Source organism: Arthrobacter sp. cf158, assembly GCF_900106835.1.
In the GTDB taxonomy this organism is placed as follows: Bacteria; Actinomycetota; Actinomycetes; order Actinomycetales; family Micrococcaceae; genus Arthrobacter.
In genome coordinates this window covers 1-55,659 of sequence record NZ_FNNR01000006.1, presented here as the reverse complement: position 1 = coordinate 55,659, position 55,659 = coordinate 1, and the positions used below count along the sequence as shown (strand labels likewise).

Below are 55,659 nucleotides of genomic sequence, written 5' to 3'. Positions count from 1 at the left end.
CGACGCTTTCCGGGCTATCAGCGCGATTCCGGCCGCAGACGCGAGGAAGATGGCACCCAGGATGCACCATCCGATAGAGCCATGCTCGACGACCGTGGCGGTGACCACGAGCGGTGCCAGCATGGCTCCGAGCGAGAATCCCATACCGAACATGCCCTGGTAGGCGCCTGCCCGGCGGGGGTCGGCGAGCTCGAAGCTCAGTCCCCACGTACCGGCTTGCGAGAGGATTTCGGCGAATGCATGCAGCAGGGCCGCTCCGCACAGAAGGGCAATGGCGGCGATGACCGGCATGCCGCCTGCCATCGCGTACAAAGCGCAGGCCACAGCCATGAGCACGCCGCTTCGCATCACGATCTTGCCGGCGCGGCGGGGGTGGTCGGTGCCGCGGGAGAACGGGACTTGCAAGAGGATGACGCACGCGGTGTTGATGACCATAACCACCGAAATGAGGACGTCGGGGGCAGTGGTGTCCTGGGCGATCCACAAGGGGACACCCATCTCAGCCAGCCCGAATTGCATGCCGAAAACGCCGGCCAGGACCGTCAAAAGCACGTAACGACCGTCGCGAAAAGGTGAGATGCCCTGATTCGGGCCGGTGTTGCCGGCGTCGCGGCGGGGTGCGTCCACCCGCGATGGGAGGCTGAGGAGGCGGAGAGCGCTGAGGACATAGATAGCGCCGGCGCCGATCATCAATCCGCGGTAGGCCTCGGCTGTTCCCGCCAGCAACGCCAAGCCCGCCACCATGCCACCCGCCGCGATACCGACGTTGGTGATGGTGCGGAGGACTGCCCTCGTATTGACGCGGTTTGGACCATCAAAGGCCCGCGCGATGATTGCCGACCGCGTCGAATTGGCCGCACGGTTCACGCCAACCGCAATACACGCTATAAGAAGGGCGGCGCTGAAATTTCCTGCGAACGGATACGCCATGATCGCCAGACCCTCGACGGCGGCCAGCCCGGCCAGGAGTCGACGTGCTGAAAAGCGATCTGCCAGCCTGCCGCCGATGTACGACGTTGCGACGCCTACGCCACTTGAGACGGACAGAATCACGGCGATCTCGGAGGCGCTCAGGCCTACGAAGTGGGTGAAGTACAGGACTGTGAGCGTCAGGAAGATTCCGCGACCCACCGTAGCGACCAAGGTGGCGGAGGCGAGGATCCTGAGCACCGGATCCTCGAGCGCGGTGCGGAATGTGTGCTTTGGGTTGGGGGGAGCTTGCGCTTTCGGCGTGGCAGGGACGGTATTTGCGGGGGATTCACTCACAGATACAGTTCTGTCACGGGTGTTCCGGGCGCGGTATTGATGTAGCGTTGTGCTTCATGCTGAGGTACGAGCTCTCCGATGCCGATCTGGGTGGCGTGCGCTTCGGCATCTCCCCGTTGTGCGAACTTGGCCTATCCCTGAGGGCTATTCGCGATCCAAGCCGATACCCGCTGCAAGTCCCTTGGTTGCGAAGAACCGAGGACGCCCGGTCCCGTCTCAACCTGGAGGGCTTGCTGGCGCTGGTGGATGAGCGACATTGGACGCCGGATTTCCTGAACCCCCGGCCGTCGTCCCCTTTGACCCGGATCGATGATGAGTTTGCAGCTCTGTCAGTGATCCCGGCGGAGCAGTTCCACTCGGATTTGATGAGTGTTCACGGCGTCATCCCTGCTTTCTATGCAGGTCCAGCCCGTCCGGCCATTCGGCGCATGGTGGGTGTCCTTGAAGACTTCTGGGACTCATGCTTCGCGCCGCATTGGCTGCGCATGAGGACCATCCTGGAAGCTGACATTGTGTATCGAGGCCGTCAGATTGCACAAAGTGGCCTGTTCGCGATGCTCAACGACTTGTCAGCTACCGCAGATTTTGATGGACATGCGCTTTCCATCCGGCTCCAAACTCCTGTTTCCCGGACCGAGCAGACCGATGGCCTGGGTCTGACATTGGTCCCCACCATGTTCACCCGCCGGGCCTCGGCGCCCGTGAGCGCGGGGATGCCGCCCATGCTGATGTATCCCGCGCGTGGCCAGGGGGCCATGTGGGAAACGGAGCGGGTCGCCAACCCCGCTGCCATTGTTGCGGTACTGGGTGAAGTCAGGACCAGCCTGCTGACGGCGTTGGCCGCTCCCGCCTCGTCCACCGAGCTCGGAGTTCGCTTTGGTGTTACAACTTCCGCTGTGAACCAGCACCTCAGGGTGCTCCGGGACGCCGGGCTGGTCACATCAACGCGCTACGGCCGGAGTGTGCTCTATTTCAGGAGTGAATTGGGCTCGGTGCTGCTGCTGGGCTGACCGCACAGGCGAGGTTCCGGCGCAAGCCGGGTACCCGTCGTCGTACGTTTCAGTCTTTGCGCACGCTGTACGTGGTCACCACGTTGCCCTTGCTGGTGGCGTACTGGTCCTCCAGTGCGAGCCGGTTCAGCGGGTCGCCGTCCTCAAAGAGCCGCCGTCCGCTGCCGGCCACCACCGGGTGGGTCATCAGGGTCAGCTCGTCGAGTACGCCCGCGAACAGTAACTGGCGGACCAGGGAGATGCTGCCGCAGACGGCGATCTCGCCATCTTCGCGGTTCTTCAGCCCGGCGACGAACTGCTCCACATCGCCCTCTATCAAGTGCGAGTTCTCCCATTCGAGAGGCCCGGTCAGGGTGCGGGAGGCGACGAACTTCTCCACCGGATTGATGAAGGCCGCAAAGTCCTCGTCCCGTGAAGCATTCGGCCAGTATCCGGCCCACTCCTGGTAGCTGACGCGCCCCAGCACCACGGTATCCACCGTGTTGATCATCTTCGTCAGGCCTTTGCCGAGTTCGTCGTCGAAGCTGTCGAACTGGAATTTGAAGGGGTCCTGCACCACCCCGTCAACGGAGTGGAACAGTCCGGCGGTGACTTTGCGCATGGGTTCTCCTGTTAGGCGGCGCGGCTGGTTGTTTGGAGTTCGCGGGACGGCAAGGCCGTCACATTGGTGTTCCGGAGGCGGACAGGGACCTCGTGAAGCTCGGCGAAAACCTGGAGCTGTTGCAGCGCGTCGGCATCAACGGTGGCTTCGGTCAGGTCCATTTCGACGCCGAGACCGCCGCCCAGGCTCCTGGTGCGTTGCACTACCGGGTAGAGGCCCTGGAGACTCAGTGTGGTGACGCGACCGGTCGCGGCGATCTGGATCTGTTCGCCGTCCACGTCGACGCGAACAACTACGGAGAGCTTGTCGCTGGACAATGTATTGCCTTTCATCAGGTTGCTGCCACGCTGCAGCGTCCCCCAGCGTACGTACCTGATGTGACCTACGCAACATTGCGACGTTGTGACTGAGGCGAGTGCCGCCGTCGTACTTCACAAGAAGTACGACGGCGGCACTCGGCTTTTGGTGCTGCGCTGTGGAGGGCTAGGCGGTCTGGCCGGCGTGCTGGCCCTCGGAGATTTCCTCCACGAGCTTGTTGTTGAAGGCCGGGAGATCGTCCGGGTTTCGGCTGGTGACCAAGCCCTGATCGCACACCACTTCCTCATCGGTCCAGTTGGCGCCTGCGTTCTTCAGGTCCGATTGGAGCGTGTGATACGAGGTGACGTTGCGGCCCTTGATCACGCCGGCGTCGATGAAGATCCACGGGCCATGGCAGATCGAGGCCACGGGTTTGTGCTGTTCGAAGAAAGCGCGTGTGAAGTTCTGGGCGTCCTTGTCCACGCGGAGGTTGTCCGCGTTCACCACGCCGCCCGGGAGAACCAGTGCGTCGAAGTCGGAGGCGTTGGCGTCTGCTGCTGCCAGGTCGACGTCGAAGGTGTCGCCCTTCTCAACGCCGTTGAAGCCTTGGAGTTTTCCCTTGGATAGAGCCACCAGGGTGGGCTCGCCGCCAGCGTCCTTGACGGCCTGCCACGGGCTGGTGAGTTCAACCTGCTCCACGCCGTCTGTCAGCAGAAATGCGACCTTCTTGCCTGCGATGTTGTGTTCTGACATTGTTCCTCCTCGTTGCGCAGCGGGGTGCCTTGTGGGCGTGAGCCGCCGCTGTGAGAGTTGTTTGTCTGACCTGTTCCAGCCTAGGGAACGTCGCTTTAGTAAGCAAGCTGACTAATTCTGCCTGGGTGCTGCCTTGATTGAATAATGATCGAATATCGATAGAATCTCATTGTTGCTCGATAAAGGAGATCTCTTGGGAAAGTTGACGATCCTCGCGCTGCGAGCGGTGATTGCGATGGTGCTCGCCGGTTCGTTGTTCGTGCAGGTGTGGATGGTGCCGTTGTTCTCAGCTGATCTGGTGGAGGCCGGCGCCTCCGACGGCCCCCGGATTGCGCTGCTGGTGATCATCGTTCTGGGCATCCTGTGCGTGCAGGTGGTTGCGGTCTGCGTGTGGCGGCTGCTGACCATGGTGCGCCGCGGGACAGTGTTCTCGCACGGGGCTTTTCGGTTTGTGGACGTCATTTTCGGGGCTGTTTCTGTTGCCGCGCTGCTCATGTTTGCGATCGCTGTCCTGCTGGCCCCGGGTGGGATTGCGCCAGGTATTGTGCTGCTCATCTGCGGTGCTGCGTTGATGATCGGAGGCGTGGCGCTTCTTGTGCTGGTCATGCGGACGCTGCTTGCCCAGGCTGTGGCGCGCGATACCGAGGCCGCGGGTCTCCGCGCCGAACTCGATGAGGTGATCTGATGCCGATCATCGTGGACATCGATGTCATGCTGGCCAAGCGCAAGATGCCCGTGGGCGTGCTCGCGGAGCGGGTGGGTATTACGCCGGCCAACTTGGCTGTTTTGAAGAACGGGCGGGCGAAGGCGGTGCGGTTTACTACTTTGGAAGCACTGTGCGATGTGCTGGAGTGCCAGCCGGGGGATTTGCTGCGGTGGGAAGCCGGTTCGGCTTTGGAAACTGACGACGTCGGTGCACGGCCGGTGGTGCGGGAAGGCCGCGGATCGTAGTACCCGCGGCCTGCCTTATGCCTGCCGGATAGTAGGCTTTGCTGAATGACGTGGGGGCGCCGGTTCCTCCCGCACTCCCGAAGGAATCGTCGAATGAACTTCTCCATGTCCCGCTGCTCAGGTGGCCTGAAAACCGCGGCTGTAGTGCTCGTCACCGTGATGCTCGCAGCGTCGGGGGCGGGGGCGGCCACCGCGTCCGAAGAATCGCCCGCAGCCCAGAACGACCACGCCATGGGATCGACCCTTCGTGGTCATGAAAGTGCAGACCAGAAGTTGTTCTCCATCCAAGGCACAGAATCGGCTTTAGCAGTGCCGTCCGGCGTGCGCGGAATGGATGTCAGCAGCCACCAAGGCGTGGTGGACTGGACCAAGGCCGCCGCCAATGGCGCCAAATTTGCGTACGTGAAGGCCAGCGAGGGGACCGCCTACCGCAATCCCTACTTCCAGGCCCAATACTCGGGGGCTGCTTCTGCCGGCATGCTTCACGGCGCCTACCATTTCGCCCTTCCCAATGCGTCGTCCGGTGCAGCGCAAGCCAACTACTTCCTCCAGAGCGGTGCAGCCTGGACGCCGGACGGGAAAACGCTGCCTGCCCTGCTGGACCTGGAATACAGCCCCTATGGCGACGGCGCCTGCTATGGAATGACCCCGGGCCAGATGGTTTCGTGGATCTCCGACTTCGCCACCACTATCTTGTCGCGAACCGGCCGCCTCCCCGCCATCTACACCACCACCGACTGGTGGAATACGTGCACCGGTAAGGCAGACGGCTTTGGGAACCACCCGCTGCATATCGCCAGGTGGGCGTCGACGCCCGGTGCCCTGCCAGCCGCTTGGAAAAACTACACCCTGTGGCAGCATGCCGAGTCCGGCGTGTTCCCGGGGGACCAGAACGTCTTCAGGGGCTCCCTCGCCGATCTGACCGCCTTTGCCAAGAACCCGGGACCCATCTTCTCTGATATTTCCGGCGGCCAATTCACTGCCGAAGTCAACTGGCTCGGGTCCCGCGGCATTTCAACAGGATGGACCGAGGCCAACGGTGCCAGGACCTACCGACCTCTTGCCCCTGTTGCCCGTGATGCGATGGCCGCGTTCATGTACCGTTTGGCCGGCTCTCCCGCTTTCACCGCTCCCGCGAAGTCGCCGTTTGCCGATGTTGCCACGAACAACCCGTTCTACAAGCAGATCACGTGGCTTGCCAGCAAGGGCATCAGTACGGGGTGGGCCGAGGCTAACGGGACAAAGACCTACCGGCCGCTTGAACCCGTAGCCCGTGATGCGATGGCCGCGTTCATGTACCGTTTGGCCGGCTCTCCCGCTTTCACCGCTCCCGCGAAGTCGCCGTTTGCCGATGTTGCCACGAATAACCCGTTCTACAAACAGATCACCTGGCTCGCGAGCAGCGGCATCAGTACCGGGTGGGCCGAGGCTAACGGGACAAAGACCTACCGGCCCCTTGAGCCGGTTGCCCGTGACGCCATGGCCGCGTTTATGAGCCGGTTCGACACTAAGTTCGGGAGCTAGCGGGTCCCGTCATTCGTGACCTCAGCTCGTGAGGGATCCCGAAAGCCGTCAACCTGCCTGGCCACCCGAATGAGCGAATACCCGGCGTCAAGGTGGAGACGGAGCGCACGCTCCGTCTCCAGTAAGTCCATGGCTGTCTCCAGGAAATTCCACGTTCCGCCATGAGCTCCGCTGCCCCTACTTCCCCTTCTTCCCGCCCCTCTTCGCCGCAGCGTTCATCGCCGACTTCACCGCAGGCGGCAGCCCCGCCGTCTCGGTCTCCGGCTCGGCGACGGTCCCGCGCCAACGGGCCAGCCCCTTCATGCCGTGGTAGATCACCAGCGCAGCAGCGGAACCAAGGGCGATGCCCGTGAACTTCAGCTCGCCAATGGTCCAGGTGTAGTCCGCGATGCCGATGATCAAAGCCACGGCGGCTGTGGTCAGGTTGATCGGGTTGGAGAAGTTGACCTTGTTCTGAACCCAGATCTTCACGCCGAGGACGCCGATCATGCCGTAGAGCATGGTCGCTGCACCGCCGAGGACGCCCGGCGGGACGGTGGCGATCAATTCGCCGAATTTCGGGGAGAAGCTCAGCAGGATGGCGAAGATACCGGCCACCCAGTAGGCCGCCGTCGAGTAGACCTTGGTGGCGGCCATGACGCCGATGTTCTCTGCGTACGTCGTTGTACCTGAACCGCCGCCAAACCCGGCAAGTACCGTCGCGGCGCCGTCGGCCATCAGCGCCCGGCCGGAGACGCCGTCGAGGTTCTGGCCCGTCATTGCCGCTACCGACTTCACGTGCCCAACGTTCTCAGCAACCAACACCAGCACCACGGGCACGAACAGGCCCACCACGCCGATGTGGAATTCGGGTGTCTGGAACAGCGGCAAGCCGACCCACGCGGCCGCGTCCATCTTTTCGTAGGAGACCTCGCCGCGCATCATCGCCACGAGGTACCCCACCACGACGCCCACCAGGATGCTCAGTCGGCCAAGGATCCCCCTGAACAGAACAGAAACCAGGATGATCGTGACCAGGGTGATGAGCGCGGTAACGGGTGCCAGGTCAAAGTTGTTCTTCGCGGCGGGTGCCAGGTTCAGGCCGATCAGTGCCACGATTGCGCCGGTGACGATCGGCGGCATGAGACGGTTGATCCATTCGGCGCCGAACTTCTGGACGATCGCACCAATAAGCGCCAGTACGACGCCGGCAAGCACCACGCCGCCCAAGGCGCCACTCACGCCGTACTGCTGCTGGGACGCCATGATCGGGGCGATGAACGCGAAGCTCGATCCAAGGTAGCTGGGTACGCGACCCTTGGTGATGACGAGGAACAGCAGTGTGCCGATGCCTGAGAAGAACAGGGTGGTGGCTGGCGGCATGCCCGTGATAATGGGGACCAGGAAGGTGGCGCCGAACATCGCAACCACGTGCTGCATGCCGATGCCGATGGTCAGGGGCCATGCCAGCCGCTCGTCGGGTGCCACCACGTGGCCGGGGCGAATGGACTTGCCGTTGCCGTGGAGCTTCCATTTCATGCCGAGCATGCTCATGGCGGGCCTTCCTCAGAAGAGTGTTGGGATTCGGTGCAACATTACCGCCATTGCGGGGCCCGCTCTACGCGCCTCGCGCGCTTGGAAGCGCGCAAAACGGGCCTCACAACGCAAGGAAACGACACGCGGAGTCACGCTGTGTGCTCAACGTCACGGGCCGTCACGGGAAGAGGACAAGGGAACTTGAAGTTGCAACCATGGAAAGCAGAAGTGCCCGGCCGACTCAGGGCCAGGGCCCAGCGAAAGGTTTACGAATGACGATCGCCCACGAAGAAGCAGTCATTGACGCCGCAGCAGTCGACGCCATTTTTGCCGAAGCCCGTACTGCCAACAGCTTCGCCGGTGAGGTCACCGACGAGCAAGCCCGTGCCATCTACGAGCTCACCAAGTTCGGTCCCACCGCCTTCAACTCCCAGCCGCTCCGCGTGACCTACGTCCGCTCGGACGAGGCCCGCGCCAAGCTGGTGGACACCCTCTCCAACGGCAACAAGGCCAAGACCGCCTCCGCTCCGCTGGTGGCCATCCTCTCGTACGACACCGACTGGCAGGGCCAGTGGGACAAGTTCCTGCCCGCCTACGGCGCGCCCAAGGCAATGTACGACGCCGATCCCGCTTTCGCCGCTGCTACGGGCAACAACAACGCTCATTTGCAGGCCGGCTACTTCATCCTGGCCGTGCGCTCCCTCGGATTCGCTGCTGGCCCGATGACCGGCGCCGACTTCTCCGCCATCGACGCAGAGTTCTTCCCGGCCGGCGACCAGAAGAGCTTCCTGGTGGTCAACATCGGCCAGCCCGGCCCGGACGCCTGGGGCGAAGCCAAGCCGAAGTTCGCTTACGACGACGTTGTTCGCACCGTCTAAGTTCTCACAGAAGAAACGCCCGCTCACACGAATGTGAGCGGGCGTTTCTGTGTTGTCGGTGCCTACACCGCGGCCAAGCGGTTTACGAGGCTTCGTCGAAGTCGTCGATTCCGGCAACTTCGGCATTCCGGCGCCGTTGCACCCGGGAGGGAACCACCAGTGCTGCCAGGAGCGCCAGCACGCCAACCCCTGCGGAGACCCAGAATCCAATGGTGAACGCATCATCGGAGGGGGCACCTTGCGGTGTGACGTTGGAGGAGATCAGCGCGGCGATGACGGCCGTGCCGATGCTGCTGCCAATGGTGCGCAGCACGGTGTTGGCGCTGATGGCCTCGCCGGTCTGCGTTGCGGGCACACTCTCGACGATCGCGTTGGAGGTCGCGGCGAGGGCCATCCCGATGCCGATGCCGGTGAGAATGCCGGAGACCACGATCTGCCATTCTTCGCCGTGTCCCAGTGCGGGAATGACGAAGGCGATAGTGACGGCCACGGCGCCAAGGATCATGGGGATCTTGGGTCCCACCTTGCGGATCAGTGCGCCGGCGATGACGCCGGAGATCACCATGGCAACGACGGTCGGCAGCAGGTAGATGCCGGCTTCGCTCACGGTTTTGCCAAAGCCGTAGCCGAGGACTGTGGGCAGCTGAAGGATGGTGGGGACCAGTACAAACGTGCCGAACATCGCGAAACCGAACGCCAGTGCAACGATGTGCGCGGTCCATACGCCGCGGTTGCGGAACAGCCGTACGTCAATCAGCGGCTCGGCAACACGCAGTTCCACCAACACGAACGCGATGAGTGCCACGCCGCCCCCGATGAGGAGGCTGATGGTCTTGCCGTCACCCCAACCCCACGTCTGGCCTTCGCTGATCGCGAGCAGTACGGCAACCAGGCCCACCGAGAGGATCCCGGTGCCCAGGATGTCGAGCTTGCCGGGAGTTTTCACCGGGGACTCGGGCATTCCGAAGATGGCGCCGAGGAGGGCGATGAGCACGAGTCCGGCAGGCAGCCAGAACAGCCAGTGCCAGGACAGGGCCTCGACAATCGGTCCAGCTGCAACGATTCCAACACCGGCACCGATGCCGAAGATGGCGGACAGCAATCCGATGGTGACGCTGACCCGTTCCTTCGGGAGCTCATCGCGAACGATGCCGATGGACAGTGGCATCACCGCACCCGCCGCACCTTGGAGTACGCGGCCGATGATCAAGACAGTCAGGTTCGGCGCCAGGGCTGCGAGAACTGTGCCCACCAGGAGAAGTGACAGCACCACGATCAGGACTTTTCGCTTGCCCACCATGTCGCCCAGTCGTCCCAGGATCGGAGTCAGGACCGAAGCGGAGAGCAGGTAGGCCGTGAGCACCCAGCTGGCGTCGCTCGTTGCGACGCCGAGATCCTTGCCGATGGTGCCAAGGGCCGGCGCGACGAGCGACTGCAGGACGGCGAAGGACAGGCCGCCCAAGGAGAGATAGGCGATGATCGCGGTGCCCCGTTTGCGGTGAGCCTCCTGACCCGGTGCCGGCGCGCTTTGAGGGCGCTCGATGGTGCTGGACATGATTCTCCTCGGGATGTAAACGATTGATTACTTAGACAATAAATCAAAATAGTTACCTATGTCAACGATCGTTTACTTGTCTCCTAGCCGGGCTAGAGTGGGGGAGTGGGCAACCAAGTGCAGGAATCAAAGGCTCTCGACGGCGGGGCTACGTTTGCGGATGACGAATTGGTCCGCTCGGGTCGGGATGCGGACGTCACGCGGCGGGCGCTCGTCCGGGCTGCCCGACGGCGTTTCGCCACGGAAGGTTACAGGGCCACCACGGTCCGCCACATCGCCGCGGACGCAGGCGTCAATGTAGCGCTCATTAGCAGGTATTTTGGATCGAAAGAAGGTCTCTTCGAGGCCTGCATGAACCGCACTGTGGATGAGCTTGATCCTCAAACCCGGGCTCGCGCATCCAGCGTTGATGAGGTGATAGCCCGGCTTCTCACACACGTCGTCGAAGCCCCCAACGCGGACGACCCCCTGCAACTCCTGCTCCTGCTGCGCTCATCCGGCGATGAGAACGCCGACGCGATCCGCCGCAGGACCTTGGAACGCTTCACGGAACAACTCGCTGCAGCAGCAGGGTGGAATGCGGATGTTCCCGCCTCGCAGCCGCTGCTTCTTCGCGCCCAGATGGCTATCGCACTCATGCTGGGGCTGGTGATGCTGCGGACCGCCACCGAGGTGCAACCCCTGGCTTCAGCTTCCGCTGATCAACTCACCGAGCCCCTCGAGCGTGTCCTCCGAGTCCTTCTGGACACCACGGAGAAGTAAGCGAGCGTCCGTACCGTACCGACGCTCTCTCACCTTTCGTCGTGTTTTCCGGAACGCTCTCTCACTGCTGACCTGGGATGGGCGCGGAAAGCATCAGCGCAACCGCTATTGGCGGAATGCGCCCGGATCTTGGTCGTCATTTCGTCTGGCAGCGGCTCGTATGACCAGGCGAACTATCAGGATCACTGCTATCGCGACCGCCACCGTTACAAGCAGGCCCAGAATTACCAGGATGTGCCAACCTTCAAGCCTCATCATTTCCCCCAAAGAAGATCTCCGCTTGCCCCGACCCTATAGGAAGGTGAGAGAGGGTGGGGGGTTTCCGGCCGTTTGGTGAGAGAGGTGTGGGGTTTCCGGCCGTTTGGTGAGAGAGGGTGGGGGGGTTTCCGGCCGTTTGGTGAGAGAGGGTCCGGGTCTCCAGCGACGCTCTCTCACCTTTCGTCGTGTTTTCCGGAACGCTCTCTCACTCCGGCGCGCTTTCGTCCGCCGTGCCGGGTGGCAAACTATGCCTATGCGGAACCTCATTTGGGTGGCGTTCACCGAGTCCGTGCAGCAGGGGCTGGTTTTTCCGCGCAGCGACTGGCCGCTGCACATCACGCTGTTAAGGTTCGACGTCGGCGCGAACGTGGGTGCCGACGTCGCCGATGTCCTTGCGGACCTGGCCGAAGCGCCAGTCAAGGGTGCGCTGGGAACCCGGCTGAGAGTGGGTGAAGAGGCGGGCTTCGGGCATCTGGGATCGATCCCGGTGAGCCTCATCGAGCACAACCCGCTGCTGCAGGGATTGCATGAAGAACTCGTTGAGGCGGCAAACGGAGTCGGCGGCAGAATCGCTACACCGAACTACGTGATGGAACGCTACCGGCCGCACATCTCGCATCACGACGGCAAGAGACCAAAGTCCGGAGACGCCGTCGTGCTTGACCAAGTAGCCCTGGTGGACATGGCTCCGGAAGGCGACCACACCATTCGGCGAATCCTCAGGCTCTGGACGCAGGACGCCCAGAGCCTGGAGGAAACTACGCGATAACTCCGTCCACCAGCGCCTTTGCCTCTTCCTGGACCAGGGCCAGGTGGTCGGCACCCTTGAAGGACTCGGCGTAGATCTTGTACACGTCCTCGGTGCCGGAGGGGCGGGCCGCAAACCAGGCGTTCTCCGTGACAACCTTCAGGCCACCGATCGAGGCGCCGTTGCCGGGAGCCTCGGTGAGCTTCGCGGTAATCTCCTCGCCAGCCAAGGAGGTAGCAGTGACGTCTGCAGCAGAGAGCTTGCCCAGCTTGGACTTCTGCTCGCGGCTGGCTGCCGCATCGATGCGGGCGTAGACGGGTGAGCCGAACTGGTCGGTGAGGCCCTTGTAGAGCTGCGACGGAGACTTGCCCGTAACGGCCGTGATCTCTGAAGCCAGCAGGGCCAGCAGGATCCCGTCCTTGTCCGTGGTCCACACGCTGCCATCGAGCTTGTTGAAGGATGCGCCGGCCGATTCCTCGCCACCGAAGGCGCCCTCGCCGGACAGCAGCCCGGGCACGAACCACTTGAAGCCAACCGGAACCTCAACCAGCTTGCGGCCCAGTCCCGCAGCGACGCGGTCGATGATCGAGGAGGAAACCAGCGTCTTGCCCACCACGGACTCCGGGTTCCAGCCGCTGCGGTTCCGGTACAGGTAGTGGATGGCGACTGCGAGGTAATGGTTCGGGTTCATGAGCCCGCCGTCGGGAGTAACGATGCCGTGGCGGTCGGCGTCGGCATCGTTGCCCGTGGCGACATCGTAGGCGGCCGTGCCGTCGGCACCCACGGACATCCGCTTGATCAGTGACGCCATGGCCGACGGTGATGAGCAATCCATGCGGATCTTCTCATCCCAGTCGAGCGTCATGAAGGCCCACTGCGGATCAACGGTGGGGTTCACCACGGTGAGGTTGAGTTGGTGGCGCTCGCCGATTTCGCCCCAGTAATCCACGGAGGCGCCACCCATGGGGTCGGCACCGATCCGGACGTCGGCCTCGCGGATGGCATCAAGGTTAAGGACAGAGGGAAGATCGTCCACATAGCTGCTGAGGAAGTCGAACTTGCCGGTGGTGTCGGCGGCCAGGGCATCGTTCAGGGGCATGCGCTTAACGCCGCGAAGCCCGTTCTCGAGCAGTTGGTTGGCGCGGTCGGCGATCCAGCCGGTGGCGTCAGTGTCGGCCGGGCCGCCGTGTGGTGGGTTGTACTTGAAGCCACCGTCGCCGGGCGGGTTGTGGCTGGGGGTGACCACAATGCCATCGGCCTGTGGAGTGCCGGCGCCGGCCTCGCTGTTGTACTTGAGAATCGCGTGGCTCAGGGCCGGAGTGGGGGTGTAGCCGTGGCGGGCGTCCACCAGCACGGTCACGCCGTTGGCGGCCAGTACCTCCAGTGCGGAGTTTTGCGCGGGCTCGCTGAGTGCGTGGGTGTCGCGTCCTATGAACAGCGGTCCGGTGATGCCCTGGCGGCCGCGATACTCAACGATTGCCTGCGTGATCGCAAGGATGTGCGGCTCGTTGAATGACGCCTTCAAGCTGGATCCGCGGTGTCCCGACGTTCCAAACGCCACGCGCTGCGCGGGATCGCCCAAGTCCGGAGCTACGTCGAAATACGCGTCCAGCAGGGCTGTGATGTCAACAAGGTCCTGGGGAAGGGCAACTGTGCCCGCTCGGCTAGCCATGGGGTCCAGCATGCCAGACCATGGGGCCTGCTGACAGGAAATGTCCGGGATCCGGCCCCTGTGACGCCGAAAGGCGCCCGGGCAACCCGGGAACCGGCCAAGTTTCACCTCGCGTTCAGGTGCACCTGCTAGCCAAAAGAGATCGCTCCCGCCCGGACCAAACCGGGCTGGAGCGAATTCCATCCAAACAGTCGCAAGAGCTAGACGGCGGTGTACCCGCCATCAACCAGCACGTACGAGCCTGTCATGAAGCTGGCCTTATCGGAGAGGAGGAATGTGGTGACGTTCGCGATCTCCTCAGCCTGTCCCAAACGGCCCAGCGGGTGCTTGGCCTCAAGTCCGTTGATGACTTCCTTCGGTGCGGCGGCCAACAGGGGCGTATCAATATAGCCTGGGCCGATCGCGTTGACTCGGAGGCCCTGTGCTCCATATTCAGCAGCAGCGTTCTTGGTCATGCCCACCACGCCGTGCTTGGCTGCGGTGTACGCGGCATTGCCGGGAGCAGCAACGGCTCCGTGGATGGATGCCATGTTGACGATTGCCCCTTCCGAGGCACCTGCGGCAAGAATGGCCGGGACCTGGTACCGCATTCCGTAAAGGACGCCGCTCAAGTTGATGGCGATGACGCGGTCCCAATCTTCGATGTCGATTTCTCCCACAGGAGCGCTCGCCCCGCCGATGCCGGCGTTGTTGACGGCGTAGTTCAGTGCGCCATACTTCTCTACGGCGAAATCGACGGCTTTCTTGCTGTCCTCGGCCACCGCTGTGTTGCCTTGGAACGGGACGGCGCTGCCGCCGTCGGCCGTGATCTGGTCTGCTACGCGTGTGGCGGCCTCGAGATTGACGTCCACCACCACCACGTTGGCGCCGTTCTTCGCGAGGTCTTTGCTGATCGCTTCTCCGAGTCCAGAGCCGCCGCCGGTGACCAGCGCGGTCTTGCCTTCGAAGTTACCCATGATTCCTCCTTCGCGGGACGGATCCCGCAGTTTCCGTAGTCAGCGCATCTTAAGTCGCTATTGACGTAAACCGAGTCTGACTCGAAAAAATTCCATGCGTATGCATGAATATGACGTTCGTCTCATCCGTGCGCTTCTCCTCCGGGCGCGCTACCTTATGCGCCGCCCCTGACGGCGGTAGTGTTGGGATCAAAGACCAATATGCAGGGGGATTCTCATGTCAGATCAGCCATCCAAGGGCAACGAGGACAAGCCGGCGGGCTACGAGCCGCCGCAGTACGTTCCGCCCGCACAGTTCAGCGCACCCGAGAGCACCCCGGTGCAGGGTTTCCCTGAGTCCGGCACGCCCGAGCCGGGCGCCACCCAGCCGCTTCCGCCGTACGAGCAGAGCGCCTACACGCAGAACGCCCAGGGCCAGAACGACTTCTACACACAGCAGCCGCCGCCCGCCAGCCAGAGCGCGTACACCCCGGGCAATTACAGCCAGCAGCCGCCTTCTCCGTATGGCCAGCCGCCCAGCCCCTACCAGCAGCAGCCTTACGGACAGCAGGCCTTCAACCAACAGCCGTACGGCCAGCCGCAGTCGCCGTATGGCCAGCCCGCTTACTACGCCATGCCCACGCAGCCCAAGGGCCTAAGCATCGCCAGCATGTGCTGTGGCATCGCGGTCTACATTGGCCTGGGCTTCTTCATCCTTCCGCAGATCGCGGCCGTGGTCCTGGGCCACCTCGCTTTGAAGCGCGAGCCCGCCGGCAAGGGAATGGCGATCGCCGGCTTGGTGATGGGTTACCTCGGCGTTGCGCTGACGGTTGTCTTCGGCATCATCTTCATTGCCGCGATCGGTGCCTCACGAAGCAGTTACAACTACTAAACAAACAGGTACGACGGCGGCCCTTGCGTCAGGTGGTTATCCCACCAAACGCAAGGGCCGCCGTCGTTGTCAGGTCCGTTGTCTTGGGGTCGGCGGCCTAGCGAACGCCGCCCATCAGCTTCTTGATCGCGGGCGAGGCAGCTGCAAGGCCAATAGCCAGGACCATTGCCACGCCACCGATGCCCAGGAAGTAGGGGAGTTCGTCGTCGGGGTTGTACAGACCGGCGAGGATGCCCGCCAGTGTGGTGCCCAGCGAGACGGACAGGAAGAACAGCGCCACCATCTGCGTGTGGAATGCCTGCGGCGCAAGCTTGGTGCTCACGGACAGGCCGATGGGGGAGAGGAACAGTTCCGCCAGGGTGAACATGAACAGGATGCCTACAAGTGCCAGCAGCGGAGTCTTGCCATCGCCGGCCAACGGGATGAAGGCAAGGAATGCCAGGCCCATGATGAACAGGCCCGCGGAGAACTTCAACGGTGAACTCGGCTGCTTGGAGCCGAGCTTGGTCCAGAGCGCAGCCATGACACCGGCGAAGATGATGATGAACACCGGGTTGATGGACTGGACCCAGGCGGCCGGCATTTCCCAGCCGAAGAGGTTGCGGTCCAGCTTCTCCTGCGAGTACACGGCGATGAACGTGAACTGCTGCTGGAACAGTGCCCAGAACCCGGCCGATGCAATGAACAAGGGGATGAAGGCCACTACGCGCTTGCGCTCCACGCCGGTCACCAACGGGCTACGGAAGATCAGGAACAGGTAGATCACTGCGGCGCCGATCGCGGCGTAGGCCATGCTGCTGGCCAGGTTGTTGGCGTTGACCAGTCCAGTGCCGAGCAGGACGGCCACCACAATCAGGATGCCCAGGAAGATCAGGCCGTACTTGGTGCGGTCCTTCGCCGGGAGCGGGTTGGGAACGCGGTGTGCTTCTTCCGGGAGGCGCTTGCGGCCCAAGGAGTAGATGACCAGGCCGATCGCCATACCCACCGCTGCAGCGCCGAAGCCGATGTGGAAGCCGTAACTTGTCTGCAGCCAACCAGTGACCAGCGGGCCGATGAGGCCGCCCAGGTTGATGCCCATGTAGAAGATGGAGAAGCCGGCGTCGCGGCGCTCGTCCTTCTCGCCGTACAGGGTTCCAACCAGTGCCGTGGCGTTGGCCTTCAGTCCGCCGGAGCCGATGCCCACCAGAACCAAACCGGCGATCAGGCCCGGAATTCCCGGGATGAGTGCCAGGGCGATGTGGCCGGCCATGATCATGATGGCCGATCCGAACAGGACCTTTTCGGAACCGAAGAGACGGTCGGCGAGCCAGGCGCCGAGGATCGTCGACAGGTACACGCCACCACCGTATGCACCCACCAAACCAGCGGCGAGGCCCTGGTCAATGGAAAGACCGCCCTGCTCAGCGGTGAAGTACATGTAGTAAAGCAGAATTCCCTGCATGCCGTAGAAGGAGAATCGCTCCCACATTTCCACGGAGAAGAGGCTGGCCAACATCTTTGGGTGGCCGAAGAATGACGTATCGCCCGCTGGCTTTGCGGACTCAGCCGTGGTTTGAGGTGTGCTCATTTTCTCAATGCTGGCACTGACTGCGGGCATTGTCACATCGATATATGCCCGGGGCAACCACTTTCCATATGCTAGACGTCGTGTTTAGGCGGCTTCGAGGGCGGCTGCAAGCTGGAGAAGCAACACTTCAGATCCCATGCGGCCAATGAGCTGAATTCCCATCGGCAAACCAGCGACTGTCGCGTGCACGGGAACGCTGATTGCCGGGAGTCCACACACGTTCACCATGGACGACCACGGCGCGTACTCGCACTGCCTTTTGTAGTCCTCGTCAGCGTCGCCGGCCCACTCGCTGGGCCACGGCTCGCCGCTGTGGCCGCCGCCCGTAAACCACCCAATGGGCCGCGGAGTCTGAGCCAGCGTCGGCATGAGGATGACATCCCATTGCGCGTATTGCGTGATCGTGTCCTGCTCGAACTGCCGCAGGAAACCCAATGCCTCATTCAGTTTCAGTGCGCTCCGTTGTTGCGCCCGACGCCGGAACGTGCGGGTAAGTGGCGTCAACAGTGCCTCACGCTGAGGTGCTATCCGGGCGCTTCCGACGCCGGCAGTCCAGGCCGTGGTGAACGCTTCGGGATAGCGGTTGTCGTAGCGGATTGCCGCTTCGGTCACGGTGTGGCCGGTTTTTTCGAGCAGTTCCGTGCCACGGGCCAGGGCGTCCATGGCCTCGGGCTCGACGCTGAAGGGGTAGGTGCCCGCCCATGGACTGTCCAGGCTCAGGCCGATCTTCAGGGGCTCCGGCGCCCGTCCCACATTGGCGAGGTATCCGCCGTCGGGGGCTTGATCCCTGGGAATCAGCGCGTCCATGAGCAGCGCAGCGTCCGCAGCTGTCCGCGCGAGTGGTCCGGCCACTACCAGCCCGGCGGAGTCGCCCGCGCTCGCGCCCGATGGCACTACGCCGCGGCCTGGCTTCAGTCCGACCAGTCCGCAGGCGCCGGCCGGAATCCGGATGGATCCGCCGCCATCGGTCCCGGGTGCGAACGGCACCAAGCCTGCGGCCACCGCTGCAGCGCTGCCCCCTGATGAGCCGCCGGAGCTTCGACCCAAGGACAGTGGATTGCGCGACGGCGGTGCGATGCGGTTTTCGCTGTACGCCGTCAGTCCGAACTCCGGAACCTGGGTCTTGCCCAGCGAGATGACGCCTTGGCCCTTCAATGTTGCCGCGAGAGCGCCATCCTCCGGCGCGGGCTTGTGTTCCAGGGCGGCGCTGCCGTGCGTCGTGGGTACGCCGGCCACGTCAGTGAGGTCCTTGAACGCCGTGGGCATCCCGTGAAGAAGGGCTTGCTCCTGGCTGCGCCCTTCGCGGACCAAGCAGGCGTGAAGCTGATCAGCATGGTGGGCAGCTGCCATGGCGCTCTCAGCAGTGACCATGACAAAGGCGCCCAGGTGCTTGTTCCGGGACTCGATCTCGCGGAGGAAATGTTCCGTGGACTCCCGGGCCGAGAGTTCGCCCGAAGCCAAAGCGTCGCGGAGCTCAACAGCGGTCAGTCGTGAAAGGTCGTCCGGGGGAAGATCAGCCAAGGAAACGCGACTCCAACCGTTCCTCCACAGCCACAGCGTCCACCGACTCGCCGGCGCCCGCTGTGACCCGGAAGGCTGCCTTGTTCTTCACTTCAGACACCACCTCCACAAGGTCAGTGCCGCGGTACACCAGCCCCACGCCGTCGTCCGTGCAGTGCGTCTCGCCAAGAGTGCCGTCGGCCACCAGTTTGTGGATTGCTGGAGCGCGCCGGGGCTCGGAGTCGTAGTGCACACCGCTCGCGTACGGAAGGAAACCCAGTGCATCGGTGACCGGGCGAAGTCCAGGGCCAAAAGAATCGGTCACTCCACCCTGGTACCAGCAAATGGAACCTGCGGACACGCCAGCCAGCACCACTCCGCCCTCCCATGCCTTCCGGAGGGCCCGGTCCAGTCCGTGCGCGCGCCAAACGGCCAGCAGGTTCACCACCGAGCCGCCGTTCACCCACACCACGTCCTGCTCCAGCAGATGGGACTCCGGGTCCTCGATGTTCGGCATGGTGAAGAGATTGAGATGGCTGAAGTCGAACCCCGCGATGCGTGCGGCCTGGTCCATTTCCGCTGCCCACCATCGCTGGTCTCCGGACGCCGTGCCGATGTGGGTCACGCGGGGCGCGCGGCCGGTCACTCCGGAGAGCTCCACCGCGTAATGCATCAGGTGGTTGAACTCGATCCTGGTGCGGTCGCCCGGCTTGTATCCGCCGGATGTTGCCAGAATGGTGGGTTGCCCGGTAGTCACGGGGTACTCCTAACAGCAGATTTTGGGGGGATGGCTTGGGTCCCAGTCTTAACGTCCGGGCTTCCGTAAGCAACCACCTGCCGATTCGCGTTACTTGGCTGAGCTGCGGGGACTAGGCTGAATGCTGGACTTAATCGATGGGAAAGGACCGCCATGAGCGACTTCGATACCGTGCCTGTGGGCGATATTCCGGCTGACGCCAGCATTTTGGACGTTCGCGAAGACTACGAGTGGGTTGCCGGGCACGCTGAAGGTGCGCGCCACATCCCCATGGACCAGCTGCCGGCGCGCTTGGACGAACTGGACCCGGACGACGACCTCTTTGTCATCTGCCGTACTGGGGGCCGTTCTTTCCGGGCAGTCCAGTGGTTGGTGGGCCAGGGCTACTCGGCGGTCAATGTGGCTGGGGGCATGGATATGTGGTTCGAGGCCGGCAAGCCGATGGTGTCGGACAACGGCCTCAAGCCAGTAGTTCTCTAGCCGCGTATATAACCAGCAAGGAATATTCGATGTCAGCAGTCACCTATACGTTCCTCGGCCCTGAAGGCACCTTTACTGAGGCCGCCCTCATGCAGGTGCCAGGGGCTGCTGACGCCACCCGCATTCCGTGTACCAACGTGAACACGGCCCTGGAGCGGGTGCGGACCGGCGAGGCTGATGCGGCCATGGTCCCCATCGAGAACTCGGTTGAGGGCGGGGTCACCGCCACGCTGGATGCGATCGCCACGGGCCAGGAACTTCGGATCATCCGTGAGGCCCTTGTTCCCATCACCTTCGTGCTCGTGGCGAGGCCCGGCGTCGAACTTTCCAGCATCAAGCGGATCTCCACGCACGGTCACGCCTGGGCGCAATGCCGGCTCTGGGTAGACGAACACCTGCCGAACGCGGACTATGTTCCAGGATCCTCCACGGCAGCTTCGGCCATGGGCCTGCTGGCAGACGACGCGCACTACGAGGCCGCCATCTGCGCCCCGCTGATCGCCGCCGAACAGCCCGGACTCAACGTTCTGGCCCGGAACATCGGCGACAATCCGGACGCCGTCACCCGCTTCATCCTGGTGAGCCGGCCAGGACTCCTGCCGGAGCGCACAGGCGCGGACAAAACAACTGTGGTGGTGCCGCTGCCCGAGGACCACCCGGGTGCCCTCATGGAAATTCTGGACCAGTTCGCCTCACGCGGAGTGAACCTGAGCCGCATCGAATCGCGGCCCACCGGACAGTATCTGGGGCACTACTTCTTCAGTATCGACGCCGATGGACACGCCTCCGATTCACGGGTGGCGGACGCCCTGGCAGGACTGCACAGGATCAGCCCGGCAACACGTTTCCTGGGCTCATATGCCCGCGCGGACAAGCAACCGGCCGTGGTGGCACCGCATACTTCGGATGCCGCTTTTGCCTCGGCGCATGCTTGGGTTGACTCGATCGTCAAAGGCTCATAGGCGGCGTCCACAGGGCGCCATCATTCCTCTTTCGCAGTGATGCTTCTGTGCGTATGCTTGCCTGATCCATAAACGATGGATGAATATCAAACGAAAGGGAACGGTCATGACTGTCCACAGCGATGACAAAGACGGCCAGGGCATGATCGTCAATCCCAAGCCCTCGAGTGACAACAAAGATGACTGGGACGGCGACGATGCTGATCGTGCGGATCGCCTGCGCTTTGAAGAAGAACAAGCCATGATCAAGGAGCAGTCCGAGGCCCGGGCTGCTGCCAAGGCGGCCGCTGAAGAAGCAGAGAAGAACGCAGCCCAACCCGGGAAGGGCGCTGTCTAGAGGCTCTTTGCCTTTGGCACACGCACCAGCAGGGACCCCGGTTCCACCTGCACGGTGACCTTGGTGGCCTCACCCGACGGGTCGCCGTCCAGCTGTGTGGCCATCGGTTCCTGGCTCCGGATGGTGACCTTCCCGGAGCGGTAGAAGCTCATCATGGGCAGGTTCCGGTTGTGTTTGAACAACACCTTTGTGTACATGGCGAGCCAGCCAAAGGCGCTGCGCGGGCTCATCACCACAATGTCCAGCATGCCGTCGTCAATCATGGCCTGCGGAATGAAGTCGATGCCGCCAGGGATCAGTCCACAATTTGCGAACAGCACGCTGCGGATCTTCCGGGCCTGCTCGGGCTGGTCATCCATGGTGATGGTGACGCGTTTTCGGCGGCCGGGCAGGTGGCGGACGCCGGCTTCCGTATAGGCCAGCCAGCCTACGCTTTTCTTGAGGTTATCCCTGGTGTCGCCAACAACCTCTGCGTCCAGGCCCATGCCCGCGATGACCAGGAACGTATGCTCGGCAGACTCGCCAGTGATCTCGTTATCGATGCCCATGGTGGCGGTGTCGATGAAGCGCTGATGGCCGAACAGCGCGGTCTGGATGCAGCCAGCCAGGTCCGTGACGTCCAGGTCCACGTTGCGGGCCAACAGGTTTCCCGTGCCGAGAGGTATCAGGCCCATGGCCACGTTCTTGTGGGCCAGTGACTCGGCCACAACCCGGACTGTGCCGTCACCACCGCAGGCAAGAACGACGTCGGCCCCGTAGGCCAAAGCTTGCCGGGACTGCCCGTAGCCGGGGTCGTCAGCGGTAGTTTCGAAGAATCTTGGCGCGTCCCAGCCGGCAAGATCGCACGCTTCAAGGATGGCGCGGCGGGCCTCGTCCGCGTTGTTCTTCACAGGGTTGAGGATCACCGCCACCCGCTGGTCTCCGGGACTTGGCTTGTGCGCATCCTCCCGGACCGCGCTCCTGATGTGCCGGGCTTTCAATCGGCGCACACCCCACCAACTGGAGACGGCAAACGCCACGCCCCCAGCGAGAATCACGTACAGGATCCAGTCGCTCATGGTGCTCCAACACTATCCTCCTGGACAGCCCCGTTCTGCCGCACGGCAGCGCGGCCCAGGTTTAGCCGCCGCAGCACCGGGAAATCGCAGCCGATTCGATACTCTTGTGTGGTGATCGACGTAAAAGACCTCAGCGAAAATCCGGACAAGTTCCGTGCCAGCCAGCGCGCCCGTGGCGCCGACGAGTCCGTTGTGGACGCGATCATCTCCGCCGACTCCTCCCGCCGTGCCGCCCTGATCCGGCATGAAACCCTGCGCGCAGAGCAGAACGCCTTCGGCAAGAAGGTGGCCCAGGCCAAGGGCGAGGAAAAGCAGGCCCTCCTGGCCGAGGTCAAGGAACTGGCCAACTCGGTCAAGGCCGCTTCCGCCGAGGCCGAAGCCGCGCAAGCCAAGCGCGATGAGCTGCTCCGCGTCATCCCCAACCTCGTGGTGGACGGCGTCCCCGAGGGCGGCGAAGACGATTACGTAGTGGTCAAGACCGTGGGTACTCCCCGCGAGTTCACTGACTTTGAGCCCAAGGACCACCTTGAAATCGGCGAACTGATCGGCGCGATCGATATGGAACGCGGCGCCAAGGTTTCCGGCTCGCGCTTCTACTTCCTCCGCGGCGTGGGCGCCCGCTTGGAAATGGCGCTGCTGCAGATGGCCATGGAACAGGCAATCGATGCCGGCTTCGTGCCCATGATCACCCCCACTTTGGTGCGCCCTGAAACCATGCAGGGCACCGGTTTTGATGTAAAGCACGACGCCGAGATCTACCGTCTCGCTGAAGACGACCTTTACCTTGTGGGAACCTCGGAGGTTGCCCTGGCCGGCTACCACGCAGACGAGATCCTGGACCTCTCCGCCGGCCCCATCCGGTATGCGGGCCAGAGCTCCTGCTACCGTCGCGAGGCCGGTTCGCACGGCAAGGACACCCGAGGCATCATCCGCGTGCATCAGTTCAACAAGGTGGAGATGTTCATCTACACCACCGTTGAGGAGGCTGCTGCCGAGCACGAGCGCCTGCTGGCCTGGGAAGAGGAGATGCTGGCCAAGTGCGAGCTTCCCTACCGCGTGATCGACACCGCTGCCGGTGACCTGGGAATGTCCGCGGCCCGCAAGTTCGACTGTGAAGCCTGGGTTCCCACGCAGAACGCTTACCGCGAGCTGACGTCCACGTCCAACTGCACCACGTTCCAGGCACGCCGCCTCAACATCCGCGAACGCGTGATCAATGAGGAAGGCGTCGCCAAGGGCACGCGTGCCGTTGCCACACTGAACGGCACCTTGGCCACCACCCGCTGGATCGTGGCCATCCTTGAGCACCACCAGAACCCGGACGGTTCCGTCAACGTTCCCAAGGCGCTGCAGAAGTACCTCGGCGGCCTCGAGGTTCTGCCGGTTCTTTAGCTTCCGCGGATCCCGCTCCTGTCCGCTACGCCTGCCCTTGAACGGCGCGCATGGTGGCAGGGGCGGGATTCTTCGTTGTTGGCTCCGGTGAGTGGGGCTTGCGGGCAACGACGATCAGCTCGCCCTGCCCGCTCCCCACGTCCTCGCCGGACCATCCGCCGCTGATGCGTTCCGCGACGAAGCCCGCCATGGTGAGATCGTGCCGCAACTGTTCCTCTGTGCGGAACGCCAGGACCGACGTCTCTGCCGGCTGGATACTCCCGTTGAGCACCCGGTGTTCAGTGAGGGTCACCAGCCCGCCGGACAAAGGAGCGCACTCCATCCACGTTTCCAGGGTGGACCCATCCGGAAGTGTGTGCCCACGGCGCGTCCTTACCGGCGTCCAGCCTTCCCATGCTCGTGCCAAGGGATCGCGGGAATCGAAGGCCAGCCGACCGCCTGGTGCCAAGGCGCGGTGCACGTCGGCAAGTGTCCGGGACCAGTCGTCGTCGGCACTTATCGCTTGAGCGACGTGCGCAGTCATGATCGCGACGTCAAAAGACTCTTCCGGGATCTGCGCCGATGTGCCGTCGATCCATGTCACTTTCTCAGCGCCGCGTTTCCCACGGGCGGCCGCGAGGGAGCTGGTGTTCGGGTCGATGCCAACAACGCGATGGCCCTTGGCTGCAATGGCGAGGCTGACCCGGCCCGTGCCGCAGCCCAGGTCCAGCACACGGCTGTTGGGTTTCTCATTCACCAGCGCGAGGAAAAAGTCGTCGTCCGCGGCCCATTGATTCTCTGCATCGTAAAGGGCTGAGAGCTGGGCCCCGGTCATCAGTGAAGACATCCGCCTACCCTACAGTTCCGGGCCGCGGCCAGCCGGAATTGTGCACAGCAAATGGAAGAGATCAATCCCTTCCATATTCAATCTATAACGCACAAGGGGGCTTGCGGCAAGGCCCCTCTGCTGCTGAAAAATTGATCCACGAACCCCACAAACAAACGGAAAAGGGAGTCGTGAAATGCCTGAAATCAGCCACGTGAAGAGCAGTGCATTTGCTGTGCCTGGGCACCTCGCGCGTAAGGTCGATCCGCGGCTGATCGGCGGCGACGAGCAGCAGTTCGAAGCTATTGCCGCGAGCCTTTCGGAATCCATTGCGGACTTGTCTGTCCGTCTGGATCTCGTGCGGAAACAGCCCGGTGGCCGCGGCCAGGGGGCACTGGATCGGGACCAGGAGATCCACAGGCTCACGGCGCGGCTGCGGTCCCTGCGGCGTTTCGGATTGGACCTTTGCTTGGGACGCATGGTCGGCGCGGATAATCCTGAGCCGGTTTACGTCGGCAGATTGGGGCTGACTGACAGCGGGGGACGCCGGGTCCTGATCGACTGGCGGTCACCAGCGGCCGCGCCCTTCTTCGGGGCAACCCACGCCAACCCGATGGGCTTGGTGAGTCGCCGCCGCTACCGCTGGACACGTGGCCGGATCAGTGACTACTGGGACGAAGTGTTCACCGCCGACGGGTTGGAAAACAACGCTGCGTTGGATGACCAGTCCGCTTTCATCGCAAGCCTGGGCAGCAGCCGCTCGCCGCGGATGCGTGACGTCCTGGGGACCATCCAGGCGGACCAGGACCAGATCATCCGCGCGGGATCGCGTGGCGCTTTGGTGGTCGACGGCGGTCCGGGCACCGGTAAGACCGTGGTCGCCTTGCACCGGGCGGCTTATCTGCTCTATTCGGATCCCCGGCTCAGCCACCGCGGCAACCACCGGAAGAGCGACATCCTGTTCGTTGGCCCCCACCAGGGTTATCTGGCGTATGTGGCCGATGTACTTCCCAGCCTGGGTGAAGAGGGTGTACAGACCTGCACGCTGAGGGACCTCGTCCCCGAAGGTGCCACGGCCGCCGTCGAAAGCGATCCCGAGGTGGCCCGGATCAAATCCTCAGTGGACATGGTGAAGGCGATTGAATCCGCAGTCAGGTTCTACGAGAAGCCGCCGTCCGAGGACGTGGAGGTCGAAACCCCCTACGCCGACATCCGGCTCAGCAGTGAGGACTGGGCCGAGGCTTTCGAGGCTGCGGAACCGGGAATGCCGCACAATGAGGCACGCGATGAAGTCTGGGAGGCCCTGCTCGCCATCCTGGTGGACAAACTGGACGAGCACGATGTTCCGGAGAGTTTGCTGCGCCGGGTGCTGACCCACAACGCCGGGCTACAGGATCGATTCAACAAAGCCTGGCCGCTCCTGGACTATTCAATGCTGGTGGCGGACCTCTGGCGGGTGCCCGCCTATCTGCGCCTGTCCGCACCGTGGCTCCAACCCGACGACGTCGGGAAGCTGCAGCGCAAGGACCCAACTGCCTGGACGGTTCCAGACCTGCCACTGCTGGACGCGGCGCGGCAGCGGCTGGGTGATCCCGGGGCTTCGCAGCGCAGGAGAAGACAGCAGGCCTTGCAGGCTGCCGAACGGGAGCTCATGGACCGTGTTGTGGAGGACCTCATAGCGGCTGACGACTCCGAAAACCTGGAGATGTACATGCTGCGCGGCGAGGACATGCGGGACAAGCTCGTGGACGGGGACGTTGTGGAATCAGTGGATCCGGATGTGCTCGCCGGACCGTTTGCGCACATTGTGGTGGACGAAGCCCAGGAACTGACTGATGCGGAGTGGCGGATGCTGCTCCTTCGCTGTCCTTCCAGGAGCTTCACGGTGGTGGGGGACCGTGCCCAGGCCCGGCATGGGTTTACGGAATCGTGGGAGGAGCGCCTCGAACGGGTGGGCCTGGGCCATGTGACGTTGGCTGGGTTGACCATCAACTACCGCACACCGGAAGAGGTGATGGCGGAAGCCGAGCCCGCGATCAGGGCCGCACTCCCGGACGCCAACGTGCCTGTTTCGGTTCGCAGCAGCGGCATACCCGTAGTCCATGGGGGCGCCCATCAACTGCACACGATCCTGGACACCTGGCTCGCCGCGAACGCTGAAGGGACGGCCTGTGTTGTCAGCCGGCGGGGGCAAACACCCGCGAATCCGGACCAGGACCGCGTCAGCCGGCTCACCCCCGAGCTGTCCAAAGGCCTGGAGTTCGACCTCGTGATACTCATCGACCCCCAAGACTTCGGCTCGGACGCTGCGGACGGGGGAGTGGAGGGGGCCGTGGACCGTTATGTGGCCATGACCCGCGCCACCCGCCAGCTGGTCATTCTCCGGAGTGGGTTCTGAACAGACTGTTCACGCTGCGTTAATCCGCTGCTGTGGCGCCGGTCCTAGTTGAGTGTCGGCGGTGTCTGTTGTACTGGAAGCATGACTATCTTGACTGATACTCCAGTTGCTGGCATCGATGACCAGCCAAATAACACCAACAAGCTCATGGTTGCCTTGGACGTTGACGGCACGCTCGTCGATCACGATGGCCACATGTCTCCGGGCGTGCGCTCCGCTGCGCAAGCAGTTGTCGCCAGCGGCCATGACGTCATGATCGCTACCGGCCGATCATTGAATGCGACGCTACCCATCATCCAGCAGATCGGTCTGGAACGGGGCTACGCAGTGTGCTGCAACGGCGGCGTAACGCTCCGGCTGGATCCCACCTTGGACACGGGGTACCAGATCATCCATAAGGCCACTTTTGATCCCGCTCCGGCCCTCAAAGCACTGCGCGAACGGCTGCCCAACGCCAAATACGCGCTGGAGGATGAGGAAGGAAACTTCCTCTCCACCGAGCGCTTCCAGGACGCCAGCTTCGGCGTGGAATCCATTGGTGTGGACTTCCAGACGATGTTGGACGCCACTGCGGTCCGCGTTGTGGTCTTCAGCAGCGAGAACACCTCTGATGAATTCAACGAGGCCATCAAGCACATCGGGCTCTCCGGAGTGACCTACTCGGTAGGTTGGACGGCGTGGCTGGACATCGCTGCCGAAGGCGTTACCAAGGCCAGCGCCCTGGAGGCGCTGCGTCAGAAGCTCGGCACGGACCGGGCCAACACCGTGGCAGTAGGCGATGGGCGCAACGACATCGAAATGCTCACCTGGGCGGGCCGCGGCGTGGCGATGGGCCAGGCCCCGGATGAGGTGCTCGCCGTAGCGGACGAGGTCACCGCGTCAGTGCTGGACGACGGCGCCGCCCTGGTTCTGCGCGGCCTGCTGTAACTGCTGCTGCCTAGACTGGGGCTGTGTTCTACCAAGAATGCCCGGCGCCGGTCGGGTTGCAGCCGTTCGTCACCCATCTGTGGTTCGTCCGCGCCCAGCCCCAGGCTCGTTACGAGAAGATCCTCCCCGGGCCGGAGGCGCACCTGATTCTTAACCTGTCGGATCCGTACCGGCTCATCAGTCCTTCGGGAAATGGAGCGCAGGCCACCGCAACGGAAGTCGCCACCGGGTTCTACGCGGGCCTGCAACGCAGCTATTTGATCAGCGAGAACCCGGACCAGCTCTTCAATATCGGTGCCCGCCTGACTCCCTACGGCCTCGCAGCGTTCACCAGCCAGCCGCCGTCGGGCCTTCAAAACCGCGTCATTGACGCTGAAAGTGTCTTCCCGGGTTTCACGCAACTGCGCTCGCAGCTTACGGAAGCCGCGCCGGATCAAGCTTTCGCGGCCCTGACGGCCTTCCTGCAACAGCAGATCAGGCCCGGCTACCGTGCGGATCCCAGGACCGTGGCGGCCGTTGAGACGCTGGCACGTGAGGACGTCGAGGTCAGCGTGCTGGCAGCCAGGCTCGGAATCAGCTCCTCCACTCTGGAGCGAGTCATGATGCGGGACTGCGGGACAACGGCCAAGGCGTACTCGGACGTGTGCAGATTCAACCGGATAGTGAATCAGGCGGCAGCGCTTCCCAAAGGTGCGGTGCCGGGGCGCGAACTCCTGCATTTGGCCGATTACTACGACCAACCGCATCTGATCCGCGCCTTCAAACGCTTCAGCGGTTTCACGCCCACCGAGTACCTCCAGGTGGTGCAGAGTTACGGCGCCGAATACGCCACTTTCGTCCCGCTGGAAGAAGTAGACCTATAGTTTTGCGGCTTTAATACAAGACCCCCAGCATCCCGCGGCGTACTGTCCACTCAGGAACTGAGCACCCTGAGAGGATACCCATGGACCTTCAGATCAATTGGCTGGCAGTGCTTCTGGCTGCGTTGGCGACGTTCGTGGTGGGCGGGCTCTGGTATTCCTTGCTCTTCGCCAAACCCTGGCAGAAGGCGGCCGGCGTGAGTGATGAACAGCTGAAGTCGGGGACGGCGCGGGTGTTTGTGGGCTCGTTCATTCTGGCTGTGGTGATGGCCGTCTTCCTGGCGGCTTTTATTGGTCGCGGCGGGTTCGCCTTTGGGACGTTCGCTGGACTGGCTGCCGGTTTGGGGTGGGTGGCCACGGCGTTTGGAGTGAACTACTTGTTTGAGCGCCGTAGCCTGACGCTGTTCGCGATCAATGCCAGCTACAACGTAGTGACGTTCACTGCCATGGGCGCCATCATCGGCGCCATGCAGGGGTAGCGTCCTACTTGAACACGGTGTGAATGGGGCCTCCGCCGGCCGATTCAACAATGGCCTGGGCAACTACGCGTAGTTTGACGTTCCGGTTGCTGGAGGCCTTCTTGATGAGTTCCATAGCTTCCACCTGAGTACAGCGGTTCTGGGCGATGATGATGCCTGTGGCCACGTCGATCACCGTCCGTGACTCCATGGCCGCCCGCAGGTTCGCTGCGGTCTGGCTGTGCTGTGCAATCAGAACTGCCAGCTGAAGTCCTTTGGACGCTTGCTCCACGTAGTCATTGGCGCGCTGTACGGCCGCTTGGTCAAAAGCGTTGGGGCGGTCTGAGTACAGGTTGAGGCCGGCCGTTGAGGCGTTGTCCGGGAGCGGGAAGGGAACCGCCAGCACGGAACGGAGCCCGTGGCCGGTAATGGCGTCGTTGTAGTCCGGCCACGTGTTGTCTTTTTCGAAGTCGGGGATGTGGACCTGGGTTCCTTCGCGGCAAGCGTGGAGGCAGGGTCCGTCCGGATAGGCGTATTGGACCTCGTCCAGTTGCCGTGCCCGCTCACTGCTGCTCGCTACGGTGCCGGCTGTGCGGTGACGCATCAGGGTGATCCCGCAGTAGACCTCTGCGCCAGGGCTGCTGAAAATGGTTGCCGAGTGGCGGGCCAACTCCTCAAGAAAGGCCTCCACATCCGGGGTGTTGAGCAGCAAATCCTGTATGTCTGCCAGCACTGTGGACGGCTCGTCCAGCTTGGGGGTTTCCATTGAGATCTCCGATCCGTGGATTGGCTACCTTTCGAGCCTAGCCCCGTTGAAAGCGAATAGTAAGTATGCTTCTCTTTTAACGAGTCTTGCCGTGGGCTCACCCTTTCCATCTGGTTCGAGGATTGAAGCCCCATGCGACAAGTCCCACCCCTGGACGCCCCAACGCGGCCCTCCGCCGGAGTTTTGGGTGCCGATGACCACGATCATCAGGACAGCTTGATTCTGGATCACCTCAATCTTGCCAAGTCCATCGCCTCCAGATATTCGGCGCACGCCTACGACCTCGACGACGTCAGGCAGGTGGCCTACATGGGCCTCATCAAGGCCTCGCGCGGCTACGACGAGTCAAAGGGCGACAATTTCTCCGCCTATGCTGCGCCCACTATTGCAGGCGAGATCAAGCGGTACCTCCGTGATAACTGTTGGGTAGTCCGCCCACCGCGGACCATTCAGGACGTCAGGCGCCAAGTCCTTGCGCGGACCGAAGAATTGACGCAGATCCTGCAGCGGACTCCCACCCCGGACGAAGTTGCCGCGGACCTGCGGCTGGATCCGGGCCAGGTTGGTGAAGCCCTGATTGCCGGCACCAGCAAGCGACCGGACTCCTTGGATGCTCCGGCATTCGAGGGTCGTGATGGCTTCCAGGGCACTCTTTCGGCGCTCGGATGCCCAACAGAACGCCTGGAGGATGTGCTGGCGCTGCGTGACTCCATCCGGGAATTGAGTGCGGAGGACAGGCATCTGCTGTACCGACGCTATTACCGCGAGGAAACGCAGTCCGCCATTGCCCAAGCTCTGGGGACGTCGCAAATGTACGTCTCACGCAGGCTGTCGAAGATCCTCGGGGGACTCCAGGCGCGGCTGCTGGACGAACAACTAAAGAGCCCCTGCGAATTGTGATCACTGAAGCCGCGGGCAGCTTACTCTTCAGACAACACCACTGTGAGTATCCGGCGCAGGCTCATGGCCACTGAGGCTGGCGCGTTCACAGGAGACTGCTGTGCAGCGGCCTCCGCGACAGCATCGCCAAGGGCCGAGATGATGTCTTTCGCTTCTGCCAAACGGCTGGCCAACTCGCCGGATTCCGCATCCCGCCAGTGATCAATCACAGCCGCAACGGCGTTCAGGGACTCGGCCAGATTGCCCACTACGGCATCAGGGATGACAGTCCCGGCGCCCTCCTCCCAGATGGCGCTCGCCAGGACGTCTGTAATGTCCTGGACGTGGAATGTGAGCCGTTCAAGCGTGCGCAATTCCGCCAAATCACCAGGAAGGCGGGTGGCCCGACGGCGCGACCTGGGGTTCGCTTTGGCGCTCAGCTCGGCCTGGTGGACCGCGGTCCGCACGGCGGCGGCCGTCAGGGACAGATCGTCGCTGCGGCTGGCCCATGCCTCGTGGTTAGGTGGCCATGACTCCTGCATTGCCTTGGCCATGTCCTTGAGCTGCCGGGATAAGGCGCCCTGGTGGCCGGCGATGGCGGGGTCGATGTCGTCCAAGTGCAGGGGCGGAAAAACCAGCCAATTCACGGCGAAGCCCACGGCAACGCCCAGGGCCATCTGGAGCACGTAGGCGAAGGAGAAGCCTTCCGCGTTCGAGTCTCCAAGGACCAGCACGAACAGGGCTGCCATGGGAATCCATTCGGACGCAGTCCCCAGCCGGGGAAGGCCGCCGATCAGCACGCCGAGGCCTACCACCACGGCGACGGCCAGGGCAGTCGGTGCGGCCACTGTGGTGATGGCAAAGGCCATGCCGATGCCCAGGACCAGTCCAGCCAGGCTCTGCAGCCCGTGCTTGGCGGAGTCCGCAACGGTGGGGTGCATGCTGACCAAGGCGCCCAGAGGGGCGTAGTACGGATAGGCGGCTGCGGATCCGGGCATGAAGGGTGCGAGGTACCAGGCGAGTCCGGCTGCAACGGCTGTTTTGGCCGCAAAGAGGATGCGGTGGCGTGTGACGGTTTTTCGAAGCGCGGGGATCAGCCGCCGCCTGCTTGGCAGTTGGCTCATCAAGCCAACATTCGCAGGTATGGCGTCACCTGTCGAGCGGAGAGTGCTGAACGTGAGCGACGCATCAATTTCTTCTGTGGTGGTGATTGGAACCGCCGAAACCGGGTACACACCCCTTGATAGTAACGATACTTACTATCCCGGCTGCTGTCCGCAGCCTGCCAACTGTGGAAAGAGAGCGACAATGACTGAGAGCCAATCTCCGCAGGACGGAAGCTTCGCGACGCCAAGGGTTGGTGCCCACGCCGGGACCCAACCCTTTACGGGAAGCTACCTGGACTCGCCGGACGTTGAAACTGAAACTTCCGGAATCCCTACCACCGGTGCATCCACCGGTTCTGCTGATTCCGGAACCGTTGAGACCGCCAAGCACGAAGCCGCAGGAGTTGCCGGTGCCGTTGGCGATGCTGCCAGCGGCGTCGTAGACACTGCCAAGTCTGAGGCGGGTCACGTTGCCCATGAGGTCAAGGTGAACGCCCGCCAGCTGCTCACTCAAACCAAGGGGGAGCTGTCTGATCAAGCCCAAGCCCAGCAGCAGAGGGTAGCCCAGGGTTTGCGGTCAATCTCCGATGAACTGTCCACCATGGCCAACTCCACGGAAAATGGTGGCGTCGCAACCGACCTGGTCCAGCAGGCCGCCCAGCGTTCCTCCTCGGTTGCCCAGTGGCTCGAGGGCCGGGATCCGGGCTCGCTGCTGGAGGAAGTCAAGGGCTTCGCTCGCCGGAAGCCGGGAACCTTCCTCCTGCTGGCAGCCGGTGCAGGCGTCCTTGCCGGCCGTCTGGGCCGGGGCATGGCGGGCAACGCCTCCAGCCCGGAATCCGCCGGTGGCGCTGACGCTGCACAAACGCCCCACGCAACGTACACCCCCAGTGCAGGCGGCGCTGTAACTCCTCCGGCCTTGGACCTCCCCGGGCCGTCGGTCACCACCGCCGGATACGGTGCGGGCACCACCGGATATGACGCCGGCACGACGGGCGGTTATGAGGGATCCGCGCTTCCTTATCCGGAGACCGGGACCGGTGGCGTTAGGTCCCAGGGGGACCCTCTTGCAGGACCTCTTGATCCGGACGACCCCCAGTACGGAGCGCACCGATGAGCAGTTCCGCCAATCTGCCACCCACGGAGGCCCACGTGAAGGCGGAAACCCTTCCCCTCGGCGAGCTGTTGGGCGACCTGACGCGGGACGTTTCAACGTTGATGCGTCAAGAAGTGGAACTGGCCAAGGCGGAACTCAAGGAGTCCGCCACCAAGGCCGGCAAAGGCGCGGGGATGCTGGGCGGAGCGGCTTACGCAGGCCACATCACCGTGCTGTTCCTGTCCATCGCCCTTTGGTGGGCGTTGGGCCAGCTCGTTGGCCTCGGGTGGTCCGCCGTCATTGTCGCGGTCATCTGGGGAATCATAGCGGCGGTCCTGGCCACCCTGGGCCGCAAGGAATTGAACACCATCAAGGGCATGCCCCGGACCGCTGAGACGGTCAAGGAAATACCCCCGGCTTTGAAACCGAACACTGAGGAGTCACGATGACGCAGAACCCCGACGCCCTGCGCGCCGACATCGAAGAAACGCGCCGGCGGCTGAGCACCAATGTTGATGCGGTGGCTGACAAGGTCACTCCGTCACACATCGTCAACCGCCGTGTGGACAAGATCAAGACTGCCGTCTTCGGCGCCCGTGATGACGTCAGTGATGCTGCAGGCGATGTCGCACACCGAGCCGGGGAGGCGGTTTCGGACGTCGCCGGCAACGTTTCAGGCGCCGTGTCTGACCTTGGCGACGCACCGCAGGCGATCACGCGCAAAACGCAGGGCAGCCCCATCGCAGCCGGTCTCATCGCCTTCGGCGCAGGTTTGTTGGTCTCTTCCCTGTTCCCGGCCTCGGAAAAGGAACGCGAAGCGGCCCAGGCCGTCAAGGAAGCGGCCCAACCGCTTACTGACGAACTGAGTCACGCGGCCCAGGAAATGGCCGATCACCTGAAGGTACCTGCACAGGATGCGATGCAGAACGTGAAGGATAGCGCCACGGATGCGGCGGCAAACGTGAAGGATGAGGGTCAGGCCGCAGTTGCGGACGTCCAGGAACGCGCCGAGACGGCCAAGGACAACGTCAGCAGTCAGTAGTTTTTCCGACGGACCCGGCCGTCCCGCAACTGCGGGGCGGCCGGGTTTGTCATCGGACTTCCAAAATCAACTGCAGCAGCCGTGCCGCGGCCGGACGTGCCGCGTGTTCCTCGGCCCATTGCGCACGTGCCAAGGCCTTGCTCACGGCCTGGGTGGTGATGCCGAGTTCCTGGGCTACGGCTTTTTGCTGGCCGCGGACCCCGGGAGTCAGTAGATCCAGGACCCGCCATTCCGCGGCGCTCCTGTGCTGCACGATGTGTCCCAAGAGGCGAAGCACTGCTTCTGCCTCTGCAGCCAGCGCTGCGAGGGGGCCGTCCACGGCAACGGGGATGCGCTCCTTGCTGTTCCGCAACCGGTCGACGGCGCGCCTGGCGTACACCAAGCCGTGCCCTGACGCGTCCTTGACCAGATTGGGCAGCGGTTCGTTGATGGGTCCCACGCCAATTCCCACGTACCACTGGCCGGAGCGGAGCGCGATCAAGGCTGTCTCCACCGCCTGGTGGCTGGATTCAACGATTCCCTGCACCTCATCCTCAACCGAACGGTCAAAATCGAGCCGCGCAGGAATGTGCCGCAGATCCTTGAGCAGCTGCGGTACAAGGTCGCCGTCGTGCCGGCTGTCGCGTTGGTTGATGGTCAGAGTGAACATAGTGGATCACATGCTACCGGCTGGTAGACCGTCTGCAAGGGCCAAATTTGCCCGCAGCTTAGTCAAGCGCCACTGGCCCGGTCAGTACGACGGCGGGCAGCGCACCCGCCGCTGCCCGCGCGGCCTGGGGCATTCCGCACGCAGACATGGCCTCTCGTATGGCTGTGGCCAGGGGAGCTGGATCCTCGTTTGAGGCAAAGACCCAGAAGGTGCCGCGGGACTGGAAAACCACCGCATTCCTGCCGCCTGCTCCCAGGGAGATTTTCCGGCGTGCCACCAGGCGGCGCTCAGGATCAGTGCCATCAGCGGTGGTTACGGCCTTGATGGTCTTCGGAGCTATCTCGCTCCAGGTAAACACCAGCCTCGTGCTTGCCTGCGAGTATTTGGCCACCATCCCGCCGTCGAAAACCAGCAGCTTCCGGAAGCTCCCCAGAAAGGTCATGGACCACAGAACCAGGCCTGTCAGGATGCTCGTCAACGCAAAGAAGGCGGGATCGTTGAAGTGCCCGGCCTCCCGGGTGGATCGTATGGGGCTGACAAACTCAGCGATGGTCCCAAAGACGAAACCCACCGCTACGCAAGGGAGCAGGGCTTTCCAGAAGATGTGCCGCGACTGAGCCACATGGCGGAGTTCGCCCAGCTCAGGCCGGAGTCTGTGCGCAGTGCGGCGAACCAGCCAGTTACGGCCGCGCATCCGGGCGCTGGCCATAGAGGTTGGGCAGGTTCTGCCGCGCGGCGTCGGATGCCTGAGCTGCGGCAGCAGCCTTGGGATCGGGCACCGGCTGTTGGCCATTGGCAACCCCGGAGCGGCGATCTACAGCGGCAAACTTCGGGTCCCAGGTGTCGTCCCCGCCGCCACTGATTGCAGAGGCAATGAGCATCACCACGAAGAACGGGAAGAAGGACCAGCAGATGGCGCGCCAACCGCCCAGCCATGCACCCGCCGTCGTACCGTTCTTGATCCGCACGGAACGCATCCCGGCGGCGGCGTCGCCAACACTTCCAGCAGTTCCCCAGATCATTCCGTACACGAACAAGCCCACGAACCACAGGACTACGTAGAGAGTCAGCCAGAAACCGTCATTGAACCCCAGGAGCGAGCCGCTGTTCATCATGGACTCGCGCACCACTGCCGCAATGGCAGCCAGGATCACGTAACCCACCAGGAAAACCAGGGCATCCAGCACGCGGCCCCAGAAGTGGGCTGCACCTGAAGCCTTGACGAAGTACGCGCCCGTATCTGTGTGACGGCGAACAGCGCGACCGTTGACGGCGTCAAGCAATCCGGTTGAGGTGGTGGACTTCGAGGTGCTCATGTGGGGCTTTCGGCTGGACGGCGGTGGGCGGCTTGGGAGTGGAGTTCAGGCCGGTCAGGCCAGCCCGGCCAGTCCGCCCAGAACGCGGGCCAAGGACGCAGGCGAGGTTTCCTGGAGTTCAAACGTCACAGTCTCGCCGGCTACCTGCGGGGTCAGGACATGAACACCTGAAGGGGCCGTGTAGACAGTGACTGTGGGGAATTCGTTGGTGTCCGCATTGAATGCCACTACGTTGCTGGCAGCCTGGGTGTCGGCCAATGCGGTGGCGGCGTGTGCCTCGAACTGTGCCTCTGTGAAGAGGGCGGCGTCGGTGTCGCGGACCGCGGCCTTTTCCGGGTCCACGAATTCTGCAAGGCGCGGGACCAGCTGCTCGCGGGTGATCACTGTGAAGCCGTGCAGTCCGCTTTCGTCCACTTCCTCCAGCAGGACGCCGTCGTCGTGAAGGTAGCTGTAGAGCCAGCGCTTGCCGGTGGATACTGTCCTTTCCACGGAGACAACGCTGCTGCCGCTGCGCCGCAGGGTAAGCGCGCCGGTGATGTCCTCGCTGGCGTGGAGCCGGGACGGTTCGGTCTCGCCCTCGAAGATCACCGGGTACACGAGCTCCTTGGCCAGCAATCCGCGCAAGGCAACAGCGCAGAGGACTTCCTTGTTGGCATCCTGGGCGGAGAGCCAGGGGAGCGCAACCATCTGTTCGTGCTGAACGCCGTCCAGCGCCACCACTTCTTCGTCCGTCAGTGTGGGCAGAGGTGCTCCGATTGCACTGGCTGAGGCAAGAACCTTGGCTGCCGCCTCAACGTCCCGCTGGGTCCATTTCATGGTGCTGGTGGTCATCCGAATATCCCTCCGACAAAGTTTCCGACTGACTTGGCGGCGTCACTGACCCCGTCTGCAACCTTACTGCCTACATCCTTGGCGAAGCCCGCCACTTCCTTGGCGCCATCGGCAATGTAGCTGCCCGGGTTTCGGGCAAAGTTGCTGATGGAATCCCAGTTGTCGGCCACCAGGTTGCCCAGTGCCCAGGCGCCGGCCACGATGCCTGCACCGATCACGATGGGTGCGCCGATGGGTCCCAGCAGTGCGGCGCCGCCGGCCGTCATGAGCATGATGCTGCCAACACCGCCAACCACGGACAGGCCACCGGCGACGCGGTCACCAGTCCCGCGCCAGCCGTCGTGCTCCGGGTTGATCATGTCGCTGATGCCACCCACGATGTTGAGGGGTGCTGCAAGGGCCCCGGCCACGCGGAGGCCCTTGGAGAACTTGCTGGCATCCTGGAACGCCTGGCTGTACGGAATGTTGGCCTTGAGGTCAGTGAGGACGTCCGTGACCTTTTCGCCGTTGCGCAGCGCGGTCATAGCATCCCGGACCACAGTTCCGCCAGCGCGCCAATTGGTGAGGACCTCGCGGGTTTTCACCCATTCCGCGTTGCCGAGCTTGAGGTACTTGTAAGCCGTCCACAGCGGCGCGGCCAGCCCCTTTACACCCATTGCGGTGTCGTAGACGTCCTTGAGGACACCCACTGACGTGCCCGAGCCATCGTTGTGGCTGGCGAACTCCTGCTGGTTGGCGTGCTTCTTCAGCTGGCTCGCGTTCTCGCGCAGCATGGTGGCGGCCTTCACCAGGCTTTGCCGGTGCTGGGAATTCCAGTCGCCCTTGAACACGGTGGCGTCCCTGCCCTGCCACGCCGTCGTGGAATTAATGGCGTTGGATAACTGCGCGCTCTCCAAATTGATGGCATCCGCAGCCTTGCCCATCACTCCGGCAAGACTGCGAAGCTGCGCGATGTCTGCGCCGTAGAACCCAGCCATGTGGAACCCCCTGTGTGCAAGCGTCGAAAAGTCTCGTCCCAGCCTAGGCGGACCTGCAAGCTGCCGCGATGGGGAGACATGCCCATGTGCACAAAAACCATCAGTTAAAGAACGACGGCGGCTGGTGCAGTTCGCAGGGAACCGTACCAGCCGCCGTCGGGCGGGTCAGGCGCTGGGCGCGACCCTAAAAAGCGGCGCTTAGTGCGCTGCCGGAACGTAGCGCTTGATGGATGCTTCCAACTCGGCTTCGGCAGCGGCGCGGTCGCCCCAGCCCTCGGCCTTGACCCATTTGCCGGGCTCAAGGTCCTTGTAGCGCGTGAAGAAGTGCTCGATTTCCTTGATCAGGAACTCGCTGACGTCGCTGACTTCCTGGATGTGGTCGAAACGTGCGTCAACGGGGACGCAGAGGACCTTGGCATCTCCGCCGCCGTCGTCGGTCATGTTGAAAACGCCGATGGGGCGGGATTCAACGATGACGCCCGGGTGCAGATCGAAGTCCTGCAGGAGCACCAGTGCGTCCAGCGGGTCGCCGTCTTCGCCCAGGGTGTTCTCGAAGAAACCGTAGTGCGTGGGGTACTGCATGGAGGTGAACAGGACGCGGTCCAGGCGGACACGGCCGGTTTCGTGGTCAACTTCGTACTTGACGCGCGATCCCTTGGGGATCTCGATGGTCACGTCGTGCTTCATGGAATGCTCCTTGACGGGTGTGGGTGGGGCGTCGCTCCGCCGAAGCGGCCGTCACGGGTGACGGTGCCTCAGGCAGGCTGCTCAGCCCGGGGCTGGCGGCAGGCAAAATTACAGCCGGTGCCGCCGACTACTATTGAGGATATAGCGAGAGGCCCGGGTTTCTTGAACCGGCGGGGACATTTCAGGACTGACAGGACCAAGCAACTTCCATGAAGGGCATTAAAAAAGGGGATGCCCGCTCAGGGTTATCCGTGGCGTGGGGGCGTCTGAAATGGCCGGCGCTGTTGGCCGTGGTCCTGCTCTGCGTCGCTGCCGTGGTGACGGCGGGGATGGTTCCGGGGCTGCTCACTGCGCCCAAGCCCGCACCATCGGTTCCCTCCTGGCAACAAGAGCCGGCTCGGCTGTCCGATGCCAGCGGCGTGCTTCCACTGTCCAATGACGCTCCCATCCCGGTGGCTGCCGACGTCTCCCGGCTCCTTGATGCCACCTTGAAGCCGGACGGCGCGGGAAGCATCAGTGGCGTGGTGATGGACGCGTCCACCGGAAAGGTCCTTTTTGACCGTGACGCCAACGGCAACCGCATCCCGGCGTCAAACATGAAGCTGCTCACCGCCGTAGCCTCGTTGAAGGCTCTTGGCCCCGAGTCACGCTTCACCACCAGGGTGCTGGCCTCGGACAATCCCTCCACGGTGGTGCTGACTGGCGGAGGGGATGTCCTGCTGGGTGCCTCCTCCTCCGATCCCGCGGCCGTCATGGGCCGTGCCGGCTTGGCTTCCTTGGCCGCCGATACTGCCGCCGCCTTGGCGCAAGCCGGGGTCAAAGGCCCCATCACTGTGCAGGTGGACGACTCACTTTTCACCGGTGCACCCCTCAACCCGGCGTGGAGCCTGGATGACGTGGCCGCCGGTGAAACCGCTCCCTTGTTCTCCCTGGCCCTGAACTCCGGGCGCTACTCGGCCAACGTCCTGACCGGACCGCGACCGCAGGATTCCGCCGTCACCACCGCGCAGGCCTTCGCCGATCAGTTGGCGGCCGCCGGCGTCGCGGTGAGTCCCGGCGTCGAACGCGGCAAAGGCCTCCCCGCCAAGGTGCTGGCCGCCGCCGAGTCCGCCACGGTCAGCGAACAAGTGGACCTGATGCTGGAGACCTCGGACAACTTCCTCGCCGAGGCGCTGGGGCGGATGACTGCCGGAGCCTCCGGTCAAGAGGCCACGTACGACGGCGCCACTGCAGCCGTGCGGCAAAGGCTGGGGGAGTTGGGGATCGCCACGGATTCGATGCAGTTGGCCGACGTTTCGGGGCTCGCGTTGGAGAACCAGGTCAGTGCGCGCCAGTTTGCCGAGGTTGTCCGTGCCATCACCAGCGGACCGGAGCCCGCATTGCGGACGGCCTTGGACGGCTTCCCGGTGGCCGGCCTGACCGGCACCCTTGACGACAGGTATGTGGACGCCGGAACTGCGGAAGGCGCGGGGCTGGTTCGCGCCAAGACAGGGACGCTGAACACGGTGATCGCGTTGAGCGGTTACGTGGTGGATGCCGATGGCAGGCTGCTGGTGTTCTCGTTCATCGGCAACGGACTGGATCCGGGTGCTGCCGGGAACAAGGTAGCTATGGACCGATCAGCGTCGGTGCTGGCGTCCTGTGGGTGCGGGGGCTGATGCTCAGCGTGGAGCGAACTTAAGGGTTCACTGTCGGTTACGTGTGGTGTGATGGTCCTTATGGTGTCATCTGCCCGCGATTCGTCAGCAGGGGCCCCGTCCCTGATCAATTGGGACCTGGCCGCCTCTACGGCTGCCCGGCTTGCCCCTCCCGGTCCGGAGCTTAGCGCCGGAGAGATTGGCAAGGCGGTGGAGAACCTGCGCTTCAATGCGGATATCTCCGTCCCGCATGTGCACGACATCACGGGTTTGGACGCCGCACGGGATCTGCGCGATTCCCACGTCCTTGTGGTGGACCGTGCTTCTTGGTCCAAGGCCAATACGCAGAGTTTCTCCGTGATGCTGCAGCCCGCGTTGAAAAAGATGCTGGACAGCCGCAGTGGAGTGTCCATGACCCCCGCCGCAGCTGCAGCCAGTGGCGCCATCACCGGCACCCAGCTCGGTGCAGTGCTGGCATTCCTTTCCAGTAAGGTCCTGGGCCAGTACGATCCCTTTGCTGCCTTGGCTCCGGACTCCAACGTTCCGCCAGGAGGCCGGCTCCTGCTCGTGGCGCCAAACATCATCTCCGTGGAACGCGAACTTAACGTCCACCCTGACGACTTCCGCCTCTGGGTCTGCCTGCATGAGCAAACGCACCGCGTGCAGTTCGCCGCCGCGCCATGGCTCAGGCACCACATGCTGGACGAAATCGAGAAGCTCAGCGGCAACCTCCTGGGCAACATGGATTCCTTGGTGGAACGCGCCGGCGCAGTGGCCAAGTCCTTGCGCGACCGCAACCCCTCTGAAAAAGCCCCGGGCCGCGGCGCCATTCTGGACCTCCTGCAGAATCCAGAAGAGAAAGCGTCCCTCTCCCACATCACGGCCGTCATGAGCCTGCTGGAAGGCCATGCAAATGTGGTGATGGATGCCGTTGACTCCAGCATCGTTCCGTCCGTGAAGACCATCCGCCAGCGCTTCAATGACCGCGGCAAGGATCGCGGCGTCGTTGAGAAATTCATCCGCAACCTCCTGGGCCTCGATGCCAAGATGCGCCAGTACACGGACGGCGCCAAGTTCGTGCGAGAGGTTGTCGCTGTCGCAGGCATGGATGGCTTCAACAGGGTCTGGGAAGCAGCAGGGCACCTCCCCACGGAAGAAGAGATCCATAACTCCAGGCTGTGGCTTGAGCGGATGGGACTTTGACCGCTTCCGCCGCAGGAGTTCCTGCAGCCAAGGGCCGACGCCGGCCAGGGCGTTTGGCCCCGGTCGTCGGCAAAGCACGCAAGCAGTTGCAGAACGCCCTGGCCGCGGTGGGCTATCCGTCACGTGTGCTGGTCGCCTGCAGCGGCGGGCCGGATTCCTTGGCGCTCGCAGCTATCGCCGCCTACTTTGCCCGGCGTGGCCATGTGGACGGTCATCCGGTGACCGTGGCCGGCGTCGTGGTTGACCACCAACTGCAGGCCGGATCTTCGGAAGTTGCTGACAGGACCGCGGCCGTTCTCCGCGAGCTTGGGCTCTCTCCTGTGGAAGTGCGCACCGTGGAGGTCGCGGCCACTGGTTTTGGCCCCGAGGCCGCTGCCAGGGATGCCCGTCATTCCGCGTTGGACTCCGCTGCGGATGACTTTGGCTGTGGCGCGATCTTGCTGGGGCACACTCTGGACGACCAAGCTGAGCAGGTGCTTCTGGGCCTGGCCCGCGGCTCGGGAACGCGCTCCCTTGCCGGAATGAGGCCCGCCCGTGGTCGCCTGCTGCGCCCCTTCCTGGGACTTCGCCGCGAAGAGACTTTGGAAATCTGTGACGTGGAGGAGCTTGATCCCTGGCACGACCCCAGTAATGCAGATCCCGCCTTTGCCCGTTCCAGGACCCGGGTGGAGGTCATGCCCGTACTGGAGGCGAAGCTCGGACCGGGAGTTGCAGAGTCGCTGGCACGCACGGCAGCCATCCTTCAGCAGGATGCGGATTTCCTTGAGGAGCTGGCCAACGAGACCTATCTCTCACTTGTGCGGCGGGAGGGCGGCGATGCATGGCTGCCCGAGGACGCCGTCCGTCAGCTTCCGGCAGCGCTGAGGTTCCGCGTGATCGCGAAGGCGGCGGCCGACGTCGGGGGTCAACAACCCGGCTACGGGCGGCTCCAAGCCGCGGAAGCGTTGCTTCGCCGGCAAGGGTCAGCCGGGCCCGTGGAGCTTCCGGGGCACGTCAGTGTGTTTCGCTTGTCCCTCAGCGATCTGGAGCAGGAGAGGCCGGTTTCATACGCCGCGTCGGCGGCCAATGAGACCGGTGATTCGCCCCAGGCCGGTCCCCGCGAAGCCGCGCGCTGTGGGAAGCTAGTATTCCGGCATCAGAAACCGTCCCAACAGTAGCCGCACCCGAGCATCAAAACAGGAGCCATTGGTGGATTCAAACGACGTCCAGGCAGATCTCAAGCACGTTCTTTACACCAAAGAGCAGATCCAAACGCGTATCGCAGAACTCGCGGCGCAGATCGACAAGGACTACGAGGGCCGCGACATTTTGGTTGTCGGCGTCCTCAAGGGCGCCGTCATGGTCATGGCCGACCTCGCCCGTGCGCTGCACAGCCACGTGAGCATGGACTGGATGGCCGTCTCGTCCTACGGTTCGGGTACCCAGTCTTCCGGCGTAGTCCGGATCCTCAAGGACCTCGATACCGACCTCATGGGCAAAGACGTTCTCATTGTGGAAGACATCATCGATTCCGGCCTGACCCTTTCCTGGCTCAAGTCCAACCTGGAATCCCGGGGTACGGCCAGCGTGGAGATCTGCACGGCCTTCCGCAAGCCGACCGCTGCCAAGGTGGAAATCGACGTCAAGTACGTGGGCTATGACATCCCCAACGAGTTCGTGGTTGGCTACGGCCTGGATTACGCAGAGAAGTACCGCAACCTGGACTTCGTGGGCACCCTGGCCCCGCACGTCTACGAGTAAGCCTCTTTCCGCTTCTACGCCGCACAGTTTCCCGCCATCCGCACCTTGAAGACTCTGGTGCAGGGGCGCGAACGGGTGCGGCGTTGGCGTTTAAGGGGGTGCTCTGGGACAGGCCCGGAGCTAAACTGAACCATGACCGGTGCCCCCGCCCGTCTGCTGGCTGGCTTTGCCGTCCTGGCAACCCTCCTCACGGCCTGTACACCTGTGGCCGATCTCAACGAGACCGCTGCCGGTCCATCCGCCGCGGGTTCCACGGTCCTGCCAACAGGCACCCCTCCCCAAGCACCCTCGGCAACCGCCGTGCCCCCACCGTCTGTGACCGCGGTACCGCCAGCGCCTGCACCTCCAGCACCAGCACCTCCGCCCGAGGCCTTCGCCCTCAACCTCTACCAAGAGGGCGACTTCGTGCCGCAGTACACCTTTGACTGGTGCGTTGCGGCCAGCATCCAGATGGCGCACAACCTTACTGACGGCACGCGTGGAGCATCCTGGGCCGGTGCGGCGCAGCAGGGCGAACTGTGGGAGATGGCCCGGGCGAGGTCCTCCAACGCGTTCAACGGGGCCAATCCGCGGGGTTGGGCCCAGGTTCTGACCGAGGTGGGGATGGGTCCGTACACGGTGGTCAGCATCGCCAACTATGAGGACACACTGCAGACCGCGGCCCGGGCAATTGCAGAGACCGGCCGGCCGGTGGGGCTCGTCATGTGGAGTGGTCGCCACGCATGGGTGATGAGCGGATTCGAGTCCGTAGGTGATCCTGCCCGGTTCCCGGAGTTCCACGTGACCGGTGTCCATGTGCTGGATCCGCTATACCCGCACGGCAGCGGACAATGGGGCCCGTCGCCCGAGCCGAACAGCCTGCTCACCCCGGAGCAGTTGGCCACGCAGTTCGTGGTCCGCGAACCCCGGCGTTGGAGCACGGATCTTCCCACGGGTTATCTGCTGGTGCTCCCGGTGGCCGCGGCCTGACTCATCGCCAGAGTAAAAAAGCCTGTCCCGATGCGTCGGACGCGAGTATCCTGTGTACGCCCAGAGGGAACTTTTGGACTTTCCGATGCGTGAATTACTGGGAACGGTGTATAGCTTGAAACTGAAGCAGCACCACTCGCGCGCAGAAGTTGCGCCTTGCAGCACTACCAGGAGGGACGGGGCAAAACCCCGATCAGATGAAAGCTAAGAGTTTCTTCAAGGGCCCGGGCATCTGGATTGTTGTCGTCGTTGGCTTGCTCCTGGTGGCATTCGCAACACTGGCTCCGGGCGGTTCCACGCGCATTGACACCAAGGAAGGCCTGGAGCTCCTTTCCCAGAGCGGGAAGGTTGAGCAGGCCAAGATCTTCGACGCCGAGAACCGCGTTGACCTGGTGCTCAAGGACAACCTGAACCTGGATGGCCAGGACAAGGGCAAGAACGTCCAGTTCTTCTACGTCACGGATCGCGGTCCTGATGTTGTGAAGGCTGTTACCAACGCCAACCCGGACAAGGGCTTCACGGACCAGCCGATCGAGAACAACTGGTTCTCCGGCTTGTTCTCGCTGCTCATCCCGGTGCTGCTGCTTGGTGTGCTGTTCTGGTTCCTTCTTTCCCGCATGCAGGGCGGCGGCTCCAAGGTGATGCAGTTCGGCAAGTCCAAGGCCAAGCTGGTCAACAAGGACATGCCGCAGGTGACCTTCTCCGACGTCGCCGGTGCTGACGAGGCCGTTGAGGAGCTCCAGGAAATCAAAGAGTTCCTCCAGGAACCCGCAAAGTTCCAGGCCGTTGGCGCCAAGATCCCCAAGGGTGTGCTGCTGTACGGCCCTCCGGGCACTGGTAAGACGCTGCTGGCCCGTGCTGTTGCCGGCGAGGCCGGCGTTCCCTTCTTCTCCATCTCCGGCTCGGACTTCGTTGAGATGTTCGTCGGTGTTGGTGCTTCCCGTGTCCGCGACCTCTTCGAGCAGGCCAAGGCAAGTTCCCCCGCCATCATCTTCGTTGATGAAATCGACGCTGTCGGTCGTCACCGTGGCGCCGGCATCGGTGGCGGTAATGACGAGCGTGAGCAGACCCTGAACCAGCTCCTCGTGGAGATGGACGGCTTCGACGTCAAGACCAACGTCATCCTCATCGCGGCTACCAACCGTCCGGACGTCCTGGACCCCGCTTTGCTGCGCCCGGGCCGCTTCGACCGCCAGATCACCGTGGAAGCCCCGGACATGATCGGCCGCGAACAGATCCTTAACGTTCACGCCAAGGGCAAGCCCATGGCGCAAGGCATCGACCTTAAAGCCGTGGCCAAGAAGACTCCCGGTTACACCGGTGCTGACCTGGCCAACGTGCTCAACGAAGCCGCATTGCTGACGGCGCGTTCCAACGCCAACCTGATTGACGATCGCGCGCTGGACGAGGCAATCGACCGCGTCATGGCCGGCCCGCAGAAGCGCAGCCGCGTGATGAAGGAACTTGAACGCAAGATCACCGCGTACCACGAAGGCGGCCACGCGCTGGTTGCCGCTGCCTTGCGCAACTCCGCTCCGGTCACCAAGATCACCATCCTTCCCCGTGGCCGTGCCCTTGGCTACACCATGGTGATTCCCGAGGACGACAAGTACTCGGTGACCCGCAACGAACTCCTGGACCAGATGGCCTACGCCATGGGTGGCCGTGTTGCCGAGGAGATCGTTTTCCACGACCCCTCCACCGGTGCCTCAAATGACATCGAAAAGGCCACCTCCACGGCCCGGAAGATGGTTACGCAGTACGGCATGAGCGAACGCGTTGGCGCCGTGAAGCTGGGCCAGGGTGGCGGCGAACCGTTCCTCGGCCGCGACGCTGCACAGGAGCGCAACTTCTCGGACCAGATCGCGTACGTCGTGGACGAGGAAGTTCGTCGCCTGATCGATCAGGCGCACGATGAGGCTTATGCCATCCTCACGGAGAACCGCGATGTCCTGGACCGCTTGGCATTGGAACTGCTTGAGCGGGAAACCCTGAACCAGGCCGAGATCGCCGAGATCTTCCACGACATCCGGAAGCGCGATTTCCGCGAAATCTGGCTGTCCAAGGAGTCCCGTCCGGTCCAGTCGATTCCACCGGTGGAAAGCCGCGCTGAGAAGGCTGAACGCGAAGCCCAGGAAGAAGCCAAGAAGGCGCGTCTGGACGAGCCGCTGGACGTCGTCGCACCGCATGCCCAAGGAGTCAGCAGCCAGGATTCGTTCCAGGCCCCGCATCCCGACGGCGGCAACGACCACCCGCATCACGGCTAAGCTTTCTGCTGTGACTCATTTCGACGACGACGACGACCTCGCCGCCGCCCACGGTTCCGCCGCGGGCTCCAAGCACGGCCACAAAGTTGACCGCCCGCGTATTGAAGCGGCTGTCCGCGAGATTCTCCTGGCAATAGGTGAAGATCCCGACCGTGGTGGGCTCCAGGACACGCCCAAGCGCGTAGCCAAGGCTTATGCCGAGGTGTTTGCAGGGCTGCACCAGCACCCTGCGGATGTCCTGTCCACCACGTTCGACCTTGACCATGAAGAGCTTGTCCTGGTGAAGGACATCCCCTTCTACTCCACGTGCGAGCATCACTTGGTGCCGTTCCACGGCGTCGCGCATGTTGGTTATATTCCGTCGCATGACGGCAAGGTGACCGGCCTAAGCAAGCTTGCCAGGCTGGTGGACATCTATGCGCGACGCCCTCAGGTGCAGGAACGCCTCACCACCCAGATCGTGGAGGCGCTCGTGAAGCACCTCAACCCACGCGGGGCGATAGTCGTCGTCGAATGTGAACACATGTGTATGTCAATGCGCGGCATCCGCAAGCCCGGCGCGAAGACCGTCACCAGCGCGGTGCGCGGTCAACTCCATGACCCGGCCACCCGCGCCGAGGCCATGAGCCTCATACTCGGAAGGTAAGCACTATGGACTCCCTCGCTGCAGCACCCGGAACCGGCCCGGCTACAAGCCCGCTGCCGGTTCTCCGCAAGCCGCGCCCCGCGGCAAGGTTCGAGGACCTGCCAACGGACCGCACGCTGGTCATGGGAATCCTCAATGTCACCCCGGATTCCTTCAGCGACGGCGGCACCCACCGCACGCCGGATACTGCCATCGCGCTGGGGCTGCGCATGTTCTACGCAGGGGCGGACATCATCGACGTCGGGGGCGAATCCACGCGCTCGGGCGCCGAGCCGGTTTCCCCTGAGGAAGAACAGCGCCGCGTCATCCCGGTGATTCAGGCCCTGGTCAAGGCCGGTGCGCTGGTCAGCATCGACACGATGCACACGTCCACGGCAGCGGCAGCAGTGGACGCCGGAGCGGCCATCATCAACGATGTGTCCGGCCTGACCATTGAGCCGGACATGCCCGAGCTCGTGGCGCGCACCAAGGTTCCCTACATCCTCACGCACCGCCGCGGCGACGCCCTGACCATGGACAGCCTCACGGACTACAACAACGTGACTGAGGACGTGGTGGCTGAGCTCAGCGGCGTCCGCGACAAGCTGTACGCAGCGGGCGTGGCTCCGGAGCAGATCATCATCGATCCCGGCGTAGGTTTCTCCAAGAACGAGGACCAGAACTGGGAGATCCTCAAGAACCTGGACCAGCTCTTCACGCTTGGCCACAAAGTGATGGTGGCTGCTTCCCGCAAGCGGTTCCTCGGTTCGCTTCTCACCGTGTCCGGTAAGTCGGCTGCTCCCTTGGAACGCGACGCCGCCACCGCTGCCATTACCGCTTTGAGCGCCACCAAGGGCGCTTGGGCTGTCCGCGTCCACGACGTCGGCCCCAACCTTGACGCCGTCAAGGTCGCCGCCCGTATAGCCCGCTGATTGGAAAACGCTGTGGACAGGATCACGCTGACCGGCGTCACCGCCGTCGGTTATCACGGAGTCTTCGATTTCGAGCGCCGTGATGGCCAGCCGTTCGTGGTGGATGCCGTGCTGCACACGGATTTCACCAAGGCTGCCCAGACGGATGACCTGCAGTACACAGCCCATTACGGCGAAGTTGCTGAACTGATCACCCAACACATCGAGGGCGAGCCCTTGAACCTGATCGAGGCCCTGGCCGTCAGGATTGCCGAGGCCATTCTGGCGAATTACACCGTGGCCGCGGTCGACGTCACCATCCACAAGCCCAAAGCTCCCATCGAGGTGCCGTTCGGCGACGTCACTGTCAGCGTCCACCGGGAGCGATCATGACGTCCGGCTATACCAAGGCCATCCTGGCCCTTGGCAGCAACCTGGGGGAACGTAACGACACTCTGTCCACCGCCGTGGCCGATCTGGTGGACCCTCCGGAGGTTCGTCTCCTGGGCGTTTCTCCGGTGGTGCAGACCAAGGCAGTTGGCGGTCCCGAGGGCCAACCCGACTTTCTGAACATGGTCATGGCTGTGGAGACCACGCTTACGCCGTTGGAGCTTTTGAAGCACTGCAACGAGGTGGAGGAGAAGCACCACCGTACCCGTGAGGTGCGCTGGGGTCCCCGGACGCTGGACGTCGACATTGTCGTGTTCGGCGACCTCGTCAGTGACGACCCCATCCTCACCCTCCCGCACCCCCGGGCGGGGGAGCGCGCTTTTGTTCTCTATCCGTGGTCCCTGCTGGAACCACACGCGAAACTCAACGGTCAGAGCGTTGCCGATCTTGCCGCCGTCGCAGCTGACATGCCGGACATTCGTCGGTTTGACGGCTACGGTGACGTCGCCGGAGTGCCAGCGACGGGAGCGGTGGAGTAGCCATGAAAGCCATGCGCCCCGTGGTTCTGGTGCTCATTGCCGTCATCGCTGCCGTCATCGGCTGGTTGGCCACTGCAACTACCAACCGCTTCAGCATGCCCACCCCGGTCCTGCCAGTCTCTGCGCTGATCACCATGGGCGTCATTGTCGGCCTCACGCTTGTCATGGGGATCCGGGTTCTGCGGTGGCGGAATGGCAAAAAGAAGAACATGCTCAACCCGATCCTGGCGGCCCGGACCCTGATTTTGGCCCAGGCCTGCGCCTACGCCGGAACGTTGCTCCTCGGCTGGCATGCGGGAATCTCGGTTGACCTTCTCCGAGTCGGCGGCTTGCGCAGCGGTGAAGGCATCCTCTGGAACGCCGTGCTGATGGGCGGTGGAGGCGTGGTGATGGTAGTGGTTGGACTTGTTGTTGAACGGTTCTGCCGGATACCCCCGGAGGACTTTGAGGGCGGTACCGCCGGACCGGAACCCCGTCGCGGCGAAACCAAAGGTGAAGGCGAGTATGCATACCGAGGCGATTGACCCTCCTGGCGTTCAGTGGCTTCGGGTGTCCCCGAAGTACGTCACCGTTCGCTTGGTGGAGTGGGCCATCGGCAATGTCTTCATGGTGGCCATTCTCAGCTTGCCGCTCATTTTCGTGCTGTTGGGTTGGTGGCTCTGGCCACCCTTATGGCTCGCCATCACGGTTCCGGCGGTAATGCTGGTTCTGGCACTGTGGCGGCTCCTGCTGATACCGCGCCAAGTGCGTGCCATCGGCTACGCAGAACGCGATGACGATCTCCTCATCCGCCGCGGCATCTTCTTCCAGCGCACCATGGTGGTTCCCTACGGCCGGATGCAGTATGTGGACGTGGCAGTGGGGCCCGTCGAGCGCGGCCTGGGGCTGTGCACCCTGAAACTTCACACGGCCTCGGCTGGAACAAACGCACATCTGCCAGGACTCCCCGCTGAGGAAGGCGCGCGTCTGCGCGAGCAACTTTCTGCCCGCGGAGAAGCCAGGCTGGCTGGGCTGTGAGCCCTGCGGACAGTGCGGCTGTGAGCCCGCCGGCTGCAACGGTCGACGGCGACTGGAAGCGTGTCCACCCGGCGTCACCATTCGTTCGCGGCTGGGTGGCGCTGGCCGCCGTCGGATTCTTCTTCGGCCGCGACGCTTTTGAGCGGATGCTGCAGGGCCGGGATTTCCTGGATCCCAACCTGAACGGCCGTGTTCCATGGCTCCTGGCCGGCGGCGCCGTCGTTTTGCTCCTGACAGTTGGCGGCTTCATCCTCAGCTGGTATTTCACGCGCTACCAGGTGGCCGAAGGCTATGTGCGGGTGAACACCGGCTTCCTGTTTAAGCAGCAGCGGCAGGCACGCCTGGACCGTGTGCAGGCCATCGACATTGTGCAGCCGCTCCTGGCACGGATTTTTGGTCTCGCCGAACTCAAGTTTGAAGTGGCCGACGCCGGCGAGTCGGCAGTGCGGCTGGCTTACCTTCCGCTCCACCAGGCCAAGCAGCTCCGCGCCACCATCCTTGCGCGGGCAGCGGGCGTGGTCAGCGGTCCCGAGACAATCGAGGAGATTCCCGAAGCGCCGGAGCACGTGGTGCTGGCCGTGCCGCCGGGCAGGCTCATCGGTGCCCTGCTGTTAAGCGAGCAAACCGTCGGTATTCTGCTCGGCGCCGCTGTTGTTGTCACCACCTCGGTTCTCCTGGAGAACAACGCCATTTTCCTGGCGCTCATCCCTGGCATTTTGGGTATCGGTGCCGCGTATTGGAGTTCGTTCAACAAGGGCTACAACTTCACCGCGGCCATCTCCCCGGACGGCATCCGCCTTCGCTACGGCTTGTTGGATACGCAGGCGCAGACCGTACCGCCCGGACGCATCCAGGCGCTGATGGTCACTCAGCCACCCCTTTGGAGGGTCTTCGGCTGGTACCGGATGCACGTCAACGTTGCCGGCTACGGTGTTTCGGCCAGCAGTGAGGGTGCTGCACGCACCATGTTGCTTCCTGTTGGCTTGAAGTCTGATGTCATGCGGATGATGTCGTTGGTACTGCCGGATCCTGGTGTGGGGGATCCGGAACGGGTCTTCACTGCCGGGCTGGAGGGTTTGGCACCGGCCGGGCCTCAGTCCAGCGCAGGGGACGGGTTCGTCACCACGCCCCGCCGTGCCCGCTTGCTGGCCCCTTTGGGTTGGCGGCGCAACGGATTCTTTGCCACCCGGACTGCCTTGGTGATCCGTTCCGGCCGTTGGTGGCGCACCTTGGTCCTTGTGCCTCATCAGCGGACGCAATCCATGGCGCTGCAGCAGGGACCGTTGGCGCGGCGCTTCGGGGTGGCCGATCTGGTTCTCCACACCACCGCTGGACCCGTTTCTCCCCGCGTGTTCCAAGCTGGAGTGGAGCAGGCCGTGGAGCTCTTCGACCAGCAGTCCGCCCGGGCACGTGAAGCTCGGAAGCGGCAAACCAGCGAACAGTGGCTGGCTCAGGTAGCACCGCAGGCGCCCGAGGTTGCGGCCACGGTGGAAGCCGAACAGCCCCAACGGCCAGCGCAGCCTGTACAACCCGTACAACCTGTACAACCTGTACAACCCGTTCAACCCCAGACTTCACCCCAGGAGGACCGACACAATGGCTAGGCCAGGACGACTCGGAGTTGGCATCATCGGCGCCGGCAAGGTGGGTGCCGTCCTCGGTGCCGCTTTGCGCGCGGCCGAACACGCCGTCGTCGGGGTTTCTGCTGTGTCCGAGGCGAGCCGGGAGCGGGCCGGGACCCTGCTTCCCGGCGTTCCGATCCTGGAGATCCAGGACATCGTGGAACGCTCGGAACTCGTGCTGTTGGCTGTTCCGGACGATGCCTTGGGGGAGTTGGTCGCCGGACTGGCAAAGCTCGGCGCCTGGCAGCCTGGCCAACTGGTGGCGCATACGTCCGGCCGATTCGGCGTCGGAATCCTCAGTCCGGTCCGCCCAGCCGGCGCCATCCCACTGGCACTGCACCCGGCCATGACCTTCACCGGTATGAGCCTGGACCTGACCCGGGTCATGGACTGCACTTTCGGAGTGACCGCCGACGCCGCCATGCTTCCGATCGCCCAGGCATTGGTAGTTGAGATGGGTGCTGAGCCAGTGGTCATTGCCGAAGGGGACCGCACGCTCTATCACGCGTCCCTCGCGCACAGCTCCAACCACATGGTCACGCTGGTGGCGCAGGCGTCGCAGATGCTCCGGGAGATCGGGGTCGAATCCCCTGAATCCATGCTCGGTCCGCTGCTGCGGGCCACGCTGGAGAACGCCCTTGCCTCCGGCGAATCGGCACTGACAGGTCCCGTGGCGCGCGGGGATGTGGGTACTGTCGCGGCGCACGCGCAGGCACTGAGGGAATACGACGGCGGTGCGGGCGGCGGTGTCCTCGCGGCCTACCAAGCCATGGCGCAGGCTACTGCCCGCCGGGCGGTAAACCGCGGGTTGCTGCGCCCGGAACAACTGAATGACATTGACCAGGCGTTGGGCGCTGAACCCAACGCGCCGGAAGGAAACTGAACAGCATGGCCATCAAACTCGTGACTACCGCGGCGGAACTGCGCGCCGAGAGTGCCAGGCTCCTGGCTGCCAAAGGTGGAAACTCGCAGGGCCTGGTGCCCACAATGGGGGCTTTGCACGCGGGCCACGCGGCGTTGGCGCGGACCGCAGTGGCTGAGAACGACGTCGTGGTGGCCACCATCTTCGTGAACCCGCTGCAGTTCGGTGATGCTGTGGATCTTGACCGCTACCCACGGACCCTCCAGGCAGATATGGCCCTGCTTGATGCCGAAGGCGTGGACCTCGTCTTCGCACCGTCCGTGGACGAGGTGTATCCCGGCGGCCAGCCCTTGGTGCGGGTCACATCCGGCCCGTTGGGCGAAAAGTGGGAAGGTGCCTCGCGCCCGGGGCACTTCGACGGCGCCCTGACTGTGGTGGCCAAGCTGCTTCACTACGGACTGCCCGGAGGTGCTGCCACGGACGGCACGACGGCGGCCTACCGGGCTTACTTTGGCCAGAAGGACGCGCAACAGTTGGCTCTGGTGAAGCGCATGGTTTCTGACTTGAACTTCCCGGTGGAAATTGTTCCCGTGCCGATCGTGCGGAGTGAGGACGGTTTGGCGTTGTCCAGCCGCAATCGTTTTCTCTCTGAGGAGGAGCGGGAGGCCGCGCTGGTGTTGTCGCGGGCTTTGCGCCTCATTGAGTCGCGCGCCACCGCACACCAACCGCTGGACCTGGATTCCGCCGTCGCGCTTGTTGAATCCCAGCCACTGGTGGAACTGGACTATTTCGACGTCGTGGATCCTGCCACGCTGGAGCCGCTGGCAGAGAACTGCAAGGAGACGCCCTTCCGCGGTGAAGGACTGGCGATCATTGCAGCCAAGGTTGGCCCGGTGCGGCTCATCGATAACGCCCCGTTGTTTTCCTAACGTTTGGAATTTTCCTGCTGACGGGAATTGGATGGGCGTTTAGACTGTTTTAGTCTTCACCGGCACAGATCGCCGGACACCAAATCCAAACCTTGGGGAACCCTCATGTCTACCGACGTCACGTCCGACGCCAACGGCAAGCCTGAATCCGGCGCTTCCGGTACCGTCGCCTCTGCGGAGGCAGCCGCCCCGCAGGCTCCGGTGTCACAGGCGCCTGTGTCGGGCAAGATGTCCCGCGAATCGGTGACGGTCATCGTCACGTTGCTGGTTGCCACCTTCGTGGTGATCCTCAACGAGACCATCATGAACGTCGCCCTGCAGCGGCTCATGACGGACCTGCAGGTCAGCGCTTCCACAGTCCAGTGGTTGGCCACCGGGTTCATGCTGACCATGGCAGTCGTCATCCCCACCACCGGGTTCATCCTGCAACGGATGAGCACGCGCGGGGCGTTCATGCTGGCTATGGGACTCTTCAGCGGCGGCACATTGTTGGCCGCCTTGGCACCGGGATTCCTGGTGCTGCTGCTGGCGCGCATTGTCCAGGCCGGCGGAACGGCCATCATGCTGCCATTGCTGATGACCACCATCCTCACGCTGGTACCCATGGCAAAGCGCGGTGCCGTCATGGGCAACGTCAGCATTGCTATCTCGGTTGCTCCTGCCATGGGGCCCACCGTTTCCGGCATCATCCTGGACCACTTCTCGTGGCGCTTCATGTTCGTGTTCGTGCTGCCCGTTGCCTTGGCAGCCTTTGCGATTGGCGCCAAATACCTCACCAACGTGGGTGAGCGCGAGAAGACCACTTTGGATGTTGCTTCGGTGATCCTCACTGTTCCTGCCTTCGGTGGCCTGGTGTACGGCCTGAGCCAGATTGGTGGCGCCAACGCCGGGATTGTTCCGGTCATCGCCCTGGTGGTGGGTCTCCTCTGCCTGGCGCTGTTTGTCTTCCGGCAGTTGAAGCTCCAGAAATCGGACGCGCCGCTGCTGGACCTCCGCGCCTTCAAATTCCGGATGTTCACGGTTTCCACGCTGCTGATGGTCGTCGCCATGATGGCGCTGTTCGGTGGTGTGATCCTGCTGCCGCTGTACCTGCAGAACACCCTGCACCTGCAGCCGTTGGAGACCGGGTTGGCGTTGCTGCCGGGCGGTTTGGCCATGGGTTTGCTGGGTCCGGTCATTGGCCGCATCTTCGACAAAGTGGGTCCGCTGCCGCTCACCGTTTCCGGCTCAGTCCTCATGGTCCTGACTCTGTGGCAGTTCTCCCGGCTTGATGAGGGAAGCGCGCTGGGATGGGTGATTGCGCTGCACGTTACGTTGAGCCTCGGCCTGGCATTGTTGTTCACCCCGGCCTTCACCACCGGCCTGAACCCACTGCCGCCGCACCTCTATTCACACGGTTCGGCGATCATCAGCACCGCCCAGCAGGTTTCCGGTGCAGCTGGTACCGCATTGCTCGTGTCCATCTACGCCGTGGTTTCTGCTTCGTCCGGCCTCGTTGCCGGCATGCAGGCAGCGTTCCTGGCAGCCACCATCATTGCCGTTGCTGCCGTCATCCTCGGTGCCATGATGCGCAAGACCGAAGGTGCCGGAGGCCACGGAGGTCACTGACCCTCGCCTCGCACCTCCCCCGCACCTTCCCACCCTTCCGACGCTCTCTCACCTTTTTGGGGTTTTCGGGGGATCCTCTCTCACGTTTTGGTCTTTTTTGGGCAACGCTCTCTCACTGTGGTGGGGGAGCGTTGTTGGTTTCCGGGGTTGGTGTTCGACGGCGGTTGGTGGGGTTGGCGGAGGTGGCGGGTTGGTGTTCGATGGCGGTTGGTGGGTTTGGTGTGAGGGGGCGGGTTGGGTGGGGGTTTGGGTGGTGTGATGGGGTTCACGGGGTTGGTGTTGGTGGTTTTGGGGTTGTTTTGGGGGGTTGTTTGCTTTGTTTGGCGTGTGTTTGCGGGGTTTTTGGGTGGTGTTGGGGTGGATTTGGTGTGGGGGTGGGGCGCGTGTAAAGTTATTCGAGTCGCCGCCGCTGATGCGGAAAGTTAGCGACAATCTCCCTTCAAATCGCCGGTTTCGGTAGTGCTTTTGTGTGCTGCGGTTGTGGTGTGGGAGGCCTGGTGCTGGTTTGCTTTGTGCGGCTGGTTCGGGTAAGTTTGAAAAGTTGCTCCGGAGCGATCTTGGACCCTTTGGTGGGTGTGGGTGGTGCCGGGTGTGTCTGTTGTTTGAGAACTCAATAGTGTGCCAAGTTTGTTGATACCGATTGTTTTTTGATTGGTTGAAATTATGGCCGGATTGTCGCGCACCCCCGTGTGTGGTGGTCTGGTTTTCAGCTGGTTTCGAATTTTGTGCAGCCGTGTTCGCCGTTATTTCCGGTGGGTGTGGTTGTGTCTGTTTGATTTGTTTTTTTCAACGGAGAGTTTGATCCTGGCTCAGGATGAACGCTGGCGGCGTGCTTAACACATGCAAGTCGAACGATGATGCCCAGCTTGCTGGGTG

57 protein-coding genes and 1 rRNA gene (1 of these 58 only partly in view) are annotated in these 55,659 nt (G+C 63.3%); 37 read left to right on the top strand and 21 right to left on the bottom strand.

What is annotated here, in order from left to right; all coding sequences use genetic code 11:
* A protein-coding gene (locus BLW08_RS13185; protein ID WP_091325640.1) for an MFS transporter crosses the window boundary here: on the bottom strand, positions 1-1,266 show its 5' portion. It extends 21 nt beyond the left edge of the window; the window shows 1,266 of its 1,287 coding nt (coding positions 1-1,266); its start codon is at positions 1,264-1,266; its stop codon lies beyond the left edge, outside the window.
* A gap of 56 nt (positions 1,267-1,322) precedes the next feature.
* Here BLW08_RS13185 and BLW08_RS13180 point away from each other — a divergent pair, with 56 nt between their 5' ends.
* Positions 1,323-2,276: an ArsR/SmtB family transcription factor gene (locus tag BLW08_RS13180; protein WP_091325638.1), complete on the top strand. Its 954-nt coding sequence runs from the start codon at positions 1,323-1,325 to the stop codon at positions 2,274-2,276.
* A 49-nt stretch (positions 2,277-2,325) separates the two neighbouring features.
* Here BLW08_RS13180 and BLW08_RS13175 read toward each other — a convergent pair whose 3' ends face one another.
* From BLW08_RS13175 to BLW08_RS13165, 3 genes are all read right to left on the bottom strand, one after another.
* A complete protein-coding gene (locus BLW08_RS13175; RefSeq protein WP_091325637.1) occupies positions 2,326-2,877 on the bottom strand; it encodes a dihydrofolate reductase family protein in 552 nt (183 codons plus the stop codon).
* 11 nt (positions 2,878-2,888) lie between these two features.
* Positions 2,889-3,209 carry a hypothetical protein gene (locus BLW08_RS13170; RefSeq protein WP_090822290.1) on the bottom strand — a complete coding sequence of 107 codons (321 nt, stop codon included), beginning with the start codon at positions 3,207-3,209 and terminating at the stop codon, positions 2,889-2,891.
* Between the two features lie 151 nt (positions 3,210-3,360).
* On the bottom strand, positions 3,361-3,927 hold the full coding sequence (locus BLW08_RS13165) for a type 1 glutamine amidotransferase domain-containing protein (RefSeq protein ID WP_091325634.1): 567 nt from the start codon (positions 3,925-3,927) through the stop codon (positions 3,361-3,363).
* Positions 3,928-4,120: 193 nt separating this feature from the next.
* Here BLW08_RS13165 and BLW08_RS13160 point away from each other — a divergent pair, with 193 nt between their 5' ends.
* The 3 genes from BLW08_RS13160 to BLW08_RS13150 all read left to right on the top strand — a co-directional run bounded on the left by BLW08_RS13160 (position 4,121) and on the right by BLW08_RS13150 (position 6,402).
* Positions 4,121-4,612 carry a DUF2975 domain-containing protein gene (locus tag BLW08_RS13160; protein WP_091325633.1) on the top strand — a complete coding sequence of 164 codons (492 nt, stop codon included), beginning with the start codon at positions 4,121-4,123 and terminating at the stop codon, positions 4,610-4,612.
* Positions 4,612-4,878 carry a helix-turn-helix domain-containing protein gene (locus tag BLW08_RS13155; protein WP_090822297.1) on the top strand — a complete coding sequence of 89 codons (267 nt, stop codon included), beginning with the start codon at positions 4,612-4,614 and terminating at the stop codon, positions 4,876-4,878. The genes BLW08_RS13160 and BLW08_RS13155 overlap by 1 nt, the downstream gene beginning before the upstream one ends.
* A gap of 93 nt (positions 4,879-4,971) precedes the next feature.
* Entirely contained in the window at positions 4,972-6,402 is a 1,431-nt protein-coding gene (locus tag BLW08_RS13150; RefSeq protein WP_091325631.1) for a lysozyme, read from the top strand.
* 177 nt (positions 6,403-6,579) lie between these two features.
* Here the strand turns inward: BLW08_RS13150 and BLW08_RS13145 are convergent, their stop codons facing one another.
* The gene (locus BLW08_RS13145; protein WP_090822301.1) at positions 6,580-7,935 is read right to left on the bottom strand and encodes a uracil-xanthine permease family protein; all 1,356 of its coding nucleotides are present in this window, start codon (positions 7,933-7,935) and stop codon (positions 6,580-6,582) included.
* 254 nt (positions 7,936-8,189) lie between these two features.
* Here BLW08_RS13145 and BLW08_RS13140 point away from each other — a divergent pair, with 254 nt between their 5' ends.
* Positions 8,190-8,795 carry a malonic semialdehyde reductase gene (locus tag BLW08_RS13140; RefSeq protein ID WP_091325629.1) on the top strand — a complete coding sequence of 202 codons (606 nt, stop codon included), beginning with the start codon at positions 8,190-8,192 and terminating at the stop codon, positions 8,793-8,795.
* Between the two features lie 82 nt (positions 8,796-8,877).
* On the opposite strand, the gene BLW08_RS13135 is transcribed toward BLW08_RS13140, so the two are convergent.
* Entirely contained in the window at positions 8,878-10,350 is a 1,473-nt protein-coding gene (locus BLW08_RS13135) for an MFS transporter (protein ID WP_091325627.1), read from the bottom strand.
* A gap of 105 nt (positions 10,351-10,455) precedes the next feature.
* On the opposite strand from BLW08_RS13135, the gene BLW08_RS13130 reads away from it, so the two are divergent.
* Both BLW08_RS13130 and BLW08_RS13125 read left to right on the top strand, forming a co-directional pair.
* Positions 10,456-11,112, top strand: a complete 657-nt coding sequence (locus BLW08_RS13130) for a TetR/AcrR family transcriptional regulator (protein ID WP_217639242.1) — start codon at positions 10,456-10,458, stop codon at positions 11,110-11,112.
* Between the two features lie 511 nt (positions 11,113-11,623).
* Positions 11,624-12,139, top strand: a complete 516-nt coding sequence (locus BLW08_RS13125; protein WP_091325626.1) for a 2'-5' RNA ligase family protein — start codon at positions 11,624-11,626, stop codon at positions 12,137-12,139.
* On the opposite strand, the gene pgm is transcribed toward BLW08_RS13125, so the two are convergent.
* Positions 12,129-13,790, bottom strand: a complete 1,662-nt coding sequence (gene pgm, locus BLW08_RS13120; RefSeq protein ID WP_254779857.1) for a phosphoglucomutase (alpha-D-glucose-1,6-bisphosphate-dependent) — start codon at positions 13,788-13,790, stop codon at positions 12,129-12,131. The genes BLW08_RS13125 and pgm overlap by 11 nt on opposite strands.
* A gap of 200 nt (positions 13,791-13,990) precedes the next feature.
* The gene (locus BLW08_RS13115) at positions 13,991-14,746 is read right to left on the bottom strand and encodes an SDR family NAD(P)-dependent oxidoreductase (protein WP_091325622.1); all 756 of its coding nucleotides are present in this window, start codon (positions 14,744-14,746) and stop codon (positions 13,991-13,993) included.
* Between the two features lie 217 nt (positions 14,747-14,963).
* On the opposite strand from BLW08_RS13115, the gene BLW08_RS13110 reads away from it, so the two are divergent.
* A complete protein-coding gene (locus BLW08_RS13110) occupies positions 14,964-15,617 on the top strand; it encodes a DUF4190 domain-containing protein (RefSeq protein WP_091325620.1) in 654 nt (217 codons plus the stop codon).
* Between the two features lie 97 nt (positions 15,618-15,714).
* Here the strand turns inward: BLW08_RS13110 and BLW08_RS13105 are convergent, their stop codons facing one another.
* From BLW08_RS13105 to BLW08_RS13095, 3 genes are read right to left on the bottom strand one after another with little or no spacing between them, the layout of a single operon-like run.
* Complete coding sequence (locus BLW08_RS13105; protein WP_090822317.1) at positions 15,715-17,214, bottom strand: peptide MFS transporter; 1,500 nt, start codon at positions 17,212-17,214, stop codon at positions 15,715-15,717.
* 54 nt (positions 17,215-17,268) lie between these two features.
* Positions 17,269-18,705: an amidase gene (locus BLW08_RS13100; protein ID WP_091325618.1), complete on the bottom strand. Its 1,437-nt coding sequence runs from the start codon at positions 18,703-18,705 to the stop codon at positions 17,269-17,271.
* Positions 18,698-19,441: a Type 1 glutamine amidotransferase-like domain-containing protein gene (locus BLW08_RS13095; protein WP_091325617.1), complete on the bottom strand. Its 744-nt coding sequence runs from the start codon at positions 19,439-19,441 to the stop codon at positions 18,698-18,700. The genes BLW08_RS13100 and BLW08_RS13095 overlap by 8 nt, the downstream gene beginning before the upstream one ends.
* A 153-nt stretch (positions 19,442-19,594) precedes the next feature.
* Here BLW08_RS13095 and BLW08_RS13090 point away from each other — a divergent pair, with 153 nt between their 5' ends.
* The 3 genes from BLW08_RS13090 to BLW08_RS13080 all read left to right on the top strand — a co-directional run bounded on the left by BLW08_RS13090 (position 19,595) and on the right by BLW08_RS13080 (position 21,220).
* Positions 19,595-19,921 carry a rhodanese-like domain-containing protein gene (locus tag BLW08_RS13090; protein ID WP_017198239.1) on the top strand — a complete coding sequence of 109 codons (327 nt, stop codon included), beginning with the start codon at positions 19,595-19,597 and terminating at the stop codon, positions 19,919-19,921.
* Between the two features lie 29 nt (positions 19,922-19,950).
* On the top strand, positions 19,951-20,883 hold the full coding sequence (gene pheA / locus BLW08_RS13085; protein WP_091325615.1) for a prephenate dehydratase: 933 nt from the start codon (positions 19,951-19,953) through the stop codon (positions 20,881-20,883).
* Between the two features lie 106 nt (positions 20,884-20,989).
* Positions 20,990-21,220 carry a hypothetical protein gene (locus BLW08_RS13080; protein WP_090822325.1) on the top strand — a complete coding sequence of 77 codons (231 nt, stop codon included), beginning with the start codon at positions 20,990-20,992 and terminating at the stop codon, positions 21,218-21,220.
* Here the strand turns inward: BLW08_RS13080 and BLW08_RS13075 are convergent.
* Positions 21,217-22,278, bottom strand: coding sequence for a diacylglycerol/lipid kinase family protein (locus BLW08_RS13075; protein ID WP_091325613.1), 1,062 nt, complete (start codon positions 22,276-22,278; stop codon positions 21,217-21,219). The two genes, BLW08_RS13080 and BLW08_RS13075, sit on opposite strands and share 4 nt — an antisense overlap.
* A 111-nt stretch (positions 22,279-22,389) precedes the next feature.
* Between BLW08_RS13075 and serS the strand changes: the two genes are divergently transcribed.
* Positions 22,390-23,670, top strand: a complete 1,281-nt coding sequence (serS, locus tag BLW08_RS13070; protein ID WP_091325988.1) for a serine--tRNA ligase — start codon at positions 22,390-22,392, stop codon at positions 23,668-23,670.
* A 25-nt stretch (positions 23,671-23,695) separates the two neighbouring features.
* Here the strand turns inward: serS and BLW08_RS13065 are convergent, their stop codons facing one another.
* Complete coding sequence (locus BLW08_RS13065) at positions 23,696-24,496, bottom strand: class I SAM-dependent methyltransferase (RefSeq protein ID WP_091325612.1); 801 nt, start codon at positions 24,494-24,496, stop codon at positions 23,696-23,698.
* A gap of 175 nt (positions 24,497-24,671) precedes the next feature.
* Between BLW08_RS13065 and helR the strand changes: the two genes are divergently transcribed.
* From helR to BLW08_RS13045, 4 genes are all read left to right on the top strand, one after another.
* On the top strand, positions 24,672-26,873 hold the full coding sequence (gene helR / locus BLW08_RS13060) for an RNA polymerase recycling motor ATPase HelR (RefSeq protein ID WP_217639241.1): 2,202 nt from the start codon (positions 24,672-24,674) through the stop codon (positions 26,871-26,873).
* Between the two features lie 81 nt (positions 26,874-26,954).
* Positions 26,955-27,800 carry an HAD family hydrolase gene (locus tag BLW08_RS13055; protein WP_090822330.1) on the top strand — a complete coding sequence of 282 codons (846 nt, stop codon included), beginning with the start codon at positions 26,955-26,957 and terminating at the stop codon, positions 27,798-27,800.
* Between the two features lie 23 nt (positions 27,801-27,823).
* Positions 27,824-28,663, top strand: a complete 840-nt coding sequence (locus tag BLW08_RS13050; RefSeq protein ID WP_091325610.1) for a helix-turn-helix domain-containing protein — start codon at positions 27,824-27,826, stop codon at positions 28,661-28,663.
* 80 nt (positions 28,664-28,743) lie between these two features.
* On the top strand, positions 28,744-29,139 hold the full coding sequence (locus tag BLW08_RS13045; protein ID WP_091325609.1) for a DUF1761 domain-containing protein: 396 nt from the start codon (positions 28,744-28,746) through the stop codon (positions 29,137-29,139).
* 4 nt (positions 29,140-29,143) lie between these two features.
* Here BLW08_RS13045 and BLW08_RS13040 read toward each other — a convergent pair whose 3' ends face one another.
* Positions 29,144-29,884, bottom strand: coding sequence for a GAF and ANTAR domain-containing protein (locus BLW08_RS13040; RefSeq protein ID WP_091325607.1), 741 nt, complete (start codon positions 29,882-29,884; stop codon positions 29,144-29,146).
* A 132-nt stretch (positions 29,885-30,016) separates the two neighbouring features.
* On the opposite strand from BLW08_RS13040, the gene BLW08_RS13035 reads away from it, so the two are divergent.
* A complete protein-coding gene (locus tag BLW08_RS13035) occupies positions 30,017-30,784 on the top strand; it encodes a sigma-70 family RNA polymerase sigma factor (protein ID WP_090822337.1) in 768 nt (255 codons plus the stop codon).
* 20 nt (positions 30,785-30,804) lie between these two features.
* Here the strand turns inward: BLW08_RS13035 and BLW08_RS13030 are convergent, their stop codons facing one another.
* On the bottom strand, positions 30,805-31,887 hold the full coding sequence (locus tag BLW08_RS13030) for an FUSC family protein (RefSeq protein ID WP_254779856.1): 1,083 nt from the start codon (positions 31,885-31,887) through the stop codon (positions 30,805-30,807).
* Positions 31,888-32,071: 184 nt separating this feature from the next.
* Between BLW08_RS13030 and BLW08_RS13025 the strand changes: the two genes are divergently transcribed.
* The 3 genes from BLW08_RS13025 to BLW08_RS13015 are packed head-to-tail and all read left to right on the top strand — an operon-like array spanning position 32,072 to position 34,004.
* Complete coding sequence (locus BLW08_RS13025) at positions 32,072-32,983, top strand: hypothetical protein (protein WP_254779855.1); 912 nt, start codon at positions 32,072-32,074, stop codon at positions 32,981-32,983.
* Positions 32,980-33,411, top strand: coding sequence for a phage holin family protein (locus BLW08_RS13020; protein WP_090822339.1), 432 nt, complete (start codon positions 32,980-32,982; stop codon positions 33,409-33,411). The genes BLW08_RS13025 and BLW08_RS13020 overlap by 4 nt, the downstream gene beginning before the upstream one ends.
* Entirely contained in the window at positions 33,408-34,004 is a 597-nt protein-coding gene (locus tag BLW08_RS13015) for a DUF3618 domain-containing protein (protein ID WP_090822342.1), read from the top strand. Before BLW08_RS13020 ends, BLW08_RS13015 begins: the two co-directional genes overlap by 4 nt.
* 49 nt (positions 34,005-34,053) lie before the next feature.
* Here the strand turns inward: BLW08_RS13015 and BLW08_RS13010 are convergent, their stop codons facing one another.
* The 6 genes from BLW08_RS13010 to BLW08_RS12985 all read right to left on the bottom strand — a co-directional run bounded on the left by BLW08_RS13010 (position 34,054) and on the right by BLW08_RS12985 (position 38,464).
* A complete protein-coding gene (locus tag BLW08_RS13010; RefSeq protein WP_090822343.1) occupies positions 34,054-34,653 on the bottom strand; it encodes a hypothetical protein in 600 nt (199 codons plus the stop codon).
* A gap of 58 nt (positions 34,654-34,711) precedes the next feature.
* The gene (locus BLW08_RS13005) at positions 34,712-35,362 is read right to left on the bottom strand and encodes a hypothetical protein (protein ID WP_254779854.1); all 651 of its coding nucleotides are present in this window, start codon (positions 35,360-35,362) and stop codon (positions 34,712-34,714) included.
* Complete coding sequence (locus BLW08_RS13000; protein ID WP_091325605.1) at positions 35,334-35,969, bottom strand: RDD family protein; 636 nt, start codon at positions 35,967-35,969, stop codon at positions 35,334-35,336. The genes BLW08_RS13005 and BLW08_RS13000 overlap by 29 nt, the downstream gene beginning before the upstream one ends.
* 54 nt (positions 35,970-36,023) lie before the next feature.
* Positions 36,024-36,800: a hypothetical protein gene (locus BLW08_RS12995; RefSeq protein ID WP_091325603.1), complete on the bottom strand. Its 777-nt coding sequence runs from the start codon at positions 36,798-36,800 to the stop codon at positions 36,024-36,026.
* The gene (locus BLW08_RS12990; protein ID WP_090822348.1) at positions 36,797-37,777 is read right to left on the bottom strand and encodes a hypothetical protein; all 981 of its coding nucleotides are present in this window, start codon (positions 37,775-37,777) and stop codon (positions 36,797-36,799) included. Before BLW08_RS12990 ends, BLW08_RS12995 begins: the two co-directional genes overlap by 4 nt.
* Before the next feature lie 198 nt (positions 37,778-37,975).
* On the bottom strand, positions 37,976-38,464 hold the full coding sequence (locus BLW08_RS12985) for an inorganic diphosphatase (RefSeq protein ID WP_024818962.1): 489 nt from the start codon (positions 38,462-38,464) through the stop codon (positions 37,976-37,978).
* Positions 38,465-38,673: 209 nt separating this feature from the next.
* Here BLW08_RS12985 and dacB point away from each other — a divergent pair, with 209 nt between their 5' ends.
* The 17 genes from dacB to BLW08_RS12900 all read left to right on the top strand — a co-directional run.
* A complete protein-coding gene (dacB, locus tag BLW08_RS12980) occupies positions 38,674-40,122 on the top strand; it encodes a D-alanyl-D-alanine carboxypeptidase/D-alanyl-D-alanine endopeptidase (RefSeq protein ID WP_091325601.1) in 1,449 nt (482 codons plus the stop codon).
* A 60-nt stretch (positions 40,123-40,182) separates the two neighbouring features.
* On the top strand, positions 40,183-41,304 hold the full coding sequence (locus BLW08_RS12975) for a zinc-dependent metalloprotease (protein ID WP_090822643.1): 1,122 nt from the start codon (positions 40,183-40,185) through the stop codon (positions 41,302-41,304).
* 86 nt (positions 41,305-41,390) lie between these two features.
* A complete protein-coding gene (gene tilS / locus BLW08_RS12970; RefSeq protein WP_091325979.1) occupies positions 41,391-42,461 on the top strand; it encodes a tRNA lysidine(34) synthetase TilS in 1,071 nt (356 codons plus the stop codon).
* 31 nt (positions 42,462-42,492) lie between these two features.
* Positions 42,493-43,044 (top strand): hypoxanthine phosphoribosyltransferase, encoded by a 552-nt coding sequence (gene hpt / locus BLW08_RS12965; protein ID WP_026540856.1) that lies wholly within the window; start codon positions 42,493-42,495, stop codon positions 43,042-43,044.
* Between the two features lie 132 nt (positions 43,045-43,176).
* Positions 43,177-44,013 carry a hypothetical protein gene (locus BLW08_RS12960; RefSeq protein WP_090822353.1) on the top strand — a complete coding sequence of 279 codons (837 nt, stop codon included), beginning with the start codon at positions 43,177-43,179 and terminating at the stop codon, positions 44,011-44,013.
* A gap of 197 nt (positions 44,014-44,210) precedes the next feature.
* Positions 44,211-46,280: an ATP-dependent zinc metalloprotease FtsH gene (gene ftsH, locus BLW08_RS12955; RefSeq protein ID WP_090822356.1), complete on the top strand. Its 2,070-nt coding sequence runs from the start codon at positions 44,211-44,213 to the stop codon at positions 46,278-46,280.
* Between the two features lie 10 nt (positions 46,281-46,290).
* On the top strand, positions 46,291-46,926 hold the full coding sequence (gene folE / locus BLW08_RS12950; RefSeq protein WP_090822646.1) for a GTP cyclohydrolase I FolE: 636 nt from the start codon (positions 46,291-46,293) through the stop codon (positions 46,924-46,926).
* A 5-nt stretch (positions 46,927-46,931) separates the two neighbouring features.
* The gene (folP, locus tag BLW08_RS12945) at positions 46,932-47,837 is read left to right on the top strand and encodes a dihydropteroate synthase (RefSeq protein ID WP_091325599.1); all 906 of its coding nucleotides are present in this window, start codon (positions 46,932-46,934) and stop codon (positions 47,835-47,837) included.
* 12 nt (positions 47,838-47,849) lie between these two features.
* Positions 47,850-48,209, top strand: coding sequence for a dihydroneopterin aldolase (gene folB / locus BLW08_RS12940; protein ID WP_090822360.1), 360 nt, complete (start codon positions 47,850-47,852; stop codon positions 48,207-48,209).
* Positions 48,206-48,745 carry a 2-amino-4-hydroxy-6-hydroxymethyldihydropteridine diphosphokinase gene (gene folK, locus BLW08_RS12935; RefSeq protein ID WP_090822362.1) on the top strand — a complete coding sequence of 180 codons (540 nt, stop codon included), beginning with the start codon at positions 48,206-48,208 and terminating at the stop codon, positions 48,743-48,745. The genes folB and folK overlap by 4 nt, the downstream gene beginning before the upstream one ends.
* Before the next feature lie 2 nt (positions 48,746-48,747).
* Complete coding sequence (locus BLW08_RS12930) at positions 48,748-49,269, top strand: DUF3180 domain-containing protein (protein ID WP_091325597.1); 522 nt, start codon at positions 48,748-48,750, stop codon at positions 49,267-49,269.
* On the top strand, positions 49,250-49,762 hold the full coding sequence (locus BLW08_RS12925; protein WP_091325595.1) for a PH domain-containing protein: 513 nt from the start codon (positions 49,250-49,252) through the stop codon (positions 49,760-49,762). Before BLW08_RS12930 ends, BLW08_RS12925 begins: the two co-directional genes overlap by 20 nt.
* A gap of 20 nt (positions 49,763-49,782) precedes the next feature.
* Positions 49,783-51,366 carry a PH domain-containing protein gene (locus tag BLW08_RS12920; RefSeq protein WP_254779853.1) on the top strand — a complete coding sequence of 528 codons (1,584 nt, stop codon included), beginning with the start codon at positions 49,783-49,785 and terminating at the stop codon, positions 51,364-51,366.
* A complete protein-coding gene (locus BLW08_RS12915; protein ID WP_091325591.1) occupies positions 51,359-52,267 on the top strand; it encodes a Rossmann-like and DUF2520 domain-containing protein in 909 nt (302 codons plus the stop codon). The genes BLW08_RS12920 and BLW08_RS12915 overlap by 8 nt, the downstream gene beginning before the upstream one ends.
* Positions 52,268-52,272: 5 nt before the next feature.
* Positions 52,273-53,175 carry a pantoate--beta-alanine ligase gene (panC, locus tag BLW08_RS12910; protein WP_090822372.1) on the top strand — a complete coding sequence of 301 codons (903 nt, stop codon included), beginning with the start codon at positions 52,273-52,275 and terminating at the stop codon, positions 53,173-53,175.
* Positions 53,176-53,280: 105 nt separating this feature from the next.
* Entirely contained in the window at positions 53,281-54,783 is a 1,503-nt protein-coding gene (locus tag BLW08_RS12905; protein WP_091325589.1) for a DHA2 family efflux MFS transporter permease subunit, read from the top strand.
* 786 nt (positions 54,784-55,569) lie between these two features.
* A 16S ribosomal RNA gene (locus BLW08_RS12900) occupies positions 55,570-55,659 on the top strand; the annotation flags it as partial.

Coding starts and splice junctions, on each gene's coding strand:
- BLW08_RS13180 (WP_091325638.1), top strand. CDS start 1,323: ATGCTGAGGTACGAGCTCTCCGATGCCGATCTGGGTGGCGTGCGCTTC.
- BLW08_RS13175 (WP_091325637.1), bottom strand. CDS start 2,877: ATGCGCAAAGTCACCGCCGGACTGTTCCACTCCGTTGACGGGGTGGTG.
- BLW08_RS13170 (WP_090822290.1), bottom strand. CDS start 3,209: ATGAAAGGCAATACATTGTCCAGCGACAAGCTCTCCGTAGTTGTTCGC.
- BLW08_RS13165 (WP_091325634.1), bottom strand. CDS start 3,927: ATGTCAGAACACAACATCGCAGGCAAGAAGGTCGCATTTCTGCTGACA.
- BLW08_RS13155 (WP_090822297.1), top strand. CDS start 4,612: ATGCCGATCATCGTGGACATCGATGTCATGCTGGCCAAGCGCAAGATG.
- BLW08_RS13150 (WP_091325631.1), top strand. CDS start 4,972: ATGAACTTCTCCATGTCCCGCTGCTCAGGTGGCCTGAAAACCGCGGCT.
- BLW08_RS13145 (WP_090822301.1), bottom strand. CDS start 7,935: ATGAGCATGCTCGGCATGAAATGGAAGCTCCACGGCAACGGCAAGTCC.
- BLW08_RS13140 (WP_091325629.1), top strand. CDS start 8,190: ATGACGATCGCCCACGAAGAAGCAGTCATTGACGCCGCAGCAGTCGAC.
- BLW08_RS13135 (WP_091325627.1), bottom strand. CDS start 10,350: ATGTCCAGCACCATCGAGCGCCCTCAAAGCGCGCCGGCACCGGGTCAG.
- BLW08_RS13125 (WP_091325626.1), top strand. CDS start 11,624: ATGCGGAACCTCATTTGGGTGGCGTTCACCGAGTCCGTGCAGCAGGGG.
- pgm (WP_254779857.1), bottom strand. CDS start 13,790: ATGGCTAGCCGAGCGGGCACAGTTGCCCTTCCCCAGGACCTTGTTGAC.
- BLW08_RS13115 (WP_091325622.1), bottom strand. CDS start 14,746: ATGGGTAACTTCGAAGGCAAGACCGCGCTGGTCACCGGCGGCGGCTCT.
- BLW08_RS13110 (WP_091325620.1), top strand. CDS start 14,964: ATGTCAGATCAGCCATCCAAGGGCAACGAGGACAAGCCGGCGGGCTAC.
- BLW08_RS13105 (WP_090822317.1), bottom strand. CDS start 17,214: ATGCCCGCAGTCAGTGCCAGCATTGAGAAAATGAGCACACCTCAAACC.
- BLW08_RS13090 (WP_017198239.1), top strand. CDS start 19,595: ATGAGCGACTTCGATACCGTGCCTGTGGGCGATATTCCGGCTGACGCC.
- pheA (WP_091325615.1), top strand. CDS start 19,951: ATGTCAGCAGTCACCTATACGTTCCTCGGCCCTGAAGGCACCTTTACT.
- BLW08_RS13080 (WP_090822325.1), top strand. CDS start 20,990: ATGACTGTCCACAGCGATGACAAAGACGGCCAGGGCATGATCGTCAAT.
- BLW08_RS13075 (WP_091325613.1), bottom strand. CDS start 22,278: ATGAGCGACTGGATCCTGTACGTGATTCTCGCTGGGGGCGTGGCGTTT.
- BLW08_RS13065 (WP_091325612.1), bottom strand. CDS start 24,496: ATGTCTTCACTGATGACCGGGGCCCAGCTCTCAGCCCTTTACGATGCA.
- helR (WP_217639241.1), top strand. CDS start 24,672: ATGCCTGAAATCAGCCACGTGAAGAGCAGTGCATTTGCTGTGCCTGGG.
- BLW08_RS13055 (WP_090822330.1), top strand. CDS start 26,955: ATGACTATCTTGACTGATACTCCAGTTGCTGGCATCGATGACCAGCCA.
- BLW08_RS13045 (WP_091325609.1), top strand. CDS start 28,744: ATGGACCTTCAGATCAATTGGCTGGCAGTGCTTCTGGCTGCGTTGGCG.
- BLW08_RS13040 (WP_091325607.1), bottom strand. CDS start 29,884: ATGGAAACCCCCAAGCTGGACGAGCCGTCCACAGTGCTGGCAGACATA.
- BLW08_RS13035 (WP_090822337.1), top strand. CDS start 30,017: ATGCGACAAGTCCCACCCCTGGACGCCCCAACGCGGCCCTCCGCCGGA.
- BLW08_RS13030 (WP_254779856.1), bottom strand. CDS start 31,887: ATGAGCCAACTGCCAAGCAGGCGGCGGCTGATCCCCGCGCTTCGAAAA.
- BLW08_RS13025 (WP_254779855.1), top strand. CDS start 32,072: ATGACTGAGAGCCAATCTCCGCAGGACGGAAGCTTCGCGACGCCAAGG.
- BLW08_RS13020 (WP_090822339.1), top strand. CDS start 32,980: ATGAGCAGTTCCGCCAATCTGCCACCCACGGAGGCCCACGTGAAGGCG.
- BLW08_RS13015 (WP_090822342.1), top strand. CDS start 33,408: ATGACGCAGAACCCCGACGCCCTGCGCGCCGACATCGAAGAAACGCGC.
- BLW08_RS13010 (WP_090822343.1), bottom strand. CDS start 34,653: ATGTTCACTCTGACCATCAACCAACGCGACAGCCGGCACGACGGCGAC.
- BLW08_RS13005 (WP_254779854.1), bottom strand. CDS start 35,362: ATGGCCAGCGCCCGGATGCGCGGCCGTAACTGGCTGGTTCGCCGCACT.
- BLW08_RS13000 (WP_091325605.1), bottom strand. CDS start 35,969: ATGAGCACCTCGAAGTCCACCACCTCAACCGGATTGCTTGACGCCGTC.
- BLW08_RS12995 (WP_091325603.1), bottom strand. CDS start 36,800: ATGACCACCAGCACCATGAAATGGACCCAGCGGGACGTTGAGGCGGCA.
- BLW08_RS12990 (WP_090822348.1), bottom strand. CDS start 37,777: ATGGCTGGGTTCTACGGCGCAGACATCGCGCAGCTTCGCAGTCTTGCC.
- BLW08_RS12985 (WP_024818962.1), bottom strand. CDS start 38,464: ATGAAGCACGACGTGACCATCGAGATCCCCAAGGGATCGCGCGTCAAG.
- dacB (WP_091325601.1), top strand. CDS start 38,674: ATGAAGGGCATTAAAAAAGGGGATGCCCGCTCAGGGTTATCCGTGGCG.
- BLW08_RS12975 (WP_090822643.1), top strand. CDS start 40,183: ATGGTGTCATCTGCCCGCGATTCGTCAGCAGGGGCCCCGTCCCTGATC.
- BLW08_RS12960 (WP_090822353.1), top strand. CDS start 43,177: ATGACCGGTGCCCCCGCCCGTCTGCTGGCTGGCTTTGCCGTCCTGGCA.
- ftsH (WP_090822356.1), top strand. CDS start 44,211: ATGAAAGCTAAGAGTTTCTTCAAGGGCCCGGGCATCTGGATTGTTGTC.
- folP (WP_091325599.1), top strand. CDS start 46,932: ATGGACTCCCTCGCTGCAGCACCCGGAACCGGCCCGGCTACAAGCCCG.
- folK (WP_090822362.1), top strand. CDS start 48,206: ATGACGTCCGGCTATACCAAGGCCATCCTGGCCCTTGGCAGCAACCTG.
- BLW08_RS12930 (WP_091325597.1), top strand. CDS start 48,748: ATGAAAGCCATGCGCCCCGTGGTTCTGGTGCTCATTGCCGTCATCGCT.
- BLW08_RS12925 (WP_091325595.1), top strand. CDS start 49,250: ATGCATACCGAGGCGATTGACCCTCCTGGCGTTCAGTGGCTTCGGGTG.
- BLW08_RS12915 (WP_091325591.1), top strand. CDS start 51,359: ATGGCTAGGCCAGGACGACTCGGAGTTGGCATCATCGGCGCCGGCAAG.
- panC (WP_090822372.1), top strand. CDS start 52,273: ATGGCCATCAAACTCGTGACTACCGCGGCGGAACTGCGCGCCGAGAGT.
- BLW08_RS12905 (WP_091325589.1), top strand. CDS start 53,281: ATGTCTACCGACGTCACGTCCGACGCCAACGGCAAGCCTGAATCCGGC.